At 65.2% G+C, this 57134-nt stretch carries 50 protein-coding genes (2 of these 50 cut by a window edge); 25 read left to right on the top strand and 25 right to left on the bottom strand.

Features of this window, described 5'->3' with window-relative positions:
• Nucleotides 1-36: the final stretch of an Mpo1-like protein gene (locus tag QCE88_RS32285; RefSeq protein ID WP_309909351.1), read on the top strand. Its footprint begins 474 nt before the window's first position; only the last 36 of its 510 coding nucleotides appear in the window; its start codon lies off the left edge, out of view; the stop codon is at nt 34-36.
• On the opposite strand, the gene rarD is transcribed toward QCE88_RS32285, so the two are convergent.
• Nucleotides 37-1014 carry an EamA family transporter RarD gene (gene rarD, locus QCE88_RS32280; RefSeq protein WP_309909350.1) on the bottom strand — a complete coding sequence of 326 codons (978 nt, stop codon included), beginning with the start codon at nt 1012-1014 and terminating at the stop codon, nt 37-39. It abuts the gene before it with no gap.
• A 403-nt stretch (nt 1015-1417) separates the two neighbouring features.
• Between rarD and egtD the strand changes: the two genes are divergently transcribed.
• On the top strand, nt 1418-2386 hold the full coding sequence (gene egtD / locus QCE88_RS32275) for an L-histidine N(alpha)-methyltransferase (RefSeq protein ID WP_309909348.1): 969 nt from the start codon (nt 1418-1420) through the stop codon (nt 2384-2386).
• A 43-nt stretch (nt 2387-2429) separates the two neighbouring features.
• On the opposite strand, the gene QCE88_RS32270 is transcribed toward egtD, so the two are convergent.
• The 5 genes from QCE88_RS32270 to QCE88_RS32250 all read right to left on the bottom strand — a co-directional run bounded on the left by QCE88_RS32270 (nt 2430) and on the right by QCE88_RS32250 (nt 8608).
• Nucleotides 2430-2726 (bottom strand): acylphosphatase, encoded by a 297-nt coding sequence (locus tag QCE88_RS32270; RefSeq protein ID WP_309819147.1) that lies wholly within the window; start codon nt 2724-2726, stop codon nt 2430-2432.
• 83 nt (nt 2727-2809) lie between these two features.
• Nucleotides 2810-3949: a hybrid sensor histidine kinase/response regulator gene (locus QCE88_RS32265; protein ID WP_309909346.1), complete on the bottom strand. Its 1140-nt coding sequence runs from the start codon at nt 3947-3949 to the stop codon at nt 2810-2812.
• 62 nt (nt 3950-4011) lie between these two features.
• The gene (locus tag QCE88_RS32260) at nt 4012-4620 is read right to left on the bottom strand and encodes a chemotaxis protein CheB (protein ID WP_309909344.1); all 609 of its coding nucleotides are present in this window, start codon (nt 4618-4620) and stop codon (nt 4012-4014) included.
• Between the two features lie 2 nt (nt 4621-4622).
• Complete coding sequence (locus QCE88_RS32255) at nt 4623-5459, bottom strand: CheR family methyltransferase (RefSeq protein WP_309909343.1); 837 nt, start codon at nt 5457-5459, stop codon at nt 4623-4625.
• 17 nt (nt 5460-5476) lie between these two features.
• Complete coding sequence (locus tag QCE88_RS32250) at nt 5477-8608, bottom strand: response regulator (protein ID WP_309909341.1); 3132 nt, start codon at nt 8606-8608, stop codon at nt 5477-5479.
• Nucleotides 8609-8780: 172 nt separating this feature from the next.
• Here QCE88_RS32250 and hpnA point away from each other — a divergent pair, with 172 nt between their 5' ends.
• The 3 genes from hpnA to QCE88_RS32235 all read left to right on the top strand — a co-directional run bounded on the left by hpnA (nt 8781) and on the right by QCE88_RS32235 (nt 13007).
• The gene (gene hpnA, locus QCE88_RS32245) at nt 8781-9791 is read left to right on the top strand and encodes a hopanoid-associated sugar epimerase (protein WP_309909339.1); all 1011 of its coding nucleotides are present in this window, start codon (nt 8781-8783) and stop codon (nt 9789-9791) included.
• 245 nt (nt 9792-10036) lie between these two features.
• Nucleotides 10037-12283 carry an NADP-dependent isocitrate dehydrogenase gene (locus tag QCE88_RS32240; RefSeq protein WP_309909336.1) on the top strand — a complete coding sequence of 749 codons (2247 nt, stop codon included), beginning with the start codon at nt 10037-10039 and terminating at the stop codon, nt 12281-12283.
• A 211-nt stretch (nt 12284-12494) separates the two neighbouring features.
• Entirely contained in the window at nt 12495-13007 is a 513-nt protein-coding gene (locus QCE88_RS32235; RefSeq protein WP_309909334.1) for a hypothetical protein, read from the top strand.
• 29 nt (nt 13008-13036) lie between these two features.
• Here QCE88_RS32235 and QCE88_RS32230 read toward each other — a convergent pair whose 3' ends face one another.
• Nucleotides 13037-14239, bottom strand: coding sequence for a glycosyltransferase (locus tag QCE88_RS32230; RefSeq protein WP_309909332.1), 1203 nt, complete (start codon nt 14237-14239; stop codon nt 13037-13039).
• A 449-nt stretch (nt 14240-14688) separates the two neighbouring features.
• Between QCE88_RS32230 and ispH the strand changes: the two genes are divergently transcribed.
• Together ispH and hpnH are read left to right on the top strand one after the other, a co-directional pair.
• Nucleotides 14689-15651, top strand: coding sequence for a 4-hydroxy-3-methylbut-2-enyl diphosphate reductase (gene ispH / locus QCE88_RS32225; protein ID WP_309909330.1), 963 nt, complete (start codon nt 14689-14691; stop codon nt 15649-15651).
• 13 nt (nt 15652-15664) lie between these two features.
• On the top strand, nt 15665-16819 hold the full coding sequence (hpnH, locus tag QCE88_RS32220; protein ID WP_309909329.1) for an adenosyl-hopene transferase HpnH: 1155 nt from the start codon (nt 15665-15667) through the stop codon (nt 16817-16819).
• 43 nt (nt 16820-16862) lie between these two features.
• Here the strand turns inward: hpnH and QCE88_RS32215 are convergent, their stop codons facing one another.
• From QCE88_RS32215 to QCE88_RS32205, 3 genes are all read right to left on the bottom strand, one after another.
• Entirely contained in the window at nt 16863-17042 is a 180-nt protein-coding gene (locus QCE88_RS32215) for a hypothetical protein (RefSeq protein WP_309909327.1), read from the bottom strand.
• A gap of 170 nt (nt 17043-17212) precedes the next feature.
• Nucleotides 17213-17407 (bottom strand): YbdD/YjiX family protein, encoded by a 195-nt coding sequence (locus QCE88_RS32210; protein ID WP_309909325.1) that lies wholly within the window; start codon nt 17405-17407, stop codon nt 17213-17215.
• Between the two features lie 10 nt (nt 17408-17417).
• Complete coding sequence (locus QCE88_RS32205; protein WP_309909324.1) at nt 17418-19502, bottom strand: carbon starvation CstA family protein; 2085 nt, start codon at nt 19500-19502, stop codon at nt 17418-17420.
• Between the two features lie 162 nt (nt 19503-19664).
• Between QCE88_RS32205 and QCE88_RS32200 the strand changes: the two genes are divergently transcribed.
• Together QCE88_RS32200 and QCE88_RS32195 are read left to right on the top strand one after the other, a co-directional pair.
• On the top strand, nt 19665-21071 hold the full coding sequence (locus tag QCE88_RS32200; RefSeq protein WP_309909322.1) for a cache domain-containing protein: 1407 nt from the start codon (nt 19665-19667) through the stop codon (nt 21069-21071).
• Nucleotides 21061-21699: a response regulator transcription factor gene (locus QCE88_RS32195; RefSeq protein WP_309819115.1), complete on the top strand. Its 639-nt coding sequence runs from the start codon at nt 21061-21063 to the stop codon at nt 21697-21699. The genes QCE88_RS32200 and QCE88_RS32195 overlap by 11 nt, the downstream gene beginning before the upstream one ends.
• A gap of 4 nt (nt 21700-21703) precedes the next feature.
• Here the strand turns inward: QCE88_RS32195 and QCE88_RS32190 are convergent, their stop codons facing one another.
• The gene (locus QCE88_RS32190) at nt 21704-22321 is read right to left on the bottom strand and encodes an ABC transporter substrate-binding protein (protein ID WP_309909321.1); all 618 of its coding nucleotides are present in this window, start codon (nt 22319-22321) and stop codon (nt 21704-21706) included.
• A gap of 268 nt (nt 22322-22589) precedes the next feature.
• Between QCE88_RS32190 and QCE88_RS32185 the strand changes: the two genes are divergently transcribed.
• Both QCE88_RS32185 and QCE88_RS32180 read left to right on the top strand, forming a co-directional pair.
• The gene (locus tag QCE88_RS32185) at nt 22590-25256 is read left to right on the top strand and encodes an MMPL family transporter (protein WP_309910978.1); all 2667 of its coding nucleotides are present in this window, start codon (nt 22590-22592) and stop codon (nt 25254-25256) included.
• Complete coding sequence (locus QCE88_RS32180; protein ID WP_409018260.1) at nt 25253-26230, top strand: VacJ family lipoprotein; 978 nt, start codon at nt 25253-25255, stop codon at nt 26228-26230. The genes QCE88_RS32185 and QCE88_RS32180 overlap by 4 nt, the downstream gene beginning before the upstream one ends.
• Nucleotides 26231-26275: 45 nt before the next feature.
• Here the strand turns inward: QCE88_RS32180 and QCE88_RS32175 are convergent, their stop codons facing one another.
• The 9 genes from QCE88_RS32175 to QCE88_RS32135 form a co-directional block, all read right to left on the bottom strand.
• Nucleotides 26276-26749, bottom strand: coding sequence for a hotdog domain-containing protein (locus tag QCE88_RS32175; RefSeq protein WP_309909318.1), 474 nt, complete (start codon nt 26747-26749; stop codon nt 26276-26278).
• 128 nt (nt 26750-26877) lie between these two features.
• Nucleotides 26878-27534, bottom strand: coding sequence for a phosphorylase (locus QCE88_RS32170; protein WP_309910974.1), 657 nt, complete (start codon nt 27532-27534; stop codon nt 26878-26880).
• Nucleotides 27535-27587: 53 nt separating this feature from the next.
• On the bottom strand, nt 27588-29567 hold the full coding sequence (gene shc, locus QCE88_RS32165; RefSeq protein ID WP_309909316.1) for a squalene--hopene cyclase: 1980 nt from the start codon (nt 29565-29567) through the stop codon (nt 27588-27590).
• Nucleotides 29564-30865 carry a hydroxysqualene dehydroxylase HpnE gene (hpnE, locus tag QCE88_RS32160; RefSeq protein WP_309909313.1) on the bottom strand — a complete coding sequence of 434 codons (1302 nt, stop codon included), beginning with the start codon at nt 30863-30865 and terminating at the stop codon, nt 29564-29566. The genes shc and hpnE overlap by 4 nt, the downstream gene beginning before the upstream one ends.
• On the bottom strand, nt 30865-31716 hold the full coding sequence (hpnD, locus tag QCE88_RS32155; RefSeq protein ID WP_309909311.1) for a presqualene diphosphate synthase HpnD: 852 nt from the start codon (nt 31714-31716) through the stop codon (nt 30865-30867). The genes hpnE and hpnD overlap by 1 nt, the downstream gene beginning before the upstream one ends.
• A 235-nt stretch (nt 31717-31951) precedes the next feature.
• Nucleotides 31952-32893 (bottom strand): diguanylate cyclase, encoded by a 942-nt coding sequence (locus QCE88_RS32150; protein ID WP_309909310.1) that lies wholly within the window; start codon nt 32891-32893, stop codon nt 31952-31954.
• Between the two features lie 18 nt (nt 32894-32911).
• On the bottom strand, nt 32912-33547 hold the full coding sequence (locus QCE88_RS32145) for a chemotaxis protein CheC (RefSeq protein WP_309909309.1): 636 nt from the start codon (nt 33545-33547) through the stop codon (nt 32912-32914).
• Entirely contained in the window at nt 33540-33908 is a 369-nt protein-coding gene (locus tag QCE88_RS32140) for a response regulator (protein ID WP_309819094.1), read from the bottom strand. The genes QCE88_RS32145 and QCE88_RS32140 overlap by 8 nt, the downstream gene beginning before the upstream one ends.
• 110 nt (nt 33909-34018) lie before the next feature.
• A complete protein-coding gene (locus QCE88_RS32135) occupies nt 34019-34201 on the bottom strand; it encodes a hypothetical protein (RefSeq protein ID WP_309909308.1) in 183 nt (60 codons plus the stop codon).
• 513 nt (nt 34202-34714) lie between these two features.
• Here QCE88_RS32135 and QCE88_RS32130 point away from each other — a divergent pair.
• Nucleotides 34715-36991 carry a response regulator gene (locus tag QCE88_RS32130; protein WP_309909307.1) on the top strand — a complete coding sequence of 759 codons (2277 nt, stop codon included), beginning with the start codon at nt 34715-34717 and terminating at the stop codon, nt 36989-36991.
• Between the two features lie 180 nt (nt 36992-37171).
• Nucleotides 37172-38554 (top strand): hypothetical protein, encoded by a 1383-nt coding sequence (locus QCE88_RS32125; RefSeq protein ID WP_309909306.1) that lies wholly within the window; start codon nt 37172-37174, stop codon nt 38552-38554.
• 83 nt (nt 38555-38637) lie between these two features.
• Here the strand turns inward: QCE88_RS32125 and QCE88_RS32120 are convergent, their stop codons facing one another.
• On the bottom strand, nt 38638-39192 hold the full coding sequence (locus QCE88_RS32120; RefSeq protein ID WP_309909305.1) for an NADPH-dependent FMN reductase: 555 nt from the start codon (nt 39190-39192) through the stop codon (nt 38638-38640).
• A gap of 733 nt (nt 39193-39925) precedes the next feature.
• Between QCE88_RS32120 and QCE88_RS32115 the strand changes: the two genes are divergently transcribed.
• Nucleotides 39926-40180, top strand: coding sequence for a DUF4148 domain-containing protein (locus QCE88_RS32115; protein ID WP_309909304.1), 255 nt, complete (start codon nt 39926-39928; stop codon nt 40178-40180).
• Between the two features lie 123 nt (nt 40181-40303).
• On the opposite strand, the gene QCE88_RS32110 is transcribed toward QCE88_RS32115, so the two are convergent.
• Complete coding sequence (locus tag QCE88_RS32110; protein ID WP_309909303.1) at nt 40304-41236, bottom strand: AEC family transporter; 933 nt, start codon at nt 41234-41236, stop codon at nt 40304-40306.
• 534 nt (nt 41237-41770) lie between these two features.
• Between QCE88_RS32110 and QCE88_RS32105 the strand changes: the two genes are divergently transcribed.
• A complete protein-coding gene (locus tag QCE88_RS32105; RefSeq protein ID WP_409018259.1) occupies nt 41771-42334 on the top strand; it encodes a lipocalin family protein in 564 nt (187 codons plus the stop codon).
• A gap of 11 nt (nt 42335-42345) precedes the next feature.
• On the opposite strand, the gene QCE88_RS32100 is transcribed toward QCE88_RS32105, so the two are convergent.
• Together QCE88_RS32100 and QCE88_RS32095 are read right to left on the bottom strand one after the other, a co-directional pair.
• Nucleotides 42346-42603 (bottom strand): hypothetical protein, encoded by a 258-nt coding sequence (locus tag QCE88_RS32100; RefSeq protein WP_409018258.1) that lies wholly within the window; start codon nt 42601-42603, stop codon nt 42346-42348.
• 91 nt (nt 42604-42694) lie between these two features.
• A complete protein-coding gene (locus tag QCE88_RS32095; protein WP_309821151.1) occupies nt 42695-44149 on the bottom strand; it encodes a sigma 54-interacting transcriptional regulator in 1455 nt (484 codons plus the stop codon).
• A 322-nt stretch (nt 44150-44471) separates the two neighbouring features.
• Here QCE88_RS32095 and QCE88_RS32090 point away from each other — a divergent pair, with 322 nt between their 5' ends.
• From QCE88_RS32090 to QCE88_RS32075, 4 genes are all read left to right on the top strand, one after another.
• Nucleotides 44472-45872 carry a GntP family permease gene (locus QCE88_RS32090; RefSeq protein WP_309909300.1) on the top strand — a complete coding sequence of 467 codons (1401 nt, stop codon included), beginning with the start codon at nt 44472-44474 and terminating at the stop codon, nt 45870-45872.
• 117 nt (nt 45873-45989) lie between these two features.
• Complete coding sequence (locus QCE88_RS32085; RefSeq protein ID WP_309909299.1) at nt 45990-46784, top strand: 3-hydroxybutyrate dehydrogenase; 795 nt, start codon at nt 45990-45992, stop codon at nt 46782-46784.
• Between the two features lie 166 nt (nt 46785-46950).
• Complete coding sequence (locus tag QCE88_RS32080) at nt 46951-48510, top strand: methyl-accepting chemotaxis protein (protein WP_309909297.1); 1560 nt, start codon at nt 46951-46953, stop codon at nt 48508-48510.
• A 90-nt stretch (nt 48511-48600) separates the two neighbouring features.
• Complete coding sequence (locus tag QCE88_RS32075) at nt 48601-48834, top strand: hypothetical protein (RefSeq protein WP_061120011.1); 234 nt, start codon at nt 48601-48603, stop codon at nt 48832-48834.
• A gap of 9 nt (nt 48835-48843) precedes the next feature.
• On the opposite strand, the gene QCE88_RS32070 is transcribed toward QCE88_RS32075, so the two are convergent.
• Complete coding sequence (locus tag QCE88_RS32070) at nt 48844-50862, bottom strand: AI-2E family transporter (protein ID WP_309909295.1); 2019 nt, start codon at nt 50860-50862, stop codon at nt 48844-48846.
• A 267-nt stretch (nt 50863-51129) separates the two neighbouring features.
• Between QCE88_RS32070 and QCE88_RS32065 the strand changes: the two genes are divergently transcribed.
• From QCE88_RS32065 to zwf, 6 genes are all read left to right on the top strand, one after another.
• On the top strand, nt 51130-51315 hold the full coding sequence (locus QCE88_RS32065; RefSeq protein ID WP_309909294.1) for a DUF1289 domain-containing protein: 186 nt from the start codon (nt 51130-51132) through the stop codon (nt 51313-51315).
• Nucleotides 51316-51417: 102 nt separating this feature from the next.
• Nucleotides 51418-51735, top strand: coding sequence for a hypothetical protein (locus QCE88_RS32060; protein WP_309819065.1), 318 nt, complete (start codon nt 51418-51420; stop codon nt 51733-51735).
• 164 nt (nt 51736-51899) lie between these two features.
• Nucleotides 51900-52520: a glutathione S-transferase gene (locus tag QCE88_RS32055; RefSeq protein ID WP_309909292.1), complete on the top strand. Its 621-nt coding sequence runs from the start codon at nt 51900-51902 to the stop codon at nt 52518-52520.
• A gap of 51 nt (nt 52521-52571) precedes the next feature.
• A complete protein-coding gene (locus QCE88_RS32050) occupies nt 52572-54659 on the top strand; it encodes a pyridoxamine 5'-phosphate oxidase family protein (protein WP_309909291.1) in 2088 nt (695 codons plus the stop codon).
• A 109-nt stretch (nt 54660-54768) separates the two neighbouring features.
• Entirely contained in the window at nt 54769-55677 is a 909-nt protein-coding gene (locus QCE88_RS32045; RefSeq protein WP_309909290.1) for a LysR family transcriptional regulator, read from the top strand.
• 168 nt (nt 55678-55845) lie between these two features.
• Nucleotides 55846-57134, top strand: the 5' portion of a protein-coding gene (zwf, locus tag QCE88_RS32040; RefSeq protein WP_309909289.1) for a glucose-6-phosphate dehydrogenase. 187 nt of this gene lie beyond the right edge of the window; the window shows 1289 of its 1476 coding nt (coding positions 1-1289); the start codon lies at nt 55846-55848; its stop codon lies beyond the right edge, outside the window.

Genomic DNA, 57134 nt, shown 5'->3' with positions numbered 1-57134 from the left:
GTCGCCATCCATGCCGGCACTACCGTTACGCGCTGATCAATCCGTGCGCTCGATCTCCTCCGCCACCGTCTCGTGTTCGACGCCTGCGTGGTGTTCGCTCACCGGCAGCATCCGCCGCATCGAGCGTTCGCGCATCAGCAGACGCGCGCTGTGGATGCCCGTCAACACAACCGCGATCCAGATCGGGATATAGGTGCCGAGTTGGCCTGTCGAGAACGGCTCGCCCAGCAGCAATACCGCGACGCCCACGAGCAGCACCGGCTCCACATAACCGAGGATGCCGAACAGCGCCAGCGGCAAATGCCGGCTGGCGCGCAGATAGGAAGCCAGCGCCAGCGTGCTCAGCGCGCCGAGTCCGGGAAGCAGCAGCAGCCACAGGTGCGGCGCGCCGGCCACCGCGCCGAACGATCCGCGCACGCACAGCATGATGACCGCGACGGGCGCGATCAACAGAATCTCCATCGCGAAGGAGACGAGCGGGTCGACGTCGAGCCGGCGACGGATCATGAAGTAAGGCGGATAGCCCAGCATGACGACGAGCGTCGGCCAGGCGAACGCATGGGTCACGGCCAGCTCGTGCACCACGCCGACCGCCGCCGCCGCCACGCCCGCCCACTGGAACGTGTCGAGCCGCTCGCCGTAATGGAAGCGCCCGAGCAGCACCATCGCGAGGGGAAGGAGGAAATAGCCGAGCGACACTTCGAGCGCCCGCCCGTGCAGCGGCGCCCAGAGAAAGATCCACAACTGCACGCCGAGCAGGGCGGCCGCCACCATGAAACCGGCGATCAGATGCGGCGTGCGCACCAGCTTCGCGGCAAGCGCGCGAAATTGCGGCCAGCGCCTGCGCAAAAAAACCAGCGCGAGCGCACCCGGCAGCGTCCAGACGACGCGCCAGGCGAAAATATCGAGTCCGTCGAGCGGCGTGAGCCACTTCGTGTAGCCCGACATGAGCGCGAACAGCGCCGAGGCGCTCACGGACAGCGCGATGCCGCGCCCCAGGTCATGCTGATTCATCGAGAGAAGCGCCGTGCGCCGAAGGGGTAAGCCCGCCATTGCTGCCGGAATGACGAGAAAGGCGCATTCTAAACGTCCCGAGGGTCTGCTCCCCGGCCAACGCGTTCCGGAAACGCGCGGCAGTGTGCCCGCTTCTTGCTTCCCGTGTTGCTCGTCCCGCACCCTCAGGTGGTCACGCATTCGCTTGAACCTCGCCGCGCAAGCCGTGTCTCTGACGGTTCACGACGGTCCGATGTGTCTTCGGCCGGTCACGACGACCGGTCATCCTTGGCGAATCGGCAGCCTGCCGGCTCGTTCCCGTTCACGTCACAGCATCCGCGGCATTGTCCGCACTCCCACGCCGCGCCACCGTCGCCGATGCCCGCGACGGCGCTCACGAAAACGCCGCATGAATGGAGACGTCATGACTCAACCCGCCCTGTCGCCCCGCTTTCCCAATGCCTTTGCCGAAGCGGTCCACACCGGCCTCAGCAAGCAGCCGCAGAAAGAATTGCCGTCGATGTATCTGTATGACGAAGTGGGCTCGGCGCTCTTCGAAGTCATCACCGCCTTGCCCGAATATGGCGTGACGCGCGCCGAGGAACGCGTGCTGAAGGACCACGCCGCCGACATCGTCGCGGCCCTGCCCGGCGACGTCCAGGTCGCCGAACTCGGCAGCGGCAGCGGCCGCAAGACGCGCCGCATTCTCGAAGCGCTGTGTAAGAAACAGCCCACTGCTTACCATCCGATTGAAATTTCGCGCACCGCCTTGCAGTTGTGCCGGCGTGAACTGGGCGACATCGAGCGGGTGTCCATCGTCGGACACGAGCGCGATTACCTCGCCGGTCTCTCCGAAGTCAGCGCGAAGCGCAAGGACGGTGAGCGCCTGCTCGTGCTATTCCTGGGCAGCACGATCGGCAATTTTGCGCGGCTCGCGGCCACGCGCTTCCTGTGTTCGATCCGCGGCATGCTCCAGCCCGGCGACGCGCTCCTGCTCGGCACCGACCTCATCAAGCCGCTGCCGGTCCTGATCGCCGCCTACGACGACCCCATCGGCGTCACCGCCGCGTTCAACCTGAACATGCTGGCGCGCATCAATCGCGAATTGGGCGGCGATTTCCCGATCGATGCCTTCGAGCACGTCGCGCGCTTCAATCCGGACGCGCGCAGCATCGAAATGCATCTGCGCGCCAAGCGCGCGCTCACGGTGCAGGTGCGCGGCGCGGATCTGCGCGTCGGCTTCCGTGAAGGCGAGACGATCTGGACGGAAAGCAGCCACAAGTACGCGGCCGACGAAGTCGCGCCGATCGCCGCCGACGCGGGCTTCGAATGCACGCATCAATGGCTCGACGAGGAATGGCAGTTCGCGGAAAGTCTGCTGGTGGCGCGTTAGTGCGCTGAGGTGGTGCGGGTCGCGCCGCGTCGAAGCGCGGCGTTCAGTGCTGCTCGAAGCGCTCGTAACGCTTTTCGACGTGACGCTCTTCGCTGTGGAATTCGGTGACACGGGCATGCGGCGGTCCGCGCCGCAGCCATTCGAGCATCAGGTCGACCTGATTGGCCGCGCCCTGCACCACCGCCTCGACCGAGCCGTCCTCCAGATTGGCGACCCAGCCGCGCACGCCGAGCGCATGCGCGCGGCGCACCGTGTGATGACGAAAGCCGACACCCTGCACGACGCCTCGCACATGCACGTAGTAGGTTTCGATTCTCGTATCCAGGTCTGGAACGGTCATCGCGTTCTCCCTTGTTTGCTGGTCATAGGCCGCATTGTAGACACGCGCGGCGACGCGCGTCGCGGCCGGTCAGCCATCAGCGCTCAGCTCAGCCGGAACGGCTGCGCGACATCGGGGCTCTCGCCCGTGCGCGGACGCGGCACGCGCGGCAAGGTCACTTCGAACACAGTGCCCGTGTCGTTGGTCGAGCGCACGCGCACCTCCCCGCCGTGCATCTCGGCAATCTCGCGCGTGATGTAGAGCCCGAGTCCCAGTCCGCTCGACTCATGCTGCCGCCGGCCCGAGCGATACGGCGCGAAGATGGTCGGCAGGACGTCGGCGGGGATTGCGCCGGCGTTCTGCACGGTGATGCTCACGTCGTCGGCATGGCCGTCCAGGCGCACCTGAATGGCCGAGCCTTCGAGACCGTGCTGAAGCGCATTGCCGATCAGGTTCGAGAACACTTGCGAGAGCAGGTCGCCGTCGCCCTGCATGAGCGTGTCGCCCTGGCGCAGCACGAAGATGCGTCCCTTGCCCACGCGCGCCTCGTATTCGTCGACGATGTTCTTCGCCAGCGTGATGAGTTCGACCGCGCGCGGCTGCAAGGTCACGCGCCCGCCGCGCAGACGCGCGAGGTTGAGCAGCTGATCGACCATGCGCACCATGCGCATGCCGCTCGACTTGATGCGCGTGCCGATGTTCGCGACATTCTCGTCCTGCACGAAGCGCGCGAGATATTCCGCCGATGCAATCACCGCCGACAGCGGCGTGCGCAAGTCGTGGCCGAGCACGGCCATCAGCATCTCGTTGGCGTCGAGCAGTTGCTGCACGGTGGCGAGCTGCGTCGCCAGCTGCTGCTTCTGCCGTTCCATCTGGATGAACACATCCACTTTCGAATTCAGGATGCGCGAGTCGAACGGCTTGTACAGGAAGTCCACCGCGCCCGCTTCGTAGCCACGAAACGTGCGGTTCGCTTCCTGCGCCGTGGCCGTGAGGAAGATGATCGGCACGTGCGCGGTGCGCGGGCTGCCGCGCATCAGTTCGGCAAGCTCGAAGCCATCCATGCCGGGCATGTTGACGTCGAGGATCGCGAGCGCGACTTCGTGCTTCAGCAACAATTCGAGCGCCGCCGGCCCTGACTCGGCCTTCAGCACCGAAAGATCCGGCCGCGCCAGCGAGGCTTCGAGCGCCGTGATGTTGTTGCGGATGTCGTCGACGATCAGCACGTGGATGGGTTGCGTCATCGGGTGACTCCTTGCCTTGCCTGTGTCATGTGCTGCGTTCATTGGCGAATTCATCAGCGTGCTCATTGGCGTGCTCCAGGCGTCTTGCCGGTGCACTGCGCGAGCCGCTGCGCCATCTGGTCCAGCGTCAGCACTTCGCTCACTTCGCCCTCGGCGATCGCCGCCTGCGGCATGGCTGGAGCGGTGGCCGTCGCCGGGTCCTGCGCCCAGCACACGCCGCCCGCCGCGCGGATCGCGCGTGCGCCGCGTGCGCCGTCGTCGTTCGCGCCCGAGAGCACGATGCCGAGCAGCCGCTCATGCCAGGCATGTGCCGCCGATTCGAACAGCACGTCCACCGACGGCCGCGAAAAGCGCACCGGCGGATCCACCGACAGAGCGATCGACGGCGCCGCACCGCCTTCCGCCTCGACCAGCATGTGATACCCGGGCGGCGCGAAATACACGCGGCCCGGCGCGATCTCATCCTTGTCGAACGGCTCCGCGATTTCAAGCGCGCAACGCGACGTGAACAGTCCCGGCAGCAGGCTCGGCTGTCCCTGGCGCACATGCACGACCACCAGCACCGGCGCCGCGAAGTTCTCCGGCAAGGCGGGCAACAGCTGGCTCAAGGCCTCGACGCCGCCCGCCGAGGCGCCGATCACGACCGCTTCGATACGCTGCGCGTCGAACATCGTCACACCTTCTGGTAGAGCCGTTCGCGCGGATTGAAGTCCGCGAAACGATCGGCATGAGTCGAAAAGCGCAGGCTCTCCTTGCTGCCGAGACCGAGAAACCCGCGCCGCACGAGCGAGTCGCTGAACAGGCCGAGCGCGCGGTCCTGCAACGCGCGGTCGAAGTAGATCAGCACGTTGCGGCACGACACCAGATGCGCTTCGAGGAACACGCTGTCGGTGGCGAGGCTGTGATCCGCGAACACCACGCGCGACTTGAGCGTCTGCGAAAACTTCGCCGCGCCGTAAGCCGCGTGATAGTAGTCGGAGAGCGACCGCTTGCCGCCCGCCGCCAGATAGTTCTGGCTGAAGCCCGCCAAGCGCTCCAGCGGATAGATGCCGCTTTCCGCCTGGCGCAGCGCCTCGGCGTTGATATCCGTGGCGTAGAACACGGTGCGCTCGGCGATCTTCTCTTCCGCGAACAGCACCGCCAGCGACCACAACTCCTCGCCGCTGCTGCAACCGGCCACCCAGACCTTGATGGACGGATACGTCTGCAAAATCGGCACGACCTGCTCGCGGATCGCACGGAAGTATTGCGGGTCGCGGAACATCTCGCTCACCTGCACCGTCAGGTACTGGAACAGCCGCGCGAACAGCGCCGGGTCGCGCAGGATGCGCTCCTGCAGATGCGACAGCGTCGGCACGTTGAAATCATGCACGGCCTGCGCGAGCCGGCGCCTCAGCGAACTTACCGAGTAATGCCGGAAGTCGTGCTGATAGCGCAGGTAGATTGCCTCCAGAATCAGCTTCAGTTCGATGTCGAACGTCGCTTCTTCCTCGTTCCTGGCTTCGTTCATTGCAGAGGTTGGTCCGGTCATCGCTGCCGCAGCCACACGCGGCACAGCGACACGAGCTTATCCACGTCGATGGGCTTCGATATGTAGTCGTCCGCACCCGCCTCGAGACATTTCTGGCGATCGCTCTGCATGGCCTTCGCGGTCAGCGCGATGATCGGCAGGCGCGCGTGCTCCGAGCGCTTGCGGATCTCGGTCATCGCGGTGAGGCCGTCCATCTCCGGCATCATGATGTCCATCAGTACGAGGTCGATGTCGCTGCGGCGCGCCAGCGCTTCCAGCGCCTCGCGGCCGTTGCGCGCGATTTCGAGCGTCGCGCCCAGCGGTTCGATCACACGCGACAGCGCGAAGATATTGCGCACGTCGTCTTCCGCCAGCAGGATCGTGCGGCCCTCGAACACGTCGTCGCGCTGGCGTGCCGCGCGCAGCATGCGTTGCTGCTCGGGCGGCAATGCGCTCTCGACACTGTGCAGGAACAGCGTGACTTCGTCGAGCAGACGCTCCGGCGACTTCGCGCCCTTGATGATGATCGATTTCGAATAGCGGCGCAGGCGTTGTTCCTCTTCCTGCGACAGCAGACGCCCCGTGTAGACGATCACCGGCGGCGCGACGGACCCGCCTGTCGTGGACACGCGTTCGAGCAGTTCATAGCCGGAGCCGTCGGGCAGCGCGAGATCCATGACGATGCAGTCGAACACGCCGCGCTGCATTTCATCGAGCGCCTCGGCAATCGAGCCCGCTCCGACGATCGCCACCGTTTCGCTCGCGAGCAGCGCGTGGATGCTCTGGCGCAGCGCCGGATCGTCCTCGATCACGAGCACGCGGCGCACGCCCTGCGACGAACGCGCTTCCAGCTTGCGGATGGCGTTGGCGAGATCTTCGCGCGCGCTCGGCTTGAGCGTGTAGCCGATGGCGCCGAGATGCAGCGCGACATCGGCGTGATCCGTCGCGGACACGATGTGAATCGGGATATGGCGCGTGAGCGGATCGTGCTTGAGCCATTCGAGCACCGTCAGACCGGACTGGTCCGGCAAGCCGATGTCGAGCAGGATGCCGTTCGGTTGCAGCGAGCGCGCGAGTTCCACGCCTTGCGTCGCGGTCGCGGCATGCACGCAGTCGAATTCGAGTTCGTGCGCGAGGTCGTAGAGGATGTGCGCGAACGGCTGATCGTCTTCGATGACCAGGATCACGCGGTCGGGATGACGCCGCTGCGCGCGATCGTCGGCGATGCCCACGGCTTCGGGAAACGTCGCGGCCGGTGGCATCGGCACGGGCGCCGCCACGGGTGCGGGCGGCGGGATCAGCGCCGGTTCCGGCGCGCTCAGCGGAGCGGCCGATTCGAGCTTCGCCGTGACGATGCCTTCGCGCGTGCTCATCGGCAGGGTGACGGAGAACACGCTGCCACGGCCCAGTTCGCTCGATACCGCCACCGAACCGCCCAAGAGGCGCGAGAACTCCCGCGAGATCGACAACCCCAGCCCGCTGCCGCCGTATTTGCGGCTCGTAGTGCCGTCCGCCTGCTGGAACGCCTGGAAGATCAGGTCCTGCTTGTCGCGCGCAATGCCGATGCCGGTGTCGCGCACCTCGAAGCGCAGCGCGTTGTCGCCCGAACGCTGCACCGCCACCGTGACGCTGCCGCGCTCGGTGAACTTGAACGCGTTCGACAGCAGGTTGCGCAGAACCTGCAAGAGGCGCTGGCTGTCCGTGACGAAGTAATCCGGCACGCCCGCGCCGCGCTCGGTGAGAAACTCCAGTCCCTTGCTGCCGGCGACCGGCGTGAAGGATTGCTTGAGCGCATCCAGCAGGGAATCGACGGCGGCGGGCGCGAACTGCACGTCCATCTGCCCGGCCTCGACCTTCGACAAATCCAGAATGTCGTTGATGAGCGCGAGCAGGTCACTGTTCGACGAATGGATGGTTGCCGCGTAGCGCACCTGTTCGTCGGAGAGATTGCCCTGCTTGTTGTCCTGCAGCAGCTTCGCGAGGATCAGCGAGCTGTTGAGCGGCGTGCGCAATTCGTGCGACATGTTGGCGAGGAATTCCGACTTGTACTGGCTCGCGCGCTCCATCTCCAGTGCGCTGGCCGTCAGTTCCTGCTGGGCCTGCAACAGTTCCGCCTTCTGCCGCTCCAGATGCTGCGTATGTTCTTCGAGCTGCACGTTGGTCTGTTCGAGCTCGGCCTGCTGCTGTTCGAGACGCGCCTGCGAGTCCTGCAACGCCCGGCCGCGCTCTTCCAGTTCCTCGTTCGACACGCGCAGCTCTTCCTGCTGCACCTGCAATTCCTCGCTCTGGCGCTGCGTTTCCTCCAGCAGTTCCACCAGACGCGCGCGATAGCGCGACGAGCGCAGCGCCATGCCGATCGGCTCCGACGCCATGTCGAGGAGCGCGCGGGCATCGTCGAAACGACCTTCATTGCCGACGAACCCGAGTTCCAGCGCGCCGGCCGCCTCGCCGTCCGCGAACAGCGGCGCGATCAGGACGCGTGTCGCCGCCGCCGAGCCGAGCGCGGAGCCGGCTTTCAGATAATGGGACGACGCGTCGCGCAATTCGAGCGGACGCCCTTCGATGAGTGCCTGACCGACCAGCCCCTCGCCACGCGCGATGCGGCGCGGCGCGCTATCGTCTTCCGGCAGCGCCCAGCCCGCGACCCGCACCAGCGCGTCGCCGTCGAGTGCATAGACCACGCCGACCTTGGCTTCCACATACGGCACGATCGAACGCAGAATGCTCACGCCGATCGAAGCAGGAGACTGCTCGCCGCGCAGTTGCAGACCGAGCTGCACGATGCCCTGTTGCAGCCAGGCGGTGCGTTGTACCGCGAGCCGCGATTTGATATACAGGTGCGCCACCGCCGCAAGCACGAGCAGCACGAGAATGCCCATCGCGCGGTTGAGTTGCAGCACGTCGTGGCTGGCGCTCGGATCGGCGGCGGAAAGGACATATCCGGCGATCATCAGCGCCGACGATGCCACCGCCGTCACGACCGGCACCGCCGGCCGGTCCACCCAGACGCACATCACGACCGGCAGCATGTAGAACACCCAGATCGCGACGCGCATCGGCGTCAGCACGTCGATGGCGAACACCACGGCGAGCGTCACCGCAATCGCGAAATAGATCCAGGAAGAGAGGTTCCGAGTGGCTTGAGGCATCGTTCACCGGTTATGTTCGAGTTTTGCGCGAAGCTCGCGCCGGTAGCAGGCACGGACCATAGCATGCCGCGCAAGGCCTTGTCACATCGGGCTCCGCGGCCCGCAAGGCCCGCTTTTCGGCGCGGCAGATGTTACAAAACAGCTCAGCAAGCGCTTTTTCAACGAGGTAAGAATGACTGATTTTTCCGGCTCCCGCGTGCTCGTCACCGGCGCTTCGGGATTCGTCGGGTCCGCGGTCGCGCGGCTCGCCATCGAACGCGGTTTCAACGTGCGCGTGCTCGTGCGCAAGACCAGCCCGCGCAAGAACGTCGAGTCGCTGAACGCGGAAATCGTGGTCGGCGACATGCGCGACGAAGCCTCGATGCGCGCCGCGCTCAAGGGCGTGCGCTTCCTGTTCCACGTCGCGGCCGATTACCGCATCTGGGCGCCGGACCCGAGCGAGATCGAACGCACCAATCTCGAAGGCACCGAGGCCACGATGCGCGCCGCGCTGGCGGAAGGCGTGGAGCGCATCGTGTATACGAGCAGCGTTGCGACGCTCAAGGTGACGAGTTCGGGCGCCATTGCCGACGAAACCATGCCCTCGAACCCGCAGAGCACCATCGGCGCCTACAAGCGCAGCAAGGTGCTGGCCGAGCGCGCCGTCGAACGCATGGTCGCGCAGAACGCGCTGCCCGCCGTGATCGTCAATCCGTCCACGCCGATCGGCCCGCGCGACGTGCGTCCCACGCCGACCGGGCGCATCATCGTGGAAGCGGCGACGGGCAAGATCCCGGCTTTCGTCGATACGGGCCTCAATTTCGTCCACGTCGATGACGTCGCCAACGGCCATTTCCTGGCGCTCGAACGCGGGCGGATCGGCGAACGCTACATATTGGGCGGCGAGAACCTGCCCTTGCAGCAGATGCTTGCGGACATCGCGGGCTTCGTCGGGCGCAAGCCGCCGACCATCAAACTGCCGCGCGGGCCGCTGTATCCGGTCGCAATCGGCGCTGAGCTGTTCGCCAAGTTCAGCGGCAAGGAACCGATGGTGACCGTCGACGCACTACGTATGTCGAAGAACAAGATGTACTTCACGTCGGCACGCGCCGAAAGCGAACTCGGCTACCGCGCGCGGCCGTATCGCGAAGGGCTGAAAGACGCGCTCGACTGGTTCCGCACCAACGGATATCTCACGGTGTGAAGCATCGAATCATTCCGTGAAACGGTCCGGCATCGGTCGCAAGCGACAAACATGGCAAGTCTTCTATAAGACTCAGAAAATGTTAAGTTATTGATAAAGCAAGATAAACTCCTGTTTTTGCGGATTTGACAGGGCTACTTTCACACGCGAGCCACGCAATTTCAGGCAGAATAGCGGTTTGTTGCCGGAGGGCTGGTTCAGGCCGGCGGTTTTTTCCAACCCGTTTTCGGATGTCGAGACAAGCGATGAGTAATCAGCAACCCACCATCATCTACACCCTGACCGACGAAGCTCCGCTGCTCGCAACCAGCGCCTTTCTGCCGATCATCCGTACTTTCGTGACGCCGGCCGGCGTCAATGTCGAGACCAGCGACATTTCGGTCGCGGCGCGCATTCTCGGCGAATTCCCCGAATTCCTGACCGACGCGCAGAAAGTCCCCGACAACCTCGCCGAGCTCGGCCGCCTGACCCAGCTCGACGACACCAATATCATCAAGCTGCCGAACATCAGCGCCTCGCAGCATCAGCTGACGAGCGCGATCAAGGAACTCCAGTCGAAGGGCTACAAGCTGCCCGACTTTCCGGAAGAGCCGAAGAACGACGAAGAAAAGTCCATTCGCCAGCGCTATTCCAAGTGTCTCGGCTCGGCGGTGAACCCGGTGCTGCGCGAAGGCAATTCGGATCGCCGCGCGCCGCTCGCCGTCAAGAACTACGCGAAGAAGCATCCGCACAGCATGGGCGAGTGGAGCATGGCTTCGCGCACGCACGTCGCGCACATGAAGCATGGCGACTTCTATCACGGCGAAAAGTCGATCACCAACGACCAGGCCCGCGAAGTCCGCATGGAACTCGTCACGAAGAGCGGCGAAAGCATCGTGCTGAAGCCGAAGGTCAAGCTGCAGGACGGCGAGATCGTCGACAGCATGTTCATGAGCAAGAAGGCGCTGGTCGAGTTCTATGAAGACCAGATGGAAGATGCGCGCAAGACCGGCGTGATGCTGTCGCTGCACGTGAAGGCGACCATGATGAAGGTGTCGCACCCGATCGTCTTCGGTCACGCCGTGAAGGTGTTCTACAAGGACGCGTTCGCCAAGCACGCCAAGCTGTTCGAGGAACTCGGCATCAACGTCAACAACGGCCTGGTCGATCTGTATTCGAAGATCGAAACGCTGCCGGAATCGCAGCGCGACGAAGTCATCCGCGACATGCACGCGTGCCACGAGCATCGTCCGGCGCTGGCCATGGTCGATTCGGCCAAGGGCATCTCGAACCTGCACGCGCCGAACGACGTGATCGTCGACGCATCGATGCCCGCGATGATCCGCGCCGGCGGCAAGATGTGGGGCGCCGACGGCCGTCCGCAAGACACCAAGTGCCTGATTCCGGAAAGCACGTTCGCGCGCATTTATCAGGAAATCATCAACTTCTGCAAGACCAACGGCGCGTTCGACCCGAAGACCATGGGCACGGTGCCGAACGTCGGCCTGATGGCGCAGAAGGCCGAAGAGTACGGCTCGCACGACAAGACCTTCGAGATTCCGCAGGACGGCACGGCGCGCATCGTCGACAACGCGACGAACGAAGTCATCGAAGCGCTCACGCAGACCGTGGAAAAGGGCGACATCTGGCGCATGTGCCTCGTGAAGGACGCGCCGATCCGCGACTGGATCAAGCTCGCCGTCACGCGCGCGAAGAACTCGGGCATGCCGGCCGTGTTCTGGCTCGACCCGTATCGTCCGCACGAAAACGAACTCATCAAGAAGGTCGAGACCTACCTGAAGGACTATGACCTGACGGGCCTCGAGATCCACATCATGTCGCAAGTGCGCGCGATGCGTTATTCGCTCGAACGCGTGATCCGCGGCATGGACACCATCTCGGTCACGGGCAACATCCTGCGCGACTACCTTACCGATCTGTTCCCGATCATGGAACTCGGCACCAGTGCGAAGATGCTGTCCATCGTCCCGCTGATGGCCGGCGGCGGCCTGTATGAAACGGGCGCGGGCGGTTCGGCGCCGAAGCACGTGCAGCAGCTCGTGCAGGAAAACCACCTGCGCTGGGACTCGCTGGGCGAATTCCTCGCGCTGGCGGTGTCGCTCGAAGAACTCGGCATCAAGAACGACAACGCGCGGGCGAAGCTCGTCGCGAAGGCGCTGGATGCCGCCACCGGCAAGCTGCTCGACAACAACAAGAGCCCGTCGCCGAAAACCGGCCAGCTCGACAATCGCGGCAGCCAGTTCTATCTCGCGATGTACTGGGCGCAGGAACTCGCGTCGCAGTCGGAAGACCGCGAACTGGCCGAACGTTTCGCGCCGCTCGCGAAGACGCTCGCCGAGAACGAGCAGAAGATCGTCGACGAACTGAACGCGGTGCAGGGCAAGGAAGCGGATATCGGCGGCTACTACCAGCCGGACGCGAAGAAGCTCGAAAGCGTCATGCGTCCGAGCAAGACGCTCAACGCCGCACTGGAGCAGGCCAGCGCGAAGTAAGGCAGTAGCGGCGCATCCGCATCATGCGGATGCGCTTCCGATGGACCGGCCTCCCGGAAGGGACGCCGGTCTTGTTTTTTGTGACGGCGGAAAACTGTCGCGTGATCCGCACGCTCAGAGCAATTGGTTACAACCTGCACCGGCCCCGCCAAAGACGAGCGGGTAGAATCGGTGCCTCGCCGCAAGCTCGCCAGTCAAAGACACCATTCGCATGAACCTACACGACCAGCTTGGCGCGCTGGAGTCGAGCCTCGATACGCTCCTTCAGACCGCCTCCGCTTCTGCTTCTGTTTCTGCCCCTTCCTCTGTCACCGCTTCTGCCGCCGACAGCGCCCCCGGCGAACCGCCCGCGCTCAACCGCGACGCGCCCGCACCCGCCGAACCGCCCGCGCTGAACGAAGCGCCGAGGCTCGTTGTGTCGCGGCCGGATCGCGATGCCATCGAGATGACGATTGCGGGCAAAACGGTCAAGCTGGGGCCGGAAGGGGTATCGGAACTGATCGAGGAACTGTCGAACGTGCGCGCTTCGATGTCGCCGGAACAGCCCGCCGGGATCGCGCCGGGCTGGCGCTTCGCCGCAACCAAGAACCCGGTCATGGCTTCGCAGAAGTACGCCAACGGCGACCGGCTACTGGTCCTGCGCCATGGCGGACACGGCTGGGTGCCGTTCACGTTTTCGCCCAACATGGTGATCGAGCTGTACGCCATGCTGACGAAGAAGTAAGGCGGCTTCGTCGCGAAGCCGCCCGGCATTTACGACCCTTCCTGCGTCGGTGCCTGCACCCGCGCCTTCCACTGCCCGCCCTTCCCGCTCCAGTAACGCACGGCGGAGCCGATCGTCGCGCTGACATAGAACAACGCGACCAGCGGCAACAGCGGCGCCCACAGCAGCGACCTGCGGTAGTAGCGCAGCATGGGCCCGTAGGCGATGCACATCAGCGCCCAGGCCACGCACGCGGGCCACGCGCGTGCGCCCATCGCCAGCGACAGCAGCGGCGGCGCCAGATAGATGACCGCCATGCCGATCACCGTGCCGATCAGCAGCAACGGCGAGTAACGCAGTTGCGTGAAAGCCGTGCGCGCGATCATGTTCCAGACGTCGCGCCAGCTGTCGTACGGACGCAGCGATTCGCTGGTGTGGGCGAGATCGAGACGGATCGGACGCGCGGCGTTGCGGCCGAAACGATGCTTGATGCGCTCGGCAAGACTGCAATCGTCGATCAGTTCCTGACGGATCGATTCGATCCCGCCCGCCTCGGCCAGCGCCGAACGCCGCACCAGCATGCAGCCGCCCGCAGCACCCGAGGTGGCCTTGCGCACGTCGTTCACCCAGGCAAACGGATAAAGCTTCGCGAAGAAGAACACGAAGGCGGGAATCAGCGCTTTTTCCCACAGCGAATCGCAGCGCAGACGGACCATCAGCGACACCAGATCGCGGTCTTCGAGAATCGTGCGCGCGACGAGTTGCGTGGCGGCATCGGCCGGATGGTGGATGTCGGCGTCGGTGAGCAGCAGATATTCGGCGGGCAGCCCCAGCGAATCGATCGCGCCAATGCCCTGCGACTGCGCCCACACCTTGCCCGACCAGCCCGGCGGCAGCGGCTGCGCGGTCAACACGGTCAGGCGATCTTCGAGTCCCAGATCGCGCGCGGCGGCGAGCGCGACGCCGGCGGTGTCGTCGGTGCTGTGGTCATCGACGACGATCACGTGGAACGCGCCCGCATAGTCCTGCTTGAGCAATGAGCCGACCGCGCGGCCGATGACATCGGCTTCGTTGCGCGCCGGCACGACCGCGACGAGCGCCGGCCATGCACCGCGCCGCGCGATCTCCGCGCTGCCGACGGCGTGAATGGTCGTGCCGGACAGCGCCGGCGCGGGCTCGGCACGCCAGAATCCGCCGCGCGCGAACAGCAGCACGAGCCAGATCAGGAGGGACAGCCAGGCAATCAGTAGCATGTTTCAGGTGTTTAGCTGGGTAAGAACGGGAAAAGCGTGGCGGAGCGGTTCGATCCACCGGCGTTGCGCAGCCGACACATCGACCGGGCTCAAGCGTGGCCCTGCCTGGACGCGCCACCCCGCAAGGCGGCGCTCGGCCGAAAACGACCGACAGTCTACTGAATTCTGAAAAGCGCCGTATTTGCATGCGCCGCGGCGCACCGGCGGCCATGGCAGGCAGTGAGCACCCAAAAAGGGAACGCGTTAGAATACGCGGTCAACTTCGGCGCGCAGACCCGTCCCCAACATGTCTTTTTTTCCGGTCTGCTATTTTGGTTTCTTCGCCGTTGCTTCAAGTGTCGAGTTCAACAGTCGTCATGCAGCCTGAATTGCTGGAAAAGCGCGCCGGAACCCTGCGAGCTCGCCGCCGGCCAACCCCGAAACCCGCGTCAGTCGGAGTTCGTTCGAATATGCGTATCATCCTTGCTCAACCCCGCGGCTTTTGTGCGGGCGTGGTCCGTGCGATCGAGATCGTCGATCGGGCCCTCGAACGACATGGCGCACCCGTCTATGTGCGTCACGAGATCGTTCACAATCGTCATGTCGTCGACAATTTGCGCAGCAAGGGTGCACGCTTCGTCGAAGAGCTGGACGAAGTGCCTCATGGCGCGGTGGCGATTTTCAGCGCGCACGGCGTGGCGCGCAGCGTCGAAAGAGATGCCGACGCGCGCGGTCTCGACGTACTCGACGCCACCTGCCCGCTCGTCACCAAGGTTCACGTGCAGGGGCGGCAATATGTCTCGCAGGGCCGCACGCTGATTCTCATCGGCCACGCGGGACACCCGGAAGTGGAAGGCACCGTCGGTCAGATTCCAGGCGAGGTCGTGCTGGTGCAGAGCGAGGCGGAAGTCGAGAAGCTGACGCTCGACATCGATACCCCGGTGGCGTACGTCACGCAGACCACGCTGTCTGTAGACGACACGCGTGGCATCATCGACGCCTTGCAGCGCCGTTTTACGGATATCGTCGGGCCGGATACGCGCGATATCTGCTACGCGACGCAAAACCGGCAGGCTGCGGTGCGCGAGCTGTCGGACCAGGTGGACGTGTTGCTCGTGGTTGGCGCCACCAATAGTTCCAATTCGAACCGTCTGCGGGAAATCGGCGCCGAAAGCGGCGTGCCGAGCTACCTCGTGGCGGACGGTTCGGAGATCAGGCCGGAATGGTTCGCCGACGTGCAGACGGTCGGCATCACGGCGGGCGCATCGGCGCCCGAAGAAATGGTCAAACATGTGATCGATGCCCTGCGCGCGTTCGGACCCGTCGAAGTCACGACGATGAACGGCCGTGAGGAAAAGGTCGAATTCAAACTCCCCGCGAAGCTCATGCAGCCGCTCGCCGCCGTCGCGGCCACGGCCATTCGCGAAGAATAAGGAGAGCAGGCAATTGTCTATTCCCATGCTTCAGAAGGCGCGTGTCGGCGCCTACATCTTCAAGCAGCACTTGAGCCGCAACAAGCGCTATCCGCTCGCGCTGATGCTCGAACCGCTGTTCCGCTGCAATCTCGCCTGTAATGGCTGCGGCAAGATCGACTATCCGGATCCGATCCTGAACCAGCGCCTGTCGCTGGAAGAGTGTCTCGGCGCGGTGGACGAATGCGGGGCGCCGGTGGTTTCCATCGCGGGCGGCGAGCCGTTGCTGCACAAGGAAATGCCGCAGATCGTGAAGGGCATCATGGCGCGCAAGAAGTTCGTGTACCTCTGCACGAACGCGCTGCTGATGGAAAAGAAGATGGACGATTACGAGCCGAGCCCGTATTTCGTCTGGTCCGTCCATCTGGACGGCGACCGCGAAGCGCACGATCACTCGGTGTCGCAGCCGGGCACGTACGACAAGGCAGTCGCGGCCATCAAGGAAGCGAAGCGTCGTGGCTTCCGCGTGAACATCAACTGCACGCTGTTCAACGACGCGGAGCCGGAGCGCGTGGCGAAGTTCTTCGATACGCTCGGGCCCATCGGCGTGGACGGGATCACGGTATCGCCGGGCTACGCATACGAGCGCGCACCGGACCAGCAGCACTTCCTGAACCGCGACAAGACCAAGACGCTGTTCCGCGAAATTTTCAAGCGCGGCAACAACGGCAAGAACTGGTCGTTCAGCCAGTCGACGCTGTTCCTCGACTTCCTCGCGGGCAATCAGACGTATGAGTGCACGCCGTGGGGCAACCCCGCGCGCACGGTGTTCGGCTGGCAGAAGCCGTGCTATCTGGTCGGCGAAGGTTATGTGAAGACCTTCAAGGAACTGATGGAAACCACTGATTGGGACAAGTACGGCACGGGCAAGTATGAGAAGTGCGCGGACTGCATGGTCCACTGCGGCTTCGAAGCAACGGCCGTGATGGACACGGTGGCGCATCCGCTCAAGGCGGCGAAGATTGCGCTTCGGGGCCCGCGCACGACGGGCGCGTTCGCGAAGGATCTGCCGTTCGACAAGCAGCGCCCGGCTGAATTCGTGTTCTCGAAGCATGTGGAGATCAAGCTGGAAGAGATCGGACGCATGAAGAAGAACAAGGGTGCGAAAACGGCGGCTGTGGCGAATTAAGGCGGCTGCGTTCTTGTGAGAATGAAGGGCGGGTGACGGTCAGTCATCCGCCCTTTTTTCGTTTCTTTCGCTTCCGGGTTTTGAGCGCGTTCCAGTCTTCGAGGCCCACGGGTTTGAATGGGTCGATATAAAACAGAACACTTCCCCGCAACTCTTCAAGCAGCGAGAGAGAGTTGTTGTTCACCAGAGGCTCACTGGTTTTACGCTGTTCAATTTCAGTCATTGCAACTGCTCCTCCAAGACTCCGATTAGAACCATTCCGAACAAAGTCTAAGGGAACTGTTTCGTCGTTTAGGGTGGCAAGCGCGTCAAAAATTGTTCGCGGGATGCAAATAAAAACGCGACGGCTCATCACCGTCGCGTTCTCTCCAACATCGAAGCACCCGCTTCACCTCAACAACACTTCCCCGCCCCCGTCCCGTACCTCGCCTCCTGCCGCTCGCGAAAGAACTCCGCATACGACATCATCGCCTGGTCGGGATGCGTCGCCTGCATGTGCGTGACGTAGGCATCGTAGTCGGGCATCCCGACCATCAGGCGCATCGCCTGGCCGAGATACCGTCCCGCTTGTCGAAGGTCGTCGAACATCACCGTTTCCTCAATGTCCCGAGCGCACTGCCGCGGCCGCACCCGAGGGCATCGGCTCAAACGGCGTTTCGCGCACCGTCGGCCGGGCTTCACGACGCGCGCGCAGCACCGTCATGACGCCGTACACCGCGATGCTCAACACCACGAAGATGAACAGGCCCGCGAGCGCCGCATCGACATAGTCATTGAAGATGATGCGTTGCATCTCCGGCAACGACTTGGCCGGCGCCATCACCTTGCCCGCGTCGTAGGCGTCGCGCAGTTTGCCGGCGTGCGCGAGGAAACCGATCTTCGGATTGGCATCGAAGATCTTCTGCCAGCCCGCAGTCAGCGTGCAGATCAGCAGCCAAGCAGCCGGCACGAGCGTCACCCATGCATAGCGCTCGCGCTTCATCTTGAAGAGCACGACAGTGCCGAGGATCAACGCGATACCCGCGAGCATCTGGTTCGAGATGCCGAACAACGGCCACAACGTATTGATGCCGCCGAACGGATCGACCACGCCCTGATACAGGAAGTAACCCCAGGCGGCCACGCACAGCGCCGTCGCGATCAGGTTCGCCGGCAGCGATTCCGTGCGGCGCAGCGCCGGATGGAACGTGCCGAGCAGGTCTTGCAGCATGAAGCGGCCGGCGCGCGTGCCGGCATCGACGGCCGTCAGGATGAAGAGCGCCTCGAACAGGATGGCGAAGTGATACCAGAACGCCATCATCGCCTCGCCGCCGATCACCTGATGAAGAATGTGCGCCATGCCGACCGCGAGTGTCGGCGCGCCGCCGGCCCGCGCGACGATGGTGGTCTCGCCCACCGCCTTCGCCGTCGATGTCAGCATGTCCGGCGTCAGCATGAAGCCCCATCCTGATACCGTCTGCGCGACCGCTTCCGGCGTGCTGCCGAGCAGCGCGGCCGGGCTGTTCATCGCGAAGTAGATGCCCGGCTCGATCACGCAAGCGGCGACCAGCGCCATGATCGCGACGAACGATTCCATCAGCATCGCGCCGTAGCCGATGAAGCGCATGTTGATTTCGTTGTCGATCATCTTGGGCGTCGTGCCCGACGAGATCAGCGCATGAAAGCCCGATACGGCGCCGCATGCAATCGTGATGAAGAGGAACGGGAACAGATTGCCCGACCACACCGGACCGCTGCCGTCGACGAACTTCGTGAACGCCGGCATCTTGAGTTCGGGCGCGACGATCAGGATGCCGATCGCGAGGCCCACGATGGTGCCGATCTTGAGGAAGGTCGAGAGATAGTCGCGCGGGGCGAGCAGCAGCCACACCGGCAGGACGGACGCGACGAAGCCATAGCCGATCAGGATCCATACGAGCTGCGTGCCGGTGAACGTGAACCACGGCGCGATGGCCGGCGATGCCGCCACATGTCCGCCGAAGGTGATCGCGAGCATCAGCAGCACGAAGCCGACGATGGACACTTCGCCGATTCGTCCCGGACGGATATAGCGCGTGTACAGGCCCATGAAGATCGCGATGGGAATCGTCGCGGCGACGGTGAACGTGCCCCACGGCGAATTCGTCAGCGCCTTCACGACGATCAGCGCAAGCACCGCGAGAATGATCACCATGATGAGGAACGTGCCGAACAGCGCGATCACGCCGGGCACGGTGCCGAGTTCCATCTTGATGAGATCGCCGAGCGAGCGGCCGTCGCGGCGTGTCGAGATGAACAGGATCACGAAGTCCTGCACCGCGCCCGCGAAGACCACGCCGGCGAGAATCCACAGCATGCCGGGCGTGTAGCCCATCTGCGCGGCCAGCACCGGACCGACCAGCGGACCTGCGCCCGCGATGGCCGCGAAGTGATGTCCGAACAGCACGTATTTGTTGGTGGGAACGTAGTCGAGGCCGTCGTTGTGACGAACGGCCGGCGTCATGCGCAGGCCGTCGAGTTGCAGCACCTTGCCTGCGATGAAACGCGAATAGAGCCGGTAAGCGATGAGATAGACACAGACCGCCGCGATGACGATCCACAGTGCGCTGATGCGTTCGCCGTGCGCGAGCGCGATGGTGCCGAATGCGAACGCGCCCAGCAGCGCGAGCGCGATCCAGACCAGGAATCCTGAAGCCCGATTCATGGTGTCTCCTTGTTTGTATGACGTTCGGAGCCAGGCTCCGTCGTCGTGGCATGCGCCGCGATGACGCATTGGGCGGTAGTATTCGCTTTCGCTGGAACGCTTACAAGCGCATGACTACGTACGCGCGCTGCGTGCCTTCACGTAGCGGAAAACCCTGTTTCGATGAATCTCAAGGCAAAAATCTTTCTGCTGGCCATCGTGCCGTTCGCACTCGCGATCGGCGGCATCACCTACGGCGTGCGTCAGCAGGCGCAGTCGCTCGCGCAGGTCCAGCACGCGACCACGCAGGCCGCGTATGTGTCGAGCAAGGAAATCGAGCTGCGGCATTACGTGGAGATCGCGAGGAGCACCATCGCGCCTTATTACGATCCGCCCGCCGGCGATTCGCGCAGCGACGAAGAACGCCGCCGCCTCGCACTCGACGCGCTGCAACGGCTCGACTTCGGCCAGGACGGCTATTTCTTCGTCTACACGATGCACGGCCTCTCGCTGATGCATCCGCGTCAGCCCGATCTCGTCGGCCGCGATCTGTGGCTGATGCGTGATCCGAACGGTGCACTGACCATCCAGGAACTCGTCCGCCAGGCATCGCAAGGCGGCGGCTATGTGCGCTACCTGTGGCGCAGGCCATCGACGGGATTGCTCGCGCCCAAGCTCGGCTATGTCGTGCCGCTCGAACGCTGGGGCTGGATGATCGGCACCGGCATCTATCTTGAAGACGTGGAAACGACGCTTGCGCGCATCGACGACCGCGCCGCCTCAAACATCGCGCGCACGCTGACATGGATCGGCGTCATTGCGCTGGCGGCGCTCGCCGTCATCGCGATCTGCGCCGCCGTGCTCAACATCAGCGAGCATCGGAGCGCGGACGCCAAGCTCAGGCGCCTTGCGCGGCAAGTGGTGGAATCGCAGGAACAGGAACGTGCGCGCCTCTCGCGCGAGCTGCACGACGGCATTAGTCAGATGCTGGTGTCGGTGAAGCTGCTGCTCGAATCGGCGCTGGCGCGCTTCGAACGCGGCGCGGCACGCGAACCCACCGCCGAAGCCGCGCTCTCGACCGGCCTCGGACGCCTCGCCGGCACGCTGCGCGAAGTGCGGCGCATCTCGCACGCGCTGCGCCCCGCGATGCTCGACGATCTGGGCCTCGCCGCCGCGCTCGAACAACTCGCGCGCGAATCCGACGGGCAGGACGGCATCGAAGTGCGTTTCAACGCAACCGGCCAGGGCGAGAGCCTGCCGGACACCGTGAACACCGTGCTGTTCCGCATCGCACAAGAAGCGCTCAACAACATCATGCGGCACGCGAAGGCGTCGCGTGCGCAACTGACGCTTGCCGTCGCGAAGCACGCGGTGACGCTCGACATCACGGACAACGGCGTCGGCTTCGACGTGCCCGCCGTGCTGTCGGATCCCATGCGCGGCCTCGGTCTGCGCAACATGCGGGAGCGGCTCGATACGCTGGGCGGTGCGCTGCGCATCGACGCGCAGCTGGGCCGCACGACGATCGCCGCGAGCGTGCCGCTGCCGCTCGCCGTACCCAATCTCCAAGGACACGCCGATGAGCGCTGAACCCGCCCGCCTGATTCTCGTCGACGATCATCCGCTGGTGCGCGACGGCCTGCGCGCGCGCCTCGATTCCGTGCCGCATCTGCGGGTGATCGGCGAAGCGGGCAATGGCCCGGATGCGCTCGCGCTCGCCGCCGACGAAGCGAATCCGCCCGATCTCGTGCTGATGGACGTCGGCATGGCGGGCATGAGCGGGATTGAACTGGCGGCGCGCTTCCACGAGCGCTTTCCGGACATTCGCGTTTTGATGTTGTCGATGCACGACAACGTGGAGTACGTCATGCAGGCGGTGCGCGCGGGCGCGAGCGGCTATGTGCTGAAGGATTCGCCGGCGACGGAAATCATCCAGGCCATCGACGCGGTGCTCGCCGGCCGGACCTTCTTCAGCGCCGGCGTGGCGGCACGCATGATCCAGGCACGTTCGATGCAAACCCCGCTCGAACGCCTGACGCCGCGCGAACTCGAGATTCTCGACGCGCTGGCGCAAGGCTTATCCAGCAAGCAGATCGCGCAACAGCACGGGCTGTCGGTGCGCACGGTCGAAACGCACCGGCTGAATTTGAAGCGCAAACTTGACATAGACGGACAGGCCGAGCTGATCAAGTTTGCGGTGGAACACCGCCGACGCTAGCGCGTCAGCCTGCCGAACGGGCGTTGTGCTCGGCGAGGAACTTGATCAGGGCATCGACGCCGCCCTTTTGCAACTGCCCCGCGAATTGTTGCTGATAGACCTGGATGAGCCACGCGCCCATCATGTCGATGTCGTAGATTTTCCAGCCCTGCGGGGTCTTCTGCAGACGGTAGCGCACCGGGTTGTCGCCGCCCGTGGAGATGACGTGCGATTCGACCACCGTGTCCTTGGTGTTGGCATCGACGTTGGGCGAGTCGAACTTGAACTTCACGTCCTGGTCGCGCAATTGCGACAGGGACGCGGCATAAGTGCGGACCAGCAGCGTCTGGAACTGATCATAAAGCTGCTTCTGCTGCTCGGGCGTGGCGCTGGCCCAGGCCTTGCCCACCGCGATGCGCGTCGTGCGCTGGAAGTCGGTGGCGGGCAGGAAGCGGGTTTCGACGAGTTGCGTGATCTTCGCCATGTCGCCGCCGCGCGCTTGCGGGTCGGCCTTCATTGCGTCGACCGTGCCCTCCACCGCGTTCTTGACGACGGCGTCGGGACTCGTTTGTGCGACTGCCTCGCCCGTGAAGGCCACCGAGGCAAGGAGGAAAGCGAAGCAAATGGACAGATAGCGTTTCATGGCACCCGTTCTCTGATCTGGTTTGTTGGCGCGGGCTCTGCGGCCCTCGGGCGTTGCAAGGGGACTGCGGCAGCCGCCGTTTGGTGAAATCAGTATACCGACACCGCAGCGCCGCAACAGTTCAAGAACAGACGCTGCCGAAGCGCCCGCTATACTTGCGCGGCACACCGCGTCGTTTCACCCGGGCGGTGCGCTTTCCGGCGCTCGGCATCATGCACTTCGCGCACAGCAATGCGCAAAAATAACAGGACACACAGGTAGCGTCTTCATGCTGACGTCCAACATTACTCGTTTCGTCACACTCGCCATCCGCCGCCCGGCCTGGATTATCGCCGTTTCGCTGCTGCTCGGCGTGCTGAGCACGATCTACGTCGTTCATCATTTCCGGATCAGCACCGACGTCAGCCAGCTGATCGAGACCGAGCCCGAGTGGGCGGCGCGCAGCAAGGCTATCGACCAGGCCTTTCCGCAGCGCGGCGCCACCTTGCTGATTGTCGTCGAGGCGCCCGCGCAAGAGTTCGCCGATGCCGCCGCAAACCAGCTCGCCGCCGCGCTCGCCAAGGAACCGGAGCGCTTCAAGTCGGTGTCGCAGCCTTCGGGCGGCCCGTTCTTCGAGCACGAAGGCCTGCTCTATCTGCCCGTCGACAAGGTCGAGCAGGTGACGAAGCAGCTCGTGTCGGCACGTCCGCTCATCAATACGCTCGCCCACGATCCGACGCTCACCGGCCTCGCGCAAACCCTCAACACCACGCTGAACCTGCCGCTGACGCTGGGACAAGTCAATCTCGGCCAGATGGCCGGCCTGCTCGGCCATGCCAACACCGTGCTGACGCAAGTGCTGGCCAATCAGCCGGCCGCATTTTCGTGGCGCCAGCTGGCGGATTCGGGCTCGTCGAGCAAGGATGTTCCGGGACGTGCCTTCATCACCGTCCTGCCCGATCTGGACTTCAACGCGCTGAAGGCGGCGGCGGGCACGTCGGACGAGATCCGCGCGAAAGCCACCGAACTCGGGCTCGACAAAAAGTATGGCGCCAGCCTTCATCTGACCGGCGCGCAGCCGCTCGCCGACGAGGAATTCGCCTCGGTGCAGGACGGCGCCGCGCTCAACGGCGTGCTGACCTTTCTGGTCGTGCTGATGATCCTGTGGGTCGCGCTGCGCTCGAAACGCATGATTCTCGCCGTGTTCATCACGCTGTTCGTCGGCCTGGCGATCACGGCCGCGCTCGGCCTCATGATGGTCCACGCGCTCAACATGATCTCGGTCGCGTTCATGGTGCTGTTCGTCGGGCTCGGCGTGGATTTCGGCATCCAGTTCGGCGTGAAATACCGCGAGGAGCGCTACAAGCACAAGCGGCTCGATGTTGCCCTCGCGGAAACCGCGCGCCATGTGGCCGTGCCGCTGACGCTCGCCGCCACCGCGACCGCCGCGAGCTTCTTCTCGTTCCTGCCGACGGCCTATCGCGGCGTGTCGGAGCTGGGCTTGATCGCGGGCGTCGGCATGTTCGTCGCGTATCTCACCAACATGACGCTGCTGCCCGCGCTGATCAAGGTGTTCGCGCCGCCCGGCGAGGCGCATTCGCCAGGCTTTCCGGTGCTCGCGCCCGTCGATGAATTCCTCGACAAGCATCGCAAGCCGGTGCTGATCGGCACGCTGGTCGTGGTGATCGGCGCGCTGCCGCTGCTGTTCAATCTGCGTTTCGACTTCAATCCGCTGCACCTGAAGGATCCGCACACCGAGTCGATGGCAACGCTGCTGTCGCTCAAGGATTCGCCCGAAGGCGCGGTCAACGATGTCGCCGTGCTCGCGCCTTCGCTTGCCGACGCGGATCGCATCGCGGCGAAGCTGGACAAGCTGCCGGAAGTCGGGCGCGCGACCACGTTGTCGTCGCTGATTCCCGGCGACCAGCCGCAGAAGCTCGCACTCATCAAGGCGGCCGCTGACCAGCTGCTGCCCGCGCTCGATCAGCCCACGGCCGCCCCGGTGACGGACGAGATCAGGGTCGCGGCGCTGAAGCGCGTGTCGAGCCAGCTGTCGCTCGCCGCCGACGAACATCCCGGCCCCGGCGACAAGGAAGCGAAGCAGCTGTCGCAGACGCTCGCGAAGCTCGCCCAGGCCGACGCCGCCACGCGCGACCGCGCGGAGCACGCATTGGCCGACCCGCTGCGCATCGCGCTTGCGCAATTGCGTTCGCTGCTGACACCCAGCGAAATCACCCGCGCGAGCTTGCCCGCGCAGATGGTCGAGACCTGGGTGACGCCGCAGGGACAGGCGCTCGTCGATGTCTCGCCGAAAATTCCTCCGGGCGCCGATCCGAACAACGACGCGCTGCTCGCCCGTTTCGCCGATGCCGTCCAGAAGGCCGAGCCGGATGCGATCGGCGGGCCGATTTCGGTACGCCATTCGGCGGAGACCATCATCAAGTCGTTCCAGCAGGCGGCGCTGTACTCGCTGGCTGCCATCACGGTGCTGCTGTGGATCGCACTACGCCGTTTTGGCGACGTTCTGAGAACTTTGGTACCGTTGCTCGTTTCGGCGATCGTCACGCTGGAGCTGTGCGTTGTCTTCAGGATGCCGCTCAACTTCGCTAACATCATTGCGCTGCCGCTCATGCTGGGCGTGGGCGTTGCGTTCAAGATCTACTTCGTGATGGCGTGGCGCTCGGGCCAGACGCGGCTGCTGCAATCGAGCCTCACGCACGCCGTGATGTTCAGCGCGGCCACCACCGCAACCGCGTTCGGCAGCCTGTGGTTCTCGCATCATCCGGGTACTTCCAGCATGGGGCGGCTGCTGGCGTTGTCGCTCTTCTGCACGCTGGTCGGCGCCGTGGTCTTCCAGCCCGTCCTGATGGGCAAGCCGCGCCGCGTACGCGCCGCCGACCGGGCCAGACTGCGCGCGGCACGACGGCATGACAACCTAAGAGGAATTGAAGAATGAAGTCGGGATCGACGGTGTTGACCGCTCGCGCAGTGCGCAACCTCGGTATGGGACTGGCGATCGCGGGCGTGCTCGCCACCAGCGGCTGCGCGACCGGCCCGGATCGCAATCCGCGCGATCCGCTCGAGCCGATGAACCGCAAGATCTTCACGTTCAACGACACGCTCGACACCTATGTGGCGAAGCCCGTCGCGCAGTTCTACGTGGATTACACGCCAAGCCCGTTCCGCACCGCCGTCAGCAATTTCTTTTCGAATCTCGGCGACTTCTCCAACTTCGCCAATAACCTGCTGCAGCTGAAGATCACCGATGCCACGGAAGATCTGATGCGCATTGCGATGAACTCGGTCTTCGGCCTCGGCGGTTTGATCGATATTGCGTCGCCGGCGGGTCTGCCGAAGCATCACCAGGATTTCGGCCTGACGCTCGGGCATTATGGCGTGCCGTCGGGTCCGTATCTCGTGCTGCCGCTGCTCGGCCCGAGCTCGTTCCGCGACTCGACCACCTGGCTGGTCGACTGGCGCGTGAACCCGCTCAGCTATACGGATGCCGAGATCCGCTGGCCGCTGTATGGCGTGAACTTCGTCAGCGCGCGGGCGGATCTGATCGGCGCGACCGACCTGCTCTCGGCGGCCGCGCTCGACAAATACGCGTTTGTCCGCGATGCCTACACGCAGCGCCGCCAGTATCTGCTGACCGGCGGCGGCGCCTCCACGCTGCCTGATTACGGCGACGAAGGCGCGAGCGCGCCGGAAGGCGCCAGTGCGCCGCCGGGACAGAGCGGCGGAAGCAGCCAGGAGCAAGGCTTGCCGAACTATGCGGATCCGGGCGTGGCGGCTGCACCGGCGGGCGGTGTCGGCGGCAAGTCGCCCGCGCCTGCGGAAAATGCACCGAAGGGCGCGCCCTCGCCCAGTTCGAGCAAGGCGCAAGGCCTGCCGCAGTACGACGATCCGGCGGCGCAGCCCGCCAAGTAAGCCCCTCCAGATGAAAAGGGCGCCGTTTGACGGCGCCCTTTTCACTCAATGCGCCGCTTCCTCGGCTTGCGCTTCGAACAGATCTTCGCCCGACATGGCGGGCGCTTCGACCGGCCCCTGATCGCGCCGATAGGCTTCGAACAGTTCATCGGCGTAGCGGATTTTCGTGCGGCCGTGCGGCGCGGGCTCGCCCTGCGCGTTCAGGTTCACGAACACCATTTTCTCGACCGTCAGAATGCTCTTGCGCGTGATCTTGTTGCGCACTTCCGCGCGCAGCGTGATCGACGTGCGGCCGAAATGCGTCGCGGCAATGCCCAGTTCGATGATGTCGCCCTGCCGCGCCGAGCTGACGAAGTTGATCTCCGACATGTACTTGGTCACGACGCGTTGATTGTTCAGTTGAGAAATGGCGTAGATGGCGGCTTCTTCGTCGATCCAGCGCAACAGGCTGCCGCCGAACAACGTGCCATTGGGATTCAGGTCTTCCGGCTTGACCCACTTGCGGGTATGAAAATTCATCTGTTACCTCACTTTCTGCTGCTTGCGCCCCGATTTCGACAAAGATCGGCGGACGCGGATGATTAGGGTTTTCCCTGATTATATCGAGATAAGGGTTAACCCGCAGAAAGCAAGAAATAAATGAGGCGTCAGTCGAAGACGAGCGCCTGCGCCCTTTCGAGGGCACGGCGAGCCTGAACGAGGGAGTTGCGGGCGTCGCGCGCGTCGCCGGCGAGGCGCAGCAGGCCGCCCAGTTGCGACGGCTGGCGCAGCAATTCACGCAGAATGGGACCGATGGCGGTGGTGCCGTCATCGCGCAGACCAGCCGTGGCGGCGGGCGGCAAGCTGCGCCACGCCGGGTCGACGATCGCGCGGCACACGGCGAACGGCAGACCCCGCGCCAGGGCCATGCTGCCCGCAACGTGCGATTCCATATCGACGGCCAGCGCGCCTGTCGCACGATGCAGTGCGTGCTTTTCGGCTTCGCTCGTGACCGGCGCCGCGACGCCCGCCATTTTGCCGCGCCGCGTGAGCCGTTCCATCGGCGTGCCCGTCAACGCGGCAACGATGCGCGCAGACCAGGCGGGATCGGTCGGCACTTCGCCGAGCGGCCCGCAGACACCATCCGCGACGATCAGCGCGCCCGGCGCGAGATCCGGCGCCAGGCCGCCCGCCGTGCCGAAGCTGATGATGCCGGAGCAGCCGCGCGCGATGGCGTCGGACAGCGCGCGCTCCAGCCAGTCGCTGCGCGCCGCGAACACGACATCCACGCCCGGCCCGCGCACGATCTTCGCCTCGAAGGCCATGCCGGTCACGGCCACGACAGGCCTGCCGGCAGCAGCACGGCCCGCGTCTGCGCTCACATGGCCGCCACGACGCGCGTGAGCCCTTCGCGCGTCAGATTGCGGTAGCGCGCCAGCGCCCACAGCGGAAAGAACTTGCGATAGCCGTGGTAACGCAGATAAAACACGCGCGGAAAGCCGGTCGCGGTGAAGCGCGTCTCGTCCCACAGGCCGTGCGCCTGCCGCGTCCGCATCAGATAGTCGACGCCGCGCACCACCGCCGGATGCTCCACCAGCCCCGCCGCCATCAGGCCGAGCAGCGCCCAGGCCGTCTGCGAGGCGGTGCTGATCGCCGGCTCGTAGCTGTGATAGTCGAGCTTGTAGCTCTCGCCGTCTTCGCCCCAGCCGCCATCGGCGTTCTGGATGCCGATGAGCCAGTCCGCCGCGCGCTTCATGCGCGGGTCCGTCGGCGCGACGCCGGCGGCGTTCAACGCGGACATCGCCGACCAGGTGCCGTAGATGTAATTCATGCCCCAGCGTCCGTACCAGCTGCCGTCGCGTTCCTGGTCGTTGACGATGTACTCGAACGCACGCCGCGCGGGCTCGCTGTTCAACGAGGTTTCGCCGAGCTGCGCGAGCATCGACAGACAGCGCGCCGAGACATCCACGGTCGGTGGATCCAGCAGCGCGCCATGATCCGAGAACGGAATGTTGTTCAGGTAGAACTGGGTGTTCTCCGGCTCGAACGCGCCCCAGCCGCCGTCGCTGCTCTGCATGCCGACGACCCATTCGCGCGCCCGCGCAATCGCTTCGCCGTACATGGCCGTGCCGTTCTCGCGATCGGCGCGCTCCATCGCCATGGCGACCACCGCCGTGTCGTCGACATCCGGATAGTGCGGATTGGCGAACTGGAACGCCCAGCCGCCCGGCCGCACATGCGCACGGCGCGAAATCCAGTCGCCGCGCACGTCCAGAATCTGCAGCGGCACCAGCCAGTCGAGACCGCGCTTCACGGCCGCGCGCGCCTTCGGCATGCCGGTTTCGAGCAGCGCGTGCGCCGCCAGCGACGTATCCCACACCGGCGACAGGCACGGCTGGCAATACGCTTCACCGTCGTCGGCGGGATCGACGATCAGCAGCTTGTCCAGCGACTTGCGCGCAATCGCGCGGTTCGGATGCTCGGGCGGATAGCCAAGCACGTCGTACATCATCACCGAGTTGGCCATCGCCGGGAAAATCGCACCGAGACCGTCCTCGCCGTTGAGCCGCTCATCGACGAAGCGCACTGCTTCATCGATCGCGCGCTCGCGCCCGCCCTTGGGCAGCAGCGGATCGGTGACGCGCAGCAGCGAATCCACCACGCGGAAGAACGCAAACCAGCCGCGCTTCTGATGCCCCGCGCGCGCCGGCATGCCGGTGTTGACCGGCGGATTCGTGAACACCTCGTCGATCCGCACGCCGCGCGGATTGCGCGCCCGCGGGCGCTTGGCGTTGAGCACCAGCATCGGCACGATCACCGTGCGCGCCCAGTAGGACACCTTCGACAGATGGAACGGGAACCACATTGGCAGACGCATGATCTCGACGGGCATCATCGGCACCGCGCGCCACGACACCACGCCGAACAGCGCCAGCAGGATGCGCGTGAACACGTTGACCTTCTCGGCGCCGCCGGCGGCGAGGATCGCGCCGCGTGCGCGCTGCATGTGGTCGGCGTCCGGCGAATCGCCGATCATCTTCAGCGCGAAGTACGCCTTCACCGTGGCGGAGACGTCTGTCTTGCCGCCGTCGAACAGCGGCCAGCCGCCGTCTTCGCGCTGGATGCGGCGCAGATAGCGGCCGATCTTCGCTTCGAGCGTCAGGTCCGCCGTCTCGCCCAGGTAATGCACGAGCAGCACGTATTCGGCGGGAATCGTCGCGTCCGCTTCGAGTTCGTAAAGCCAGTAGCCGTCAGGGTGCTGCCCCGCGAGCAGCGCGTCGGTGGCCTGGTTGATCGCGGTATCGAGTGTGGATTTCGAAACCTGCGCGCCCACGGCCGACAGGGACAAGTCGTTCATCTGCGTTCCATCGATGGGTTCAGCAGCGCATCCGCGGCCTTCTGGCCAGAGCGGATCGCGCCTTCAATCGTCGCGGGCAGGCCGGTCGCCGTCCAGTCGCCCGCGAGTGTGAAATTGGGCCAGCGCGTGCGCGTCGCAGCCCGCAAGCCTTCCTGCGCCGGCACCGCGGCAAAGGTCGCCTGCGCTTCCGCGACGACCTGCCAGGGCGGCATGGTCGCGGCCGGCAGGCGCATCGCCTGGGCGGCTTCCTGCCACGCAGTCCGCGCCAGTTCCTCGTGCGGCGTTGCGAGCCAGCGGTCCGCGCTCGCGAACGTCACGGTCACGCGTCCGTCGGCGACGAACAGCCAGTCCGACAGGCCATTGACCAGACACGTCAGCGGCTCGAATCCGTGCGGCGCATCGGTCAGGAAATGCACGGTGACGATAGCCCGCGACGCGGCCGGCGCGCTCAGGTCCGGTACGAGCCGGCGCGCCGCAGCCGGGGGCACGGCGAGCACGACGCCGTCTTCCGGCGCGAGTTCCAGCGGCTCCGCTGCGTCGCCCAGGCTTCCCGGCACACGCTCGAAAGCCAGCGAGCTTACACGCTCCATCGAATCCGTGCCCGATACCCGGATGCCCGCCACCCGCACGCCCAGCCGGATATCCGCGCCGCCATACTGCAGAAGCCGCAGCGCCGGGTCGACGAACGCGTGCGACAAGCCGTTCTTTGCCACCAGGGGCCGGCAGGCGTGACCGCCGGCCATGACCGTCTCGCGCAGCAGGCCGGCTGCCGTTTCGGCGCTGGCCTCGGCGGGATCGGCGTTCAGCATGACGCGCAGCAGCGGCCGCGCCAGCAGCTCCCACGCGCGATCCTTCCTGCGCACGGCTTCCTCCACGGTGCGTCCCGGACGCAGGAAGAACAGCGGCAGCAGCGACAGATAATCGGCGGGCTGGGTGCCGGGCACGCGTGCGTGAGCGTCGAAGATCCAGCGCGGCAGCCGCCCCGGCGACATGCGGATGGACCAGGCGTCGCCGCTGGCGGTATCGCGGAATGGGTAGTCCGCGTGCGCCGGCCCGGTCAGCGCATCCGTCGCGCCGATCGCCCGCAGATACGCCATCGTCGATTGATTGCCGGACAGCAGAAGATGACGACCGTTGTCGATGGTGGCGCCGAGTCGGGCGTCGAAGAACGAGCGGCACCGGCCGCCGGCGAACGGCTCGGCTTCGTGCAGCACGACGCGCGCGCCGCGCCGCTGCGCCTGGACCGCCGCGGCCAGACCGGCCACGCCCGCACCAATGACGTGGACCCGCCGGGACATCAGAACAGATTGCGCGCCACGATCCACAGCAGGCGCGAACGCGGCGTGCGCACGCGATTGCGCGGCAGGTCGAAGCCGCGTTTCAGATTGGCGTCGAGCACCGTGCGATACGCGGCCGACATGATGCGCGGCGCGCGCACCTGGGCGCGCGGCGAGGCGGCCATGATCGCGTCGGACTGGGCGTAGTGGCTTTTGGCGCGCTCGGCGAGTACAGCACAGACGCGCGGCAGACGGGCGTCGGCAACGATGCTCGCCGCGTCGCTCGTCGAAATGCCTTCGCGCGCGAGCAGTTCGCGCGGCAGGTACACGCGGCCGATGTCCGCGTCTTCGTCGATGTCGCGCAGGATGTTGGTCAGTTGCAGCGCCCGCCCAAGATGGTGCGCGAGGCGCCGTCCGGCGTCCTCGTGCATCCCGAAGATCCTCACCGAAAGACGGCCCACGGCGCTCGCGACGCGGTCGCAATACAGGTCGAGCGTGGCTTCGTCGGGCGCGACGATGTCGCCGGCGGCGTCCATCGCCATGCCGTCGATGACGGCCTGGAAGTCGTCGCGGGACAGCTGGAAAGCCTGGATGTGCTGTGTGAGTGCCTGCAGCGACGGTTTCGGCGTGCCCGCATAGCAGGCGTCGATGTCTTCGCGCCAGCGGTCGAGCGCGAGTGCGCGTTCGCGGCGCGGCAGGGTGCCTTCGTCGGCGATGTCATCGACCGCGCGGCAAAAGGCGTAGATCTGGTACATCGCGTCCCGCTGACGGGCGGGAAGGATGCGCATCGCCAGATAGAACGAGCTGCCCGACGATGCCTTGGCGGCGTCGGGCGCGGGTTCTTCTTCAGCGACGATGTTGGAAACGGCCAAGACGGACTCCGCTGTGGCGCCCCCACGGGCAAATTTAGGGATCGGGCGCCGGCTTCGGAAACAGCCCGATGCGCGCGGAACGACCTGGCGCTTGTGTGATACCGGGGGCTGATCGAAAAGGAAGGCCGGCGCGAACCGGCTGCGACTGCGCCGGAAAGCGGCTCAGAGTATATCAATAGTTTCGACGGTTGCGCCCGGGCCATGCCGGGCGGGCGCTGCGGCGCGCCGTGGCTCGTCAGGCGAACCCGATCGCGCGGTTGCGTCCTTCCCGCTTGGCCGTGTAGAGGGCCGCGTCGGCCTCGTTGATCAGCGCCTCGTAGGACGACGTCACGCCCGGACGGGCACGCGCCACCCCGACGCTCGCCGTGACCGGCACGCGCGCGCCCTGCACGTCGACGGGCGTCTCGCCGATCGCACGGCGCACTTTCTCCGCGACGACCATCGCGTCCTCGAAGTTCGTGCACGGCAGCAGCAGCGCGAACTCCTCGCCGCCGAAACGCCCGAACACGTCCTGCACGCGCACGCTCCGGGCGACGCGCTCCGCCATCACGCGCAGCACGGTATCGCCGACGAGATGGCCCAGTTCGTCGTTGATGCGCTTGAAGTGGTCGAGGTCGAACAGCAGCATCGACATCTCGCCGCCGTAGCGTTGCCAGCGCTGGAATTCATCGCCGAGGCGCAGTTCGAAATAACGCCGGTTCGCGATGCCCGTGAGGCCGTCGCGGTCGGCGAACTCCTGCAGCTTGGCGACGGCTTCGTCGCGGGCGCGCTGCATCATGCTCGCGTGCGTGGCGTCGGAGATCGTCACGCAGACCGCGCGCACTTCGCGCTCGTGCGTGAGCGGCATGAAGGTGCAGTCCTGCTGCATGTAGTCGACGCCGCCCGTGATGGGCCGGTCATGATCGAACTTGAACAGATACGGCCGCTGCTCCCACGAGCTGAACGTGAAACTGCCCAGCTGGAACACGCTCTCCACCTTGCGCGTGAACCACACGCGCGGCAGCTCGGGAAAACTCAGGAAGATGGACTTGCCGATCACCTGCTCGGCCGTCTTGCCGCTGTGATCCGCCATGAAGCGGTTCCACATCAGCACGTTGAGGTCGCGGTCCAGCACGAAAATGCCGAAGCCCACGCGCTCGATCACCAGTTCACTCAGCACGTGGCGCAATTCGTTCATGCCCGGATCCTGGCGCGTTCAGAGACTGGAAAGAAGCGCGTCGAGCGCTTCGTTCATGTGCGCGATGGCGTCTTCGGCCATCAGCATCACGAGATGGGCGCGGAAGCTGTGATCTTCCAGCGCGAAGTTCACTTCGAGGAGCAGCGCGGTTTTCCACGCGAGCATCGCGGGCTGAAAGACCTCGTCCAGCCTGATGTCCTCGCCAAGCATGCCCGGCGGCGAAAAGATGGGCGAACGTCCCAGCTGGTCGAGGATGCACGACACGCACGCGCCCATCAGCACGGTCGCCACGTCGAAAACCAGCTCGGTGCGCGTGGTCGCCTCGTAAGTGGACTGCGTGTAGGGATCGTCGACGAGCGCGCACAACTGCTCCACGCTGGCGCTCTTGCAAAGCACGATGGCCTCGCCCTTGATGTCGGAGCGGAAACCCTGGCGCACCGCCGTAACCGTATCCGTGATGCCGGTCATCTCGCTCAGCGCGGCGGACGCGTCGGCCACGCTCACCACGCGCACGCGCGGCACCGACAGCTCGATGAAGGTGCCGAGCAGCTTCGAGAGGCGCGTCGCGGCCTGGCCCATCGCCATGTTGGCGACTTCCTGGAGCGCGTCGCGCTGATCTTCGTTCAGGGCTTCGTTCGGGGCGGTGTCAGCCATGGATACCGTACTCCTTCAAAACGGGACGCAACGCCTCGGGCGTCACCGGCTTCGGCAGGAAGGCGATCGCGCCGAGTGCGCGAACCCGCTCCTGGGCGAGCGGCTGCACGTCGGCGGAGACGACGATCACGAAGGTATTCAGATCCTCGTGCTGCAAGGCATCGAGCACCTGATAGCCGGTCATGTCGGGCATCGTCAGATCGAGGAACATTACCGACGCGCGGCCCGCCCGATAGTGCTCGAGCGCCTCTCGCCCATTGGTGGCGTAGGAAATCTCGACGTCCCAGTCCGGCGGCAGCGCGCGCGTCAGCACCTTGCGCGCGAGCAGGGAATCATCGGCAATGACAATCGGCAACGGCATGGGCGGCGGAATGGTTAGGCGGTTTCGGGCTGAGGACATTCATGTCGACCGACACGGCATGCGCTCGCAATTCATTACGGCATCCACGGGGCGATCTTTAAGAAGGCACTTCATGGATTGACCAGCGCGCAGACCTTGGCGCGGCGGCCGGAGGAACGCTGTCGGCGGGAGAGGTCGTCGGCGATGAGCCAGGCGCGGCGCATGTGAACGTAAGCGCGCCAGCCCGCAGGCGTGCGCGGCGCAGCGGCCATGTGCATGGGGCGCGCGGCGGTGTGGGTCTCGAACGGCGTCATGTTGCCTGCCCCCTGCTTGATCCGGCTGATGAACGGACCTTGGCCTTTTTGTCCCTCGTCTGGTCGCGTGGCTCGCCGGCTTGTGCCTTTTCGAGCCCGTTGCTTCCCCCGTACGCGCCACGAGGCTGCTTGTTCCCCGAGACGCTCTGACGGCGCATACATCGGAGGATTACATTGTCTGACTATCAGAATGTCAAAGCAACTCGTTGAAAGGCACGGCGAGGATTATATCGGTACAAGTTTTATTTTCATGAGATGATTCATCTCAAACCTTGCGAGCGATGTGAAGTTGTCACTTTTGTGTACGTTTGCGCTGCCCATAATCTCGCTAACTTGCCTGCCGTACTGTCGGTCCGGGCATCTCGCTGGTTCTCGCGCAGGGTCCCATCGGCACGTTTCGTGCGTGCTCTTTGCGGTTGGACCGTCGAAACGATGGTGTGACGGCCGTTCCGCCCGCTTGCACGACGTCCCGGCGCCACGCGCCCGGGTAAAGTTTCCAACTCGCTGCCAAAAATGACGCTGCAACGTGACGAGTCCGATGCCGGACCTGCCGCCGACATGCGGCAGGACGAATCGCCGCTGCCGGCGGTTCCGGAGCGCAACTTCGCCGCGCAGCGCATGACGCTTTATGCACTGCTGGTCGCCGCGATCGTCCTGCCGTGCATCTATGTGTCGGTCATCGCGTGGACCAGCTATCACGAGCGCGTCGCCAACGCATCCGAACTCGTCGGCCGTACCGCCCGCGTCGCCGAAGAGCACGCGCTCAAGGTGTTCGACCTCAATGTCACGCTCAACGCGCGCATCGTCGATCTGCTCGACGACCTCGACGCCGGCGCCATCCGCCGCGACAGCGCCGTCCTGCATCAGCGCCTGAAGGGCATCGCTGGGGCCTATCCGCAAGTGGCCGCGGCGTCGGTGTTCGGGGCCGACGGCGCCCTGCTCGCGACCAGCCGCACGTTTCCCACGCCCGACATCTCCGTCGCGACCCGCGACGACTTCACCGGCCTGCGCGCGGGACAGCAACTCGCGCAGATTTCCCGCGTGATGACAGGACGCGTCGCGGGCGAGCAGGTTTTCAATACGGCCGTCGCGCGCACCACGCCGGCGGGCAAGTTCGACGGCATGGTGTCGATCGCGCTGCGTCCCGCCTACTTCTCCGATTTCTATCGCGAGTTGATCGGCGAGAATCCGAGTGTGTCGCTCGGCCTCGCGCGCACCGACGGCGAAGTGCTCGCGTGGTATCCGCCCCGCCCGCCCGACCGCATGTCGCTCGCACCCGCCTCGCCGCTGCGCGACGCCTATCGCGCCGGACTGCGCAGCGGCGTCGTGCGGATGGTGTCGGGACTCGACAACCAGCTGAAGATCGTCGCGTTCCGCCGGGTCGGCAACTATCCGCTCTATGTGTCGAGCGGCTTTCCCATCGCGACGATCTGGTCCGACTGGTACAGCCATCTCAGCGTGCTTGCCCTGTCGATCTTCGCGCCCTGCATCGTCCTGTGGGGCGTGATCGCGCAATCGCTGCGGCGCCTCGCCATCGAAGAGGAAGCGTGGGAACGCTGGCAGGCGGAAGCGTCGATGCGCCGCTCGATCGAATCCGCCTACCGTCAGGCGCGCAAGATGGAAGCGCTCGGCAATCTCGTCGGCAGCGTGGCGCACGACTTCAATAATCTGCTGATGATCGTCTCGACCAACGTGCAGATCGCGCGGCGGCGCGGCGCACCCGGACTCGACCGCGAACTCACGGCCATGGAACGGGCGCTGAAGAGCGGCCAGTCGCTGACGCGGCAGTTGCTCGGCGTCGCGCGCAAGCAGCCGTTGCGCAGCGAGACGATCGGACTCGGCAAATGGGTGCCGTCGGTGCGCGAGTTGTTGCGCGCCTCGCTCGGCGCGAAAGTGGCGTTGAACGTCGATGTCGCGCCGGACGTGTGGCCTGTCCGCGTCGATCCGGCCGAGCTGGAGCTGGCGCTCATCAACGTCGCGGTGAATGCGCGCGATGCCATGCCCAACGGCGGCACTTTCACCGTGCGCGCCGACAACGTGCAGTTCCGCCATGAAGACGGTTTTCCGATCACCGGCGACTTCACGCGGCTTGCGCTGGACGACACCGGCGCTGGCATGAGCGCCGAGGTGCTCGCGCGCGCGTTCGAGCCGCTCTTCACCACCAAGCCGAAGGGCATGGGCACGGGGCTCGGGCTGCCGCAGGTCTTTGCGTTCTGCGAGCGCGCGGGCGGCCTTGCGACGATCGACAGCGCGATCGGCGCGGGCACTTCCGTGCGCCTGTTCCTGCCGCGCGCGGCGCCGGCCGCCCAAGGCGCGCCGGTTGCCGGACAGCCGACGGCCGCCGGGGAAGCGGAGGGCTTGCGCGTGCTGCTGGTCGAGGACAACGAGGAGGTCGCGGCCGGCACCGAGGCGCTGCTCACGATGATGGGCCACCAGGTCACCTACGTCTTCAACGCCGATACCGCCGTGACGGTGCTCGAAGCCGCGCGCAAGCAGGCGCCCGCGGACTTTCCCTTCGACGTCGTGCTGTCCGACATCCATATGCCGGGGCAACTGAACGGCATCGATCTGGCGGAACGCTTGCAGCACTTCGAACCGCATCTTCCGGTGATTCTCGTCACCGGTTACGCCGAGGAACTGGACCGCGCGCGGCAAGTGGGGGCGCGCGTGCTGTCGAAGCCCTTCGACATCGCCTTGCTCGATTCATTGCTGCGCGCAATCCTCGCACGCACGCAGGGCGTGGATCTCTCCTCCGCCGCCGAGCGCGACGCGCGTTCCATCGACCGATAATCCACGCCTCTGAAAGCCGGCTTTTTGCACACGATGTTGTAAAAGCCGCGTCCGCTGCCGAGCGTCCGCCGGGCCATCCGTCAATGTGCAGCTATCCGGCACGCGAGTTGCGTGAACTCGTCCATGTGCGGCGGCACTCTTCCGCCGGTACGACCTTTCGCCCATCCTCAGGAGGCGCACATGCGACACACCGTTATCGGAGTTTTCGACACCTACGCGCAGGCCGAGGATGCACGCTCGGCGCTTATGACGGCCGGCTTCGCGCGCGCGGATATCGAGCTTCAGGCCAACCCGAAACGCGACGATGCCGCCGCGCCCTCCGACATGCCCGACGCCGAAACGCATCAGCAGCCCGGCATGCTGGCGAGCATCGAGCGCTTTTTCAGCATGCTGTTCGGCGGCCGCGATCAGCCGCCCGAAGTGGCGCACTACTCGGAGGCCGTGCGACGTGGCGCGGTGCTGGTGGCGGTGGATACGCCCAGCGTCGAGCAGGCCGATATCGCGCGCGCCACATTGACGGACCAGGGTGCCATCGACATCGACGAACGCGCCGCCAGCTGGACCACGCTCGAACACGGCGCGCCGGATGCGCCGCTGCGCGCGGAGGACGAGCGCGATCACTCGGTGCTCGACGAACTCGGCCTCGGACGCGGTAGCGCCGTGCCGGGCCGCGAACCGGTGAATGATCCGAGCATGACCTGGTCGGGTGCCCGCGCCTATCCGCGCACGGATGCTTCGGACGTGGCCGCGGAACCGCTGCTGGATCCGCTCGCCGATCCGTTGGGCGACCCGCTGACGCGTCGCGACGCGGCCGCGCTGGCACCGCGTGATTACATCAGCGATCCCGCCGACGATCCGCTGCTCGGGCGCGAGATGCCGTCGCAAAGTCAGTCGATGGGTCAGTCACAGACTCAGAGCCAGTCGCTGGGCAGCGTGCGTGATCCGTTGACCGGAACCACAGGCGGACTGGGAAGCGACTCGGTGTCCGAACGCGATGCCCTCGCCGGCCGCAATCCGCTGCGCACGACTGGCGCCGTTCCTCCGGAACATGCCGCCCTGGACGAATCGATGAGGCAGCGCGAACCGTTGCCGGGTGTGCGCACGGACACGGGGTCCGAATGGCGCTCGGTCGAGCCGCTGAGCCCGCTCGACGAACCGGCCGCGCCGTATCAGGCGGCCACGGCGCGCGCGGTCGGGTCGTCGCCGGATCCGGTGATCACCTCGGCCGGGACGCAGGCCGCCGGTCCGGTGGGTCCGGGCGGATCGGCAGCGCCTTCAGCCATGCCGAACGAGTACATGGAATACGAAGAGGATTTCCGCGCCGACTACGACGCGAAATACATGGCGACCGGCGAGCCGTATGAGGACTATCAGGGCGCGTATCGCTATGGCGCGATGCTCGGCAATGACGATCGTTTCCGCAACCGCGCGTGGGACGAGCAAATGGATTACGAGATGCAGCGCGACTGGGAAAGCCGGCATCCGGAAGGCCACACGTGGGAGCGCTTCAAGGCCGCCGTGCGTCATGGCTGGGATCGTGTGACGGGCCATCATCACGTCTGAGTTCCACCCCTGACCGACGACAATCGGCCCGCTTATGCGGGCCGATTTTTTTCAACCGCCGAGCGATCGGCGGTCGTCCGCTATCAAGCCGCCGCGCGCTCGCGCACCCATGCGACGTACTTGTCCATGAAGGCTTGCAGATACTGGCGCGTGTCGTCCGCAATGATCTTCCCGCTGGCATCGATGCGCTTGTCATCGTGTTTGATGTACATCTCGGGCTGGTTCATCAGCGCGATATCGAGGTAGGCGCACACGCCGCGCAGGTGCGACTGCGCGATCGCCGTGCCGATTGCTCCCACCGAAGTCCCGATGAGCGCACCCGGTTTGCCGCCCCACACGCTCTGGCCCCACGGCCGCGAGCCCCAGTCGAGCGCGTTCTTGAGCACGCCGGGCATCGAGCGGTTGTACTCGGGCGTGACGATCAGCAGACCGTCGGCGTCCGCGATCTTCTGCTTGAGCGCGCGCGCCGGCTCGGGGTAGTCGCTGTCGTAGTCCTGGCTATACAGCGGCAGGCTGCCGATATCGAGAAACTCGAATGAGAAATCGTCTGGTGCAAGTGAAACGAGTGCGTGCGCGAGTTGCTTGTTGAACGATTCGCGCCGCAGGCTTCCTACGATCACCGCGATCTTCAAGGCCATGAGATCTCCCCGTCAAGGAATGCAAAGGTGGGTGACACGGACGATGAAGCGGTCCGCATGCGCGGTCGAGGGCGACGCGCGCGTGCCCATGATAGGCGGATCGCGTGAAAGCTGAAAACGCCTGGATTTCGTCGCGCGCCTATTTTTGCGAAGAATTGAGCAATCCAGTCCGGACCGCACGGCGACGCGGTTCCCGCCCCTCTATCCCCATCTTTATCCACAGAAACTGTGGATAAGTTGAACGCAGGCCTAAGGCATGTTTAGTTTTGATACGCAAACGAAACAAAGCGCCTCGCGCAAACGAATCAACTGCGGATTCGATTGCGCGATTCGGGCCGCTCATCGGCCGGAAAGCGCCGTGCGAAGCGGGATCGGCGCTCAGTCGCCCGGATTAGCGAGCGCATCGTAGCGTGGCGTCTACTGCGGCAAACCAGGTCAGCGGAGCAATCTATGTGACAAAAAACCCCGTCATTTGATACGCCGAATCAATTTCGCGGCAGGGCACGCATTCAACCGCATTTTTGAAGCTTCTGCATACAAAATCGCAAGAGATCAGCTGATCATTACTTCCATTGCAACAATTGCAGCACAGCCACCTGCCGAGCGTAGCCCAGCGATTCAACCGCAATCGACAACAATGTGTTGGCTCAATCGGTATTTTTGTCCAATAGGTTTCCTTCTAGACTTTCCTCAAGCGTCAACCCGGCGCAGATACGGATTCAGGAGGTTTGACATGAAGAACGCCAGGACTACGCTGATCGGCGGTGTGTTGCTGTCCGCGCTGCTCGCGACGGCTCCGGCCTTCGCGCAATCGGCCTTTGCCGGCAAGACGCGTGCTGAAGTCCGAGCGGAGCTGGCAAGCGCACGCAGCGCCGGCGATCTCGACCCCGTCAACGCCCTGAGCTACCCGCAATTGCGGCCGTATCAGGAACGCCATGCGCAGCAGCAACTGCGCGCCGATGCCGACAACGGCCACACCACGCGCTGATCGCTCGCGCCACGCATTCAGAGGAAGCCAGTCTGAGCCCTCCCTCCTCCACCATCGAACAGAAGGTGGTTTCGCCCGACGCTCCCGCGCCGGGCGTTTTTTTGCCTGCGCGGCGGCATCGGCTCAAAGCAGCATCGTCAGACAGGCGGTCACGGTGACGAGCGAGCAGACGGTCGAGACGAGAATCGTGTTCGACGTCACGCCGCCCTCCCGCCGATAGAACTCGGCCAGCATGAACGGCCCCGTGCCGGTCGGCAACGCGCTCAGGATCACGGCGGTCTTCGCCCACAGCGGCGGCAGGCCGAACAGATGAAAGGCCAGCCACCACGTCAGCAACGGCTGCGCGATCAGCTTGAGCATCACGAGCGCGCCGATGGTCCGCTTGTCGTGCGCCCCGGTCTTCGCACCGAGAAACAGGCCGAGCGCCACGAGCGCGCCCGGACTGGCCGCGTTGCCCAGCAGCTTCAGCAACGCCTCGACGCCCTGCGGCACATGCACGCCGGCGCCGCTCACCAGCGCGCCCGCCAGCGGCGCGATCAACAAGGGATTCTTTGCGAGCGACTTCGCGACGCTGACGAGCGTCGCCCAAGGATGCTTCTCGCTCTGAAGCCCCAGTTCGATCAGCACGATCGCGATGGCGAACAACACGCAGACCGTCATGATCATCGCGATGACAGCGGGTGCAAGACTCGCGTCGCCGAACGCGAGCAGGCAGAGCGGCAGACCAATGAAACCGCTGTTCGGATACGCGGCGTTGAGTCCGTCGATGCTGGCGTCCGCAAGCGGCCGTGCCTGAAGCAGGCGAACGACGAGCGTCGCAATGAAGATGACCGCCGAGCCGATGCCGAACGCGGCGATGAACGCCGGCTGGTCGAGCGAGGTCCATGGCGTCCTTGCCATGATGTCGAACAGCAGCGCGGGCAGCGCGAGATAGACGACGAAGCGATTGAGTTCCGAAGCAGCCGATGGCCCCAGCTTGTTGAGTTTGCGACACGCGTAGCCGGCGAAGATCAGACCGAAGACGGGCAGGATGATGGTGAAGAGCGGCGTGAGCAAGGCGGTGACGAGCGTGTCCGGGAAGGTGCGAGAGGATACCGCGAGTCAAAAAGGTGAGACGTTGCGGGAGGCGGGCAACGGTGAGCGGCCGGATGCACGGGCGGCTCACTCCAGCCTTATCCTTACGGATATCGAAACATTCGAGCAAGCTGATTCACGTGTTTAAGTGCGCCATGCAAGTCTCTGTTTCAGAACGCATTAAATTGAGCAGGGAGATTCATGCGCCGCCGCGCGTCGGGACGAATCGCGATCGGTCAAAAAGCTGAAGCAAGGTGCGTCGGATCACCCAGCCGGTTTGAGGTGAGGGAATTCGGGACGTCGCGAAAGGTGAGCCGCCGCCGTCGTGCGAGCTCCCCGAATCAGCCTTTTTAGGGCACTTTCAGGCGTATTCAGGCTCTGCCGGACCCATACAAGACCGCGCATGCCGGCATGGATCGCGCCAAAGGTGAGAATCTTCGGGAGCGCTCCGATTCGGAACAAAGCTTGCTGCATCCCTGTTTTCGAACACTTCTCACACGTTGACGCGACATGACAATGAAGAAAGCCCTGGCTTGGAGCGCTGCAGCGCTCGTGCTGATCGGCGGAATAGGCGCGCTGGCCGCGTGTGCATCGAACGGGCCGCGCAAAAAGGGCAACGAACACGTTCCAGAGCCGTCGAAGGCCGTTGATCTCGATCGCTATCTGGGTCACTGGCACGAGTTCGCGCGCTATGAAAACCGCTTCGAGCGAAATTGCGAAGCGGTCACGGCGAACTACGCGCGCCGCGAAGACGGGCTCGTGTCGGTCATCAATGGCTGTCGACAAGGCGGGCTGGACGGCCCCTATCGTTCCGCCGAGGGACGGGCGAAGGTCGTTCCAGGCTCGAACGGAACCAAACTGAAGGTGTCATTCTTCGGGCCGTTCTATGTCGGCGACTACTGGATCCTCGATCATGCCGACGACTATTCCTGGTCGATCGTCGGCGAGCCGAGCGGACGCTATCTATGGATTCTCACGCGCGACGCGAAGCCATCGGCGGAACTGCGCCGGCTGCTGATGACACGCACGCAGGCGCTCGGCTACGACCTCACGATGCTGCGCGAGACGCAGCACGATTGAACACTGAAGGGTTACTGGCTCGCCTTGCAGGCGACGAGCAGCGTGTTCTGATTGTTATCGGTGGATTGATCGAGGACATCGTAGCCGCTCGGGCAGAGCGCCTTCGCGTTGTCGGTGCAGTTGCGCCAGCCGCCGTACCCGGGACACTGGATCTGCTGCGTGGGGCGTCCATCGGCGGAAAACAGCGGCGGCGCGCTGCTGCATCCGGCGAGCGCCCACGCGCTGCCCGCGAGCATGACTGAAAGGCCGAATGACGTGCCGATCTTCATCCCTTACCCCTTTGATTCTTGGTCGTTATTTTCGATTTCGCGAGTATGCCACGCGGAGCTTTCGCGCCCCTGTTGTTGTGCGCGGCAACCCTCAGACGGCAATGCCCAGCGCCGCGATCTTCTTGTAAAGCGTCGCGCGTCCAATGCCGATCCGCTCCGCCGCATCCGCCACGCGCCCGCCGCTCGCGCGTAGCGCATCCGAGAGGTAGCGCCGCTCGAAATCCGCCATCGCATCAGCGTGGGATAACAGCGGCGGTTCAGGGTTGTCCGGCACGGCGGGCTCGGACTGCGCCGCGAGCACCACGCGATTGGCATCGATGAACGTGCTCAGCGTGCGCGCGTCGATGTGCTGCGACTCCGACAGCATCAGCGCCCGTTCGAGCGTATTGCGCAGTTCGCGCACGTTGCCGGGCCACGGGTACGCCTCGAGCAGCCGCAAGCCATCCTTGTGCAGCACGAAGTGGCCGACGTGTCCCGGCCGCGTATCCGCCGAAAGGTCTTCGAGAATGGCGTAGGCGAGCGCTTCGATATCGTCGAGCCGTTCGCGCAGCGGCGGCGCGTGAATCGTCAGAACATTCAGACGATAAAACAGGTCCGCGCGAAAGCGCCCCGCCGCAACCAGCGCGGGCAAATCCGCCGACGTCGCCGCGATGATGCGCACATCCGCCCGTACGATGCGGTTCGAGCCGAGCGGCTCGAACTCCTTGTCCTGCAGCACGCGCAGGAGCTTGCCCTGAAGCGGCAGCGGCATGTCGCCGATTTCGTCGAGAAAGAGCGTGCCGCCGTCGGCCAGTTCGAACTTCCCGATACGCCCGCGCCGCTCCGCGCCCGTATAGGCGCCGGCGGCCGCGCCGAAGAACTCCACTTCGAGCAGCGTGTCCGGGATCGCCGCGACGTTCACCGTGACGAGCGGCTTGCCGGCGCGCGTCGACGCGCCGTGGATCGCGTGTGCGAGCAGTTCCTTGCCGGTGCCGGTTTCGCCGAGCAGCAACACGGGCGAATCGACCAGCGCTGCGCGCCGCGCCTGCCGCTTCACTTCGAGGCTCGCCGGACTCGTGCCGACGAAGCTCGAAAACGTGTACTTCGCCCGCCTTGCCTGCGCGAGCGATTGCCGCGTGGCGATCAGTTCCTGCTGCACGCGGGCATAGTGCGCAAAGAGCGGCGTGAGCGCCTTCATTTCGTCGAACAACGCGAAACCAATGCCGCCGATGGTCGTGCCCGCCTCGTCCTTGAGCGGCAGACGCGTGACGACGAGCGGCTCGCGATCGGTTTCGAGCACGTCGAGCAGGATCGGCTTGCCGGTCGCCACGACTTCGCGCATCAGGCTGTTGGGGATCACGCTTTCGCAATCGAGCCCGATCGCATCCAGCGGATCTTCAAAACCAAAGCGCGCCGCATAGCGCTTGTTGATCCACACGACGCGCGCGTCCGCGTCGACGATGAAGGTGCCTTCGCTCAGATTCTCAAAGGTCTTGAACAGCGATTCCATCGCGCGACGCATCACGGCGCTATAGTCCGCAGGGACGTTGATCCAGTCGTTGCGCATGCCGTGCATGTCTCCTCATCTCGTTTTCGAGACTGACTATCTCAATTCGGAGACTGAGGCGCAATCCGCATTGACACTAGTTTTGGGCGGATGAAGCCGGGTCGAAAGGAAGCTTGCAGCTTTCGAATCGTCCCGGTTCGGAGACATCGTCCTGAAATATCGGGCGATCATGCTTGCCGGAAGCCCGTCCCGCCTTGCCGCACCTGATCTGGCACGAAAGCTGCATTTGCCCGCGCGGCGCGTCACCCGCGTCGAAACGGCCTCCGGCGCTTTCAGAAAAGGCGCATGGGACGTTCAAGAACAAACCATTCACGGAGACTCAATGTCGTTCCTCATCGTGCTCGCCGCCCTGGCGTTCCTGATGCTCGCCGCCTATCGCGGCTACAGCGTCATCCTGTTCGCCCCGATCGCCGCGCTCGCGGCCGTCCTGCTCACCGATCCCGCCGCCGTCGCACCCGTCTTCTCCGGCATCTTCATGGAGAAGATGGTCGGCTTCGTGAAGCTCTACTTCCCCGTGTTCCTGCTCGGCGCCGTGTTCGGCAAGGTAATCGAGTTGTCGGGCTTCTCCGAGTCGATCGTCGCCGCGGCGATCCGCTATATCGGCAGGTCGCGCGTCAATGCGGTGATCGTCGCCGTGTGCGCGCTGCTCACCTATGGCGGCGTGTCGCTGTTCGTCGTCGTGTTCGCGGTCTATCCGTTCGCGGCGGAGATGTATCGCCAGAGCAATATCCCGAAGCGCCTGATGCCCGGCGCCATCGCGCTCGGCGCGTTCTCCTTCACGATGGACTCGCTGCCCGGCACGCCGCAGATCCAGAACATCATCCCGACCACGTTCTTCAAGACGACCGGCTGGGCCGCGCCGTGGCTCGGCGTGATCGGCTCGGTGTTCATCATCGTGGTGGGCCTGACCTTCCTCGAATGGCGCCGCCGCTCGGCCATGGCCAAGGGCGAAGGCTACGGCACGTCGCTCGTGAACGAGCCGGAACGCGTCGAGTCGACCTCGCTGCCCAATCCGGTGCTGGCGATCGCGCCGCTGATCCTCGTCGGCGTGGCGAACTTCGCGCTGACCAAGTGGATTCCCACGTGGTACGGCGCGAGCTACACCGTCGCGCCCGAGGTGCTTCCCGGCATCCACGCGCCCGTCACGACGGCGGTCAAGACCGTCGTCGCGATCTGGGCCGTGGAAGGCGCGCTGCTGCTCGGCATCGTGCTCGTGCTGCTGACCGCGTTCGGTCGGGTGAAAGAGCGTTTCGCCGTGGGTACGCGCGCGGCGGTCGCGGGCGCGCTGCTCGCGGCCATGAACACGGCGTCTGAATACGGCTTCGGCGGCGTGATCGCGGCGTTGCCGGGCTTCCTCGTCGTGTCCGATGCGCTCAAGAGCATTCCGAATCCGCTCGTCAACGCGGCCATTTCGGTGAGCGCGCTCGCGGGCATCACGGGTTCCGCGTCGGGCGGCATGAGCATCGCGTTGGCCGCGATGTCCGACACGTTCATCGCCGGCGCGCAGGCCGCGCACATTCCGCTCGAAGTGCTGCACCGCGTGGTCGCGATGGCATCCGGCGGCATGGACACCCTGCCGCACAACGGCGCGGTCATCACGCTGCTGGCGGTGACCGGATTGACGCACCGCGAGTCGTATCGCGACATCTTCGCCGTGACGATCATCAAGACGCTCGCCGTCTTCTTCGTCATCACGGTCTACTACCTGACGGGCCTCGTCTGACGCTCTGACGCGCCGGGTTGCCGCGACCTTCCCCACGGCAACCCCAATTCACGTCGCGCGCACGACGCCCCACACTTCCGCGGAAGTCCACATTCAACCGAAGGAAATTCACCGCGTATGACTCAAACCGCATCGAACACTTCGCTCGCCGGCAAGACGGCGCTGGTCACCGGCTCGACGAGCGGCATCGGTCTCGGCATCGCGACGGCGTTCGCCCGCGCCGGCGCGAACCTCGTGCTCAATGGCTTCGGCGATGTCGAAGGCGCGCTCAAGCAGATCGAGGCAGCCGGCGCGAAAGCCGTGCATCACCCAGCCGACATGACCAAGCCGGACGAGATCGAAGCGATGATCGCCTTCGCGAACGACACGTTCGGCGCAGTCGACATCCTCGTGAACAACGCGGGCATCCAGCACGTGGCGACCATCGACGAGTTTCCGGTGGACCGCTGGGACGCCATCATCGCGATCAACCTGAGTTCGGCGTTTCACACCATGCGCGTCGCGCTGCCGCAGATGCGTGCGCGCAACTGGGGCCGCGTGATCAATATCGCGTCGGTGCACGGGCTGGTGGGCTCGGCGGGCAAGTCGGCCTACGTGGCCGCGAAGCACGGCATTCTCGGTTTGACCAAAGTCGCCGCGCTCGAAAACGCGCGCAGCGGCGTGACGGTCAACGCCATCTGCCCGGGTTTCGTGCTGACGCCGCTGGTGCAGAAGCAGATCGACGATCTCGCCGCCCGCGAGTCGCTCTCCGCCGATGCCGCGCGCACCAAACTGCTCGGCGACAAGCAGCCGTCGGCTCAATTCGTGACGGCGCAGCAGATCGGCGACATGGCCGTGTTCCTCTGCTCCGATGCCGCCAGCGAAATGCGCGGTTCGGCGCTGCAGATCGACGGCGGCTGGAGCGCGCAATAAAAAGCTCACGGCGGCGGGCGCACGTTATCGGCACAAAGCCCGCCGCACTTGAGCGTTTTGCTCGGATATCCCTCAAGAATGTGGGGATATAGCCGTTATGTCCTTGTAATTCACGGCGCGCTGTTCTCGACGAACGGCCGCGCATTGAGAACGAAGCAAGGACATCATGCGCAACAACCAACCTGTTACTCAGCAAGCGTTCGAATTTCCCGCCTCGGAGATGCTCGTCTCCGCCACCGACCTCTCCGGCAACATCCAGTACTGCAATCCCGCCTTCGTTTCGGTCTCCGGCTTCTCGCGCGAAGAGCTGATTGGCCAGCCGCACAATCTGATCCGTCATCCCGACATGCCGCGCGAAGCATTCGCCGATCTCTGGGCGACCATCCGCGCCGGCCGTCCGTGGACCGCGCTGGTGAAGAACCGCCGCAAGGACGGCGATCACTACTGGGTGCGCGCGAACGTCACGCCGGTGATGGAGCATGGCAAGGTGGTCGGGTATCTGTCGGTGCGCGTGAAGCCGACGCACGACGAAGTGCGCGAAGCCGCCACGCTGTACGCGCAACTGAAGGCGGGCGACGCGTCGCATCGGCTGGTGCGCGGCGCGCTCGTGAGAAACGGTTTCGCGGGACAACTCGCGGCGCTGGCGAACCTGCCGGTCCGCATGCGGCTGGGGCTGGGCTTCGCGGCCATGCCCGTCGCGATGCTGCTCGCCGCGCTGGCCGGCTGGCGCGGTGCGCCGCCGCTGCCCTTCTGGTGCGCGCTCGGTGCAAGCGCGGCGGTCGGCCTGGCGGGCTGGCTCGCGTTGTCGCGACAAGTAGATGCGCCCGTTCGCACGATGTCCGGCTTTGCCGCGCGCATGGCGGCCGGCGATCTGACCGTCGACATGCCCGATGCCCGCCACGACGATCTCGGCGACGTGCAACGCGCGCTCGGCCAGTTGAAGGCGAATCTGGCAGCCATCGTGTTTGATGTGCGTGGACAGATTGGCGGCGTGCTCGACGCCGCCAACGAAATCTCGAGCGGCAACACGGATCTGTCGCGCCGCACGGAGATGCAGGCGGCCTCGCTCGAACAGACCGCCGCGACGATGGACCAGCTCACCACGACCGTACAAGGCAACGCCGACGCCACCGTGCGCGCGCTCGAACTTGTCCGCGCAGCGCAGGCCGCGGCCGACGACGGCGGACGCATCGCGAGCCAGGTCGAGCAGACGATGGCCGGCATCACGGCGGCGTCGCGGCGCATCGCGGACATCACCGATGTCATCGACGGCATCGCCTTCCAGACCAATATCCTTGCGCTGAACGCGGCCGTCGAGGCGGCGCGCGCGGGCGAAGCGGGCCGCTCGTTCGCAGTCGTCGCGACCGAGGTGCGCAATCTCGCGCAGCGTTGCGCGGCGTCGGCGAAGGAAATCGAGGGCGTCGTGGCAACGAGCGTCGCGCAGATCGCGGAAGGTACGAGCCTCGTCACGCGCACGACGAGCCAGATGCGCGCCATCGACGAAGCGGTGAACCGCGTGTCGACGATCATCATGGAAGTGGCAAAGGCCAGCGGCGAGCAGGCGGACGGCATTGCGCAGGTGAATCAGGCCGTCGCGCATCTCGACGATTCGACCCAGCAGAACGCGGCGCTCGTCGAACAGGCGGCGGCCACCGCCCAGCGGCTCGCGGAGCGCGCCGTGGTGCTCGACGAAGCCGTGCGGCTGTTCACCGTTGCCCGGGTTTGAGCGGAACGCCGCCGCGGCAGGAACGCGAAACCCGCATCGCTTGGTACTATCGGAGCATTGCCGAAGCAAGACCCACGAGGAGTGTCTCCGATGACCGCAGAGAACAATCGCGCGGAAGAAGCGCGAGCGATGGAACGTATCGTCAACGCCACGCGGCAGGTGCAATCCGCCTTCCTGGCGCTGCAAACCCAGTTTCCGCCCGAAGGCGACGGCCGTCCGTCACAGATGGCGCTGCAAACCTTTGACGCCGCGCTTCAGGAACTCGAAGACGCGCAGGCCGCCTTCGACACCATGCTCAACGATCTCTTCGACGGCAACCGCTGAGCTGCGGTATCACGCGTTGCGCAGTTCGGGCAGATCCTCGCGGGCGTCGCCGGGAGCGGGCGGGCCGTTGAGCGCGGCTTCGCCGTCCGCGCCGCCCAGGCCGGCCCACGGCGCGCCATCGGTGGTCTGACGGCGTGCGGCGGCCACGCACGCCTCCACCAGTTCCCGGAACGACACCGCCGCTGAACTCGTGCGCACCAGCACTTCGCCCTGCAGTTCGCGATCCGGAAACACCAGCCCGACGATCAGCTCCGCCACGGGCGCGCGCTGATGCAACCGACGCAGCAGGTTGCGCAGATACGGCGGCGATTCGGCCGCATCGAACGACACCACGCAGATGATCGTCACGCCCGACAGGTCCACTTCGCCGAAGCGGCCGCGCGAGAAGCGTTCGTAGCCGGCGAGATCGGCATACAGGCCGTGCTTGCGGAACAACTGCACGGCGATGGTCGCGGCGAGGTCGTCGAGTTCGCTGCGACCCGCGATGCACAGCACCGACGCCGTGTGCCCTTCCTTCTGCGCATCGAAGCGCGCGGGCGGCGTTTCCGGCCGGAGCGCGGGCATGTCGTCGTGAGTCTCGAAGCTCGCGGGCAGGTCTTCCTTCGGGAGGGCGGTCACGGCGGTATCGGCGGCATCTTCCAGGCCTTCGATGATGTCGAGCGCCGACTCGTTGATCCGTCGCAACTGGTCGGCCGTGACCACGCCGCGCAGCACGTCGTTGTGCGCGTAGCGCAGGCCTTCCAGCGCGACTTCGTCGTAATACGCGATCAGCGAGCGCTCCTTCAGCAGCGTCTCGGCCTGGACCAAAGCTTCGTCGGGATCGTTCGCGAGCAGGCGCTGATAGAAGTTTTCGGCGGGCGTGAGCGCGGGCCGGTCGCCGAACAGCACGTCGAGGAATTCCAGCCGGTCCACGTGACGGCCGAGAATCACGAGACAGAGCGTGAGCGGCGTCGACAGCACGAGGCCAATCGGCCCCCAGATCCAGCTCCAGAAGATCGCCGCGACGATCACCGCAAACGGCGACAGCCCGGTGCTGTGCCCGTAGAGCAGCGGCTCCACCACCTGCCCCGCGACGATGTCCGTCACGCCGAACAGCACGATGGTCCAGACGAGCATCGCCCAGCCGGGGCCGACGGCCGCTGCGAAAACCACCGCGACAATTGCCGCGATCCACGTTCCGACATACGGCACGAAGCGCAACAGCGCGGTGGTCACGCCGAACAGCAGCGCGCCTGGCACGCCGATGATCGCGAGCCCGATGGAAATCACGATGCCCACGCCCATGTTGATGCCGAGCTGCGCGAGGAAATAGCGCGACAGACGCCGCGCGGCCTCGTCCATGGCCGTGGTGGCGCGATGCAGGTCACGCGAGCCGAACAGGCGGATCAGGCGGTCGCGCAGATCCTCGCGCTGCAACAGGATGAATATCGCGACCACCAGCACGATGCCGGTGGTTTCCAGCGGACTGATGACCGGCGACAGGAAGCGCTGCGCGAGTTCGAGCGGAGTCGGCGTCGGCTCGTGGACTTCGACGGGCATCGGCTGGTCGATCGGCGACGCCGCCGGGTTGTCCTCGTTCTTCTGTTCCTGCTCGCGGGCCGGCGAAATCCGCTTCAACGCCCGCGAGGCGCGGCCGAGGAATTCGTCGGCGCGACCTACGGTGACGCGCTGGACAGCGTCGATCTTGCGCTCGACGGCGACCTGGTATTTCGGCAGATCGCCGGCGAGTTGCGCCACCTGCGCGCCGATCAGCGCCCCCACGGCCGTCAGCACCGACAGCGCAACGATCACCGCGACAATCACTGAAGGCACCTGGCCGAAGCGCAGGCGGCGCAGGAAATCGACGAACGGGGCAAGCAGGAAGCTCAGCAGGATGGCGAGAATGATCGGGATCATGACCGCGCGCCCGAAGTACAGCGCGCAGATCACGACGACACCGGTAATCAGCGAGGCCAGCGCGCGCACGCCGGGCGCCTCGGGCGGCAGGATCTTGGCGGGTGGCCGGCGCGGGCCGGGAGCTTGCGGCATGGAGTCGGCTCGCTTCTTGAAATAGGCTGAGGGGCACCGCGTGGCGGGAGCGCAGCCGGCATCGATGCCCGGCTCCCTGGACAAAAGCAAGGCGCGTGCCGCTGGGCGCTGCTCGACGGCGCTTGAGGTGAGGCGATGCGGGAGCCGGATTTTACTGCATTCGTTGCAACGGTGAGGACATGCGGGAGCGCGTCGTGCTTCCTTCAATGCCGCGCGACGGTCTGGCCGCCGCCTACCAAACTTTGCGAAACGACATACAAGGACATCATGGCAGTCGAATCACCCTGTATCGGCATCTGCAAGTTCGATGACAAGACCGGCTTCTGCATCGGTTGCATGCGCACGAAGGACGAGTGCAAACAGTGGAAGAAGATGAAGGACAAGCATCGCGTGCGGATCATCGACGAGCAATCGCAACGCAAGGCCAAACTCAAGAAACACAAGAAGAAATAAGGAACAAAGGCTGGACTGGTCGGCGGTAGGGTGATGCGGAAATGCCCGCGCCCGGAGGACTACACTGGATTTCCGTACGGCCCATCCTCACAGGAGCCTGTCATGAAAGTGAGCATTCCGCGTTGCACTTCCCTCACCTTCGCTCTTGCCGCAACCTTGGCGGCCCCCGCTGCGTTCGCACAGCTTCACCCAAGCCCGGAAACGGACATGTACGCGCCGCAGAACAGCACGAAGCTCATGCCGAACGCGCCGCTCGGCAGCCAATATCCGTCGCACGGCAATGCACAGGCGGGCGAGCTCAACCTCAATCCGTCCGATCCCCGCGCGCAGCTCGTCAACGGCTTGCCGAACAACGCGAACAGCGGCGGCTATGGCTCGCCACTCGCGGGCAACAAGGCGAACGTGCCGGCTTCGAACTGACTTGTTTAAGTGGTGAGTGTTCGAACGATCCAGCCATCACCATTCTCGTTTCGAGAAGAGTGATTTGATTTTCCGTTCCATTCTCCCTTTGAAGGCAAGAACCCATACTTGATTCACCGGCCGCACCCGCCACGCGGCCGACAATCAACCCAGGGGATCTTGCCGTGAAGCTCTACACCTTTCCGTTGTCCGGGCATGCGCACCGTGCGCGCCTCATGATCAACCTGCTGGCGATCGAGCACGAGGAAGAAGTCGTCGACCTCGCAAAGGGCGCCCACAAAACGCCGGAATTCCTCAAGCTGAATGCTTTCGGCCAGGTTCCCGTTCTGGTCGATGGCAAGCACGTCATCGCCGATTCGAACGCCATTCTCGTTTATCTTGCCCGCAAGTCGGTCGATACAAACTGGCTGCCGCACGATCCCGCCAAGGAAGCCGCCGTGCAGCGCTGGTTGTCGGTCGCGGCGGGACAAATCGCCTTCGGGCCCGCTGCCGCGCGCCTCGTGACCGTCTTCGGCGCCAAGTTCAACGCGGAAGAAGTCATCGCGCGCGCCCATTCGATCCTCGGCGTCATCGATGCGCAATTGGCCCGGCGCGACTGGATCGCGGACATCGGCAGCGCCCATCCGACCATCGCCGATGTCGCGCTGTACAGCTATATCGCGAGCGCGCCGGAAGGCAATGTCGATCTGTCGGGTTACGCGAATGTGAACGCCTGGTTGCGCCGTGTCGAGGCGCTGCCTGGCTTCGTTCCGTTCAAAAAGACAGCCGCGGGACTCGCGGCGTAAAGTCATCCAGGGCGGCACCGCCGCCCCACCGGCGTGTGGAGGCATACGATCATGTCCAGCCCAGCGGTTCTCAATCCTGTTCCCAAAGTCGCTCCCGCACCGTGGCATCGCGGCGAGATCGCGCTGCAGAAGGCCGCAGGCGTGTACGAGCGGATGGACAGCATGGGCCGGCGCGTCGTGCGCGACTACATGCCGGACCAGCATCGCCAGTTCTTCGCGCAACTGCCGTTCATGGTCGTCGGCACGGTCGATAGCCGCGGCGATCCCTGGGCCACGCTGATCGCCGGGCATCCCGGCTTCATGCAGACCCCCGACGCGCACACGCTGCGCATCGGCCACGCACGCGACCCGTTCGATCCCGCCGAAGCCGGCATGGCGGACGGCGCGGCCATCGGAATGCTGGGCATCGAGTTGCACACGCGCCGCCGCAACCGCATGAACGGCGTGATCCATCGCGACGTCGCGCAGACGCGCTTCGACGTCGCCGTGGAGCAGAGCTACGGCAACTGCCCGCAATACATCCAGCTGCGCGACTTCGAATTCGTGCGCGATCCGGGCACGCCCGGCACAGTGGCGCCGGTCGAACTCGACGCGCTGACGCCGCGCGCCAAAGCCATGATCACGGGCGCCGATTCGTTCTACGTCGCGTCGTATTTCGATCGCGATGACGGGCGCAGGCAGGTAGACGTGTCGCATCGGGGCGGCAAGCCGGGCTTCGTGCGCCTCTCGGACGACGGTTTTCTCACCATTCCCGATTTCGCCGGCAACCTGTTCTTCAACACGCTCGGCAATATTCTCGAGAACGGCCGCGCCGGCCTCGTGTTCGCGGATTTCGAACACGGCACGTTGCTGCAACTCACCGGCGAGGCGCAGGTGCTGCTGGATTCACCGGAGATCGCGGCGTTTCAGGGCGCCGAGCGGCTGTGGCGCTTCAAGCCGCACCGCATCGTGTACCGCGAGGATGCGCTGCCGTTGCACTGGACGGCGCGCGACGACGGCGCGTCGCCCAATGCGCTGATGACCGGCGACTGGACGCAGGTGTCCGAGCGCCTGAAGGCCGCCGCGCTCGCCAATGCGTGGCGCGTGTTTCGCGTGAGCCGGATCGTCGACGAAAGCGATTCGATCCGCTCGTTCCATCTCGAACCGGCGGACGGTGCGGGACTCGTGCCGCACCGGGCGGGCCAGCATCTGCCGATCCGTGTCACGCTGCCGGGCGAAGCGAAACCGTTGATTCGCACCTACACGCTCTCCGTGGCGCCGTCGGACGGCGTGTACCGCATCAGCGTGAAGCGCGACGGACGCGTCTCGACCTGGCTGCACGACACGTTGCGAACCGGCAGCACGATCGAGGCGCGCGCGCCGGCCGGCGATTTCACGATCGATGCACTGGAAAAGCGGCCCGCCGTGCTGATGGCGGCGGGCGTCGGCATCACGCCGATGCTCGCGATGCTGCGGCATATCGTCTACGAAGGGCTGCGCAAGCGCCGCGTGCGTCCGACCTGGATGATCGTGTCGGCGCATGCGCTTGCCAGCCGCGCGTTCGCGCAGGAGATCGACGCGCTCGTGCAAAGCTCGGGCGGCGCGGTGAACCTGATCCGCGTGCTCAGCGACACGCGGGACGCCATCCTCGGGCGCGACTACGACGCGTCGGGCCGAATCGACCTCGATCTGCTGACGAGCCGCCTGCCTTTCAACGACTACGACTTCTATCTGTGCGGCCCGGGTGCGTTCATGCAAACGCTCTACGACGGCCTGCGCGCACTCAACGTCGCGGACACACGCATCCACGCGGAAGCCTTTGGTCCGTCGGCGCTGCGACGCACGGCGGATCGCGGTGCGGACGCGAAGCCGCTGCGTCCCGCCGCCGCCGAACCGGTGACGGTGCAGTTCGTCAAGTCCGGCACGACGGCGCAATGGCAGCCGGAGGGCGGTTCGCTGCTGGATCTCGCGGAAGCGAGCGGCCTCGCGCCGGAATTCAACTGCCGAGGCGGCACCTGCGGCACGTGCCGGACGCGCATCGCGAAAGGCGCGGTGACGTACGAGAATGAACCGGCGTTCCACGTCGGCGACGACGAAGCCCTGATCTGCTGCGCCGTGCCGGCAGCGGACGCGAGCGATGCGCTCGAACTCGACCTCTGAGATCGGTGAAGCCGGAAAAGCGCCTGAGACAGCGACGGTGGATTGTGCCGCGCGCACATATCCCCGAGAATGCACGGCATCCTTTCAGCCGGCATGCAGCGCTTCTCCCATGGACCGATTCCAGGCAATGTCGACCTTCGTCACGGTGGTCGAAACCGGCGGCTTCGCGTCGGCGGCACGCAAGCTCGAGGTGTCGCCGTCGGTCGTGAGCCGGGTCGTGACGGAACTCGAGGAACATCTCGGCGTGCGCCTGCTCACGCGCACCACGCGCGTCGTGCGCCTCACCGACGCCGGCAGCGGCTTCTTCGAAGACTGCCGCCGGATCCTCGGCGAAATCGACACCGCCGAACTGTCCGCCACCGGCACGCACACCTCGCCGCGCGGCGTGCTGACGATCACCGCGCCGGTCATGTTCGGCCGCCTGCACGTCACGCCGGTCGTGATCGACTATCTGCGCCGCTATCCCGAAGCCGATGCCAACTGCTGGTTCGTCGACCGCGTCGTGAACCTGGTGGACGAAGGCATCGACGTGGCGGTGCGCATCGCGGAACTGCCGGACTCGTCGTTGCAGGCGATCCGCGTCGGCTGCGTGCGGCGCGTGCTGTGCGCATCGCCCGCGTATCTCGCGGAACACGGCACGCCCCGTCATCCCGACGATCTCGCCGCGCACGTCATCATCTCGTCCACCGGGGCATCGACGCCGCCCGAATGGCGCCTCTACGACGGCGAGCGCCAGGTGACCGTGCGCGCGCATCCGCGCCTGACCACGACCACCAACGACGCCGCCATCGGCGCCGCGCTCGCGGACTTCGGCATCGCTCGACTGCTGTCGTATCAGGTCGCGCAGCATGTGCAGGAAGGCCGGCTCGCCATCGTGCTGCCGGAATTCGAGCCGCCCGCCATTCCCGTTCATCTCGTGCATCGCGAAGGCCGCCATGTCGCGCAGAAGGTGCGGGCGTTCCTCGATCTCGCGGTGGCCACGCTGCGCGCGGATCCCTCGTTGAGCTACACCGGCTAAACACCCGGCGCGACCGGCCGGACGCGGGCGCGACGGCGTCGAATCGAACGGCCGTCAGGCACGCTGCCGTGCAAAAAACCGGCAAAACATGCAACATAGCTGTCTCGTCCGATCCCGACCGATCGCCGCGCCTTTGGCTTTCTCAGACTCCTTCACGGCTCACGCACCATGACCCAACCGACTTCTCCCTCGAACGAACGCCCGCTCGACATGATCATCTTCGGCGGCGGCGGAGACCTGGCGGCACGCAAGCTGCTGCCCGCGCTGTACATGGCGCACTCGCACTGCAACCTGCCCGCCGACACGCGCATTCTCGCCATCGGCCGCAAGGACTGGACGCGCGAAGACTATCTGAAGAATTTCATGGAAGAGCAAGCGCGGCCGTTCATCGAAGACAAGGTGTTCGATGAACAGTCGTGGGACAAATTTCTCGCGCTGTTCGACTACGTGCGCGTCGACGTGGAGAATCCGTCCGACTTCCAGCGTCTCGGCCAGGCCGCGCGCCCGGGCTCGCAGCGCGTGTTCTATCTGTCGACCTCGCCCGAGTTGTTCGTCACCATTTGCGACAACCTCGACAGCGCCGGCATCCTCGACGAGCACGCGCGTGTGGTGCTGGAGAAGCCGCTGGGCCACGACCTGGCGTCGGCGCAAGCCATCAACGATGCAGTCGGCAAGCACTTCAAGGAAGAGCAGATCTACCGGATCGACCACTATCTCGGCAAGGAGACGGTGCAGAACCTGATGGTGCTGCGCTTCGGCAACGCGATCTTCGGCCCGCTGTGGCAGGCGCCGTACATCAAGAGCGTGCAGATCACGGTGTCGGAGACGGTGGGCGTGGGCAGCCGCGCGGGCTTCTACGACCATACCGGCGCATTGCGCGACATGGTGCAGAACCACTTGCTGCAGCTGCTGTGCATCGTCGCAATGGAGCCGCCCGTTTCGCTCGATCCGGACGCCGTGCGCGACGAAAAGCTCAAGGTGCTGAAGTCGCTGCGGCCGATGAGCGTGGCCGACATCGCGCGCGACACCGTGCGCGGGCAGTACACGGCGGGCGCAGTAGGCCGCGAGGCGGTGAAGGGCTATCTCGAGGAAGCCAACGTGCCGCCCGACAGCCGCGCCGAGACCTTCGTCGCCGTGCGTGCGCATATCAACAACTGGCGCTGGGCGAATGTGCCGTTCTTCCTGCGCACGGGCAAGCGCATGCAGAATCGCCGTTCGGAGATCGTCATCGATTTCGCGGATCTGCCGTTCTCCATCATCCCCGATGGCCCGCGTCATTACGGCAACCGTCTCACCATCACGTTGCAGCCGGAGGAATCCATCCAGTTGCAGATGATGGCGAAGGAACCGGGCAGCGGCATGCACATGCAGCCGGTGACGCTCAATCTGGACTTGCAGCAGGCCATGACGCAGCGTCGCGCGGAGGCGTACGAGCGGCTGCTGATCGACGTGATTCG

The sequence above is a fragment of the Caballeronia sp. LZ035 genome (genome assembly GCF_031451175.1).
Classification (GTDB): Bacteria; Pseudomonadota; Gammaproteobacteria; order Burkholderiales; family Burkholderiaceae; genus Caballeronia.
The sequence above is the reverse complement of the archived record's forward strand: the minus strand, read 5'-3'. Positions and strand labels throughout refer to the sequence as shown.

Bases quoted from the DNA above. Each gene is read 5' to 3' on its own strand.
- rarD (WP_309909350.1), bottom strand. From the start codon at position 1,014: ATGAATCAGCATGACCTGGGGCGCGGCATCGCGCTGTCCGTGAGCGCC.
- egtD (WP_309909348.1), top strand. From the start codon at position 1,418: ATGACTCAACCCGCCCTGTCGCCCCGCTTTCCCAATGCCTTTGCCGAA.
- QCE88_RS32270 (WP_309819147.1), bottom strand. From the start codon at position 2,726: ATGACCGTTCCAGACCTGGATACGAGAATCGAAACCTACTACGTGCAT.
- QCE88_RS32265 (WP_309909346.1), bottom strand. From the start codon at position 3,949: ATGACGCAACCCATCCACGTGCTGATCGTCGACGACATCCGCAACAAC.
- QCE88_RS32260 (WP_309909344.1), bottom strand. From the start codon at position 4,620: ATGTTCGACGCGCAGCGTATCGAAGCGGTCGTGATCGGCGCCTCGGCG.
- QCE88_RS32255 (WP_309909343.1), bottom strand. From the start codon at position 5,459: ATGAACGAAGCCAGGAACGAGGAAGAAGCGACGTTCGACATCGAACTG.
- QCE88_RS32250 (WP_309909341.1), bottom strand. From the start codon at position 8,608: ATGCCTCAAGCCACTCGGAACCTCTCTTCCTGGATCTATTTCGCGATT.
- hpnA (WP_309909339.1), top strand. From the start codon at position 8,781: ATGACTGATTTTTCCGGCTCCCGCGTGCTCGTCACCGGCGCTTCGGGA.
- QCE88_RS32240 (WP_309909336.1), top strand. From the start codon at position 10,037: ATGAGTAATCAGCAACCCACCATCATCTACACCCTGACCGACGAAGCT.
- QCE88_RS32235 (WP_309909334.1), top strand. From the start codon at position 12,495: ATGAACCTACACGACCAGCTTGGCGCGCTGGAGTCGAGCCTCGATACG.
- QCE88_RS32230 (WP_309909332.1), bottom strand. From the start codon at position 14,239: ATGCTACTGATTGCCTGGCTGTCCCTCCTGATCTGGCTCGTGCTGCTG.
- ispH (WP_309909330.1), top strand. From the start codon at position 14,689: ATGCGTATCATCCTTGCTCAACCCCGCGGCTTTTGTGCGGGCGTGGTC.
- QCE88_RS32215 (WP_309909327.1), bottom strand. From the start codon at position 17,042: ATGACTGAAATTGAACAGCGTAAAACCAGTGAGCCTCTGGTGAACAAC.
- QCE88_RS32210 (WP_309909325.1), bottom strand. From the start codon at position 17,407: ATGTTCGACGACCTTCGACAAGCGGGACGGTATCTCGGCCAGGCGATG.
- QCE88_RS32205 (WP_309909324.1), bottom strand. From the start codon at position 19,502: ATGAATCGGGCTTCAGGATTCCTGGTCTGGATCGCGCTCGCGCTGCTG.
- QCE88_RS32200 (WP_309909322.1), top strand. From the start codon at position 19,665: ATGAATCTCAAGGCAAAAATCTTTCTGCTGGCCATCGTGCCGTTCGCA.
- QCE88_RS32195 (WP_309819115.1), top strand. From the start codon at position 21,061: ATGAGCGCTGAACCCGCCCGCCTGATTCTCGTCGACGATCATCCGCTG.
- QCE88_RS32190 (WP_309909321.1), bottom strand. From the start codon at position 22,321: ATGAAACGCTATCTGTCCATTTGCTTCGCTTTCCTCCTTGCCTCGGTG.
- QCE88_RS32185 (WP_309910978.1), top strand. From the start codon at position 22,590: ATGCTGACGTCCAACATTACTCGTTTCGTCACACTCGCCATCCGCCGC.
- QCE88_RS32180 (WP_409018260.1), top strand. From the start codon at position 25,253: ATGAAGTCGGGATCGACGGTGTTGACCGCTCGCGCAGTGCGCAACCTC.
- QCE88_RS32175 (WP_309909318.1), bottom strand. From the start codon at position 26,749: ATGAATTTTCATACCCGCAAGTGGGTCAAGCCGGAAGACCTGAATCCC.
- QCE88_RS32170 (WP_309910974.1), bottom strand. From the start codon at position 27,534: ATGGCCTTCGAGGCGAAGATCGTGCGCGGGCCGGGCGTGGATGTCGTG.
- shc (WP_309909316.1), bottom strand. From the start codon at position 29,567: ATGAACGACTTGTCCCTGTCGGCCGTGGGCGCGCAGGTTTCGAAATCC.
- hpnE (WP_309909313.1), bottom strand. From the start codon at position 30,865: ATGTCCCGGCGGGTCCACGTCATTGGTGCGGGCGTGGCCGGTCTGGCC.
- QCE88_RS32150 (WP_309909310.1), bottom strand. From the start codon at position 32,893: ATGAACGAATTGCGCCACGTGCTGAGTGAACTGGTGATCGAGCGCGTG.
- QCE88_RS32145 (WP_309909309.1), bottom strand. From the start codon at position 33,547: ATGGCTGACACCGCCCCGAACGAAGCCCTGAACGAAGATCAGCGCGAC.
- QCE88_RS32140 (WP_309819094.1), bottom strand. From the start codon at position 33,908: ATGCCGTTGCCGATTGTCATTGCCGATGATTCCCTGCTCGCGCGCAAG.
- QCE88_RS32135 (WP_309909308.1), bottom strand. From the start codon at position 34,201: ATGACGCCGTTCGAGACCCACACCGCCGCGCGCCCCATGCACATGGCC.
- QCE88_RS32130 (WP_309909307.1), top strand. From the start codon at position 34,715: ATGACGCTGCAACGTGACGAGTCCGATGCCGGACCTGCCGCCGACATG.
- QCE88_RS32125 (WP_309909306.1), top strand. From the start codon at position 37,172: ATGCGACACACCGTTATCGGAGTTTTCGACACCTACGCGCAGGCCGAG.
- QCE88_RS32120 (WP_309909305.1), bottom strand. From the start codon at position 39,192: ATGGCCTTGAAGATCGCGGTGATCGTAGGAAGCCTGCGGCGCGAATCG.
- QCE88_RS32115 (WP_309909304.1), top strand. From the start codon at position 39,926: ATGAAGAACGCCAGGACTACGCTGATCGGCGGTGTGTTGCTGTCCGCG.
- QCE88_RS32105 (WP_409018259.1), top strand. From the start codon at position 41,771: ATGAAGAAAGCCCTGGCTTGGAGCGCTGCAGCGCTCGTGCTGATCGGC.
- QCE88_RS32100 (WP_409018258.1), bottom strand. From the start codon at position 42,603: ATGAAGATCGGCACGTCATTCGGCCTTTCAGTCATGCTCGCGGGCAGC.
- QCE88_RS32095 (WP_309821151.1), bottom strand. From the start codon at position 44,149: ATGCGCAACGACTGGATCAACGTCCCTGCGGACTATAGCGCCGTGATG.
- QCE88_RS32090 (WP_309909300.1), top strand. From the start codon at position 44,472: ATGTCGTTCCTCATCGTGCTCGCCGCCCTGGCGTTCCTGATGCTCGCC.
- QCE88_RS32085 (WP_309909299.1), top strand. From the start codon at position 45,990: ATGACTCAAACCGCATCGAACACTTCGCTCGCCGGCAAGACGGCGCTG.
- QCE88_RS32080 (WP_309909297.1), top strand. From the start codon at position 46,951: ATGCGCAACAACCAACCTGTTACTCAGCAAGCGTTCGAATTTCCCGCC.
- QCE88_RS32075 (WP_061120011.1), top strand. From the start codon at position 48,601: ATGACCGCAGAGAACAATCGCGCGGAAGAAGCGCGAGCGATGGAACGT.
- QCE88_RS32070 (WP_309909295.1), bottom strand. From the start codon at position 50,862: ATGCCGCAAGCTCCCGGCCCGCGCCGGCCACCCGCCAAGATCCTGCCG.
- QCE88_RS32065 (WP_309909294.1), top strand. From the start codon at position 51,130: ATGGCAGTCGAATCACCCTGTATCGGCATCTGCAAGTTCGATGACAAG.
- QCE88_RS32060 (WP_309819065.1), top strand. From the start codon at position 51,418: ATGAAAGTGAGCATTCCGCGTTGCACTTCCCTCACCTTCGCTCTTGCC.
- QCE88_RS32050 (WP_309909291.1), top strand. From the start codon at position 52,572: ATGTCCAGCCCAGCGGTTCTCAATCCTGTTCCCAAAGTCGCTCCCGCA.
- QCE88_RS32045 (WP_309909290.1), top strand. From the start codon at position 54,769: ATGGACCGATTCCAGGCAATGTCGACCTTCGTCACGGTGGTCGAAACC.